This is a genomic window from Neorhizobium petrolearium, from assembly GCF_017873175.1.
Classification (GTDB): domain Bacteria; phylum Pseudomonadota; class Alphaproteobacteria; order Rhizobiales; family Rhizobiaceae; genus Neorhizobium; species Neorhizobium petrolearium.
Map to the genome: position 1 here is coordinate 170,831 of NZ_JAGGJW010000003.1, position 56,673 is coordinate 227,503.

The 56,673-nt window shown below is 62.5% G+C and carries 52 protein-coding genes (1 of these 52 running past the window's edge); 15 read left to right on the plus strand and 37 right to left on the minus strand.

Annotated elements, in window-relative coordinates:
* Positions 1-98 precede the first annotated feature (98 nt).
* Positions 99-803, plus strand: a complete 705-nt coding sequence (locus tag J2046_RS07040; protein WP_210050507.1) for a ParA family protein — start codon at positions 99-101, stop codon at positions 801-803.
* Positions 804-809: 6 nt separating this feature from the next.
* Here J2046_RS07040 and J2046_RS07045 read toward each other — a convergent pair whose 3' ends face one another.
* The 3 genes from J2046_RS07045 to J2046_RS07055 form a co-directional block, all read right to left on the minus strand.
* Complete coding sequence (locus J2046_RS07045) at positions 810-1,850, minus strand: NAD(P)-dependent alcohol dehydrogenase (RefSeq protein WP_210050860.1); 1,041 nt, start codon at positions 1,848-1,850, stop codon at positions 810-812.
* An 89-nt stretch (positions 1,851-1,939) separates the two neighbouring features.
* A complete protein-coding gene (locus J2046_RS07050) occupies positions 1,940-2,680 on the minus strand; it encodes an SDR family oxidoreductase (protein WP_210050508.1) in 741 nt (246 codons plus the stop codon).
* A gap of 84 nt (positions 2,681-2,764) precedes the next feature.
* The gene (locus J2046_RS07055; RefSeq protein ID WP_210050509.1) at positions 2,765-3,379 is read right to left on the minus strand and encodes a TetR/AcrR family transcriptional regulator; all 615 of its coding nucleotides are present in this window, start codon (positions 3,377-3,379) and stop codon (positions 2,765-2,767) included.
* A gap of 120 nt (positions 3,380-3,499) precedes the next feature.
* Here J2046_RS07055 and J2046_RS07060 point away from each other — a divergent pair, with 120 nt between their 5' ends.
* Entirely contained in the window at positions 3,500-4,312 is an 813-nt protein-coding gene (locus tag J2046_RS07060; RefSeq protein ID WP_210050510.1) for an NmrA family NAD(P)-binding protein, read from the plus strand.
* Positions 4,313-4,314: 2 nt separating this feature from the next.
* Here J2046_RS07060 and J2046_RS07065 read toward each other — a convergent pair whose 3' ends face one another.
* The 8 genes from J2046_RS07065 to J2046_RS07100 all read right to left on the minus strand — a co-directional run bounded on the left by J2046_RS07065 (position 4,315) and on the right by J2046_RS07100 (position 14,558).
* Entirely contained in the window at positions 4,315-4,761 is a 447-nt protein-coding gene (locus J2046_RS07065; protein ID WP_210050511.1) for an aconitase X swivel domain-containing protein, read from the minus strand.
* Positions 4,761-6,032, minus strand: a complete 1,272-nt coding sequence (locus J2046_RS07070; RefSeq protein ID WP_210050512.1) for an aconitase X — start codon at positions 6,030-6,032, stop codon at positions 4,761-4,763. Before J2046_RS07070 ends, J2046_RS07065 begins: the two co-directional genes overlap by 1 nt.
* A gap of 10 nt (positions 6,033-6,042) precedes the next feature.
* The gene (locus J2046_RS07075) at positions 6,043-7,380 is read right to left on the minus strand and encodes an FAD-dependent oxidoreductase (RefSeq protein WP_210050513.1); all 1,338 of its coding nucleotides are present in this window, start codon (positions 7,378-7,380) and stop codon (positions 6,043-6,045) included.
* 144 nt (positions 7,381-7,524) lie between these two features.
* A complete protein-coding gene (locus tag J2046_RS07080) occupies positions 7,525-8,433 on the minus strand; it encodes a LysR family transcriptional regulator (protein ID WP_210050514.1) in 909 nt (302 codons plus the stop codon).
* A 91-nt stretch (positions 8,434-8,524) separates the two neighbouring features.
* The gene (gene ilvD / locus J2046_RS07085; RefSeq protein ID WP_210050515.1) at positions 8,525-10,207 is read right to left on the minus strand and encodes a dihydroxy-acid dehydratase; all 1,683 of its coding nucleotides are present in this window, start codon (positions 10,205-10,207) and stop codon (positions 8,525-8,527) included.
* Positions 10,208-10,329: 122 nt separating this feature from the next.
* A complete protein-coding gene (locus tag J2046_RS07090; protein WP_210050516.1) occupies positions 10,330-11,937 on the minus strand; it encodes an acyl-CoA dehydrogenase family protein in 1,608 nt (535 codons plus the stop codon).
* Positions 11,938-11,943: 6 nt separating this feature from the next.
* Complete coding sequence (locus tag J2046_RS07095; RefSeq protein ID WP_210050517.1) at positions 11,944-12,705, minus strand: SDR family NAD(P)-dependent oxidoreductase; 762 nt, start codon at positions 12,703-12,705, stop codon at positions 11,944-11,946.
* Positions 12,702-14,558, minus strand: a complete 1,857-nt coding sequence (locus tag J2046_RS07100; protein ID WP_210050519.1) for a feruloyl-CoA synthase — start codon at positions 14,556-14,558, stop codon at positions 12,702-12,704. Before J2046_RS07100 ends, J2046_RS07095 begins: the two co-directional genes overlap by 4 nt.
* 151 nt (positions 14,559-14,709) lie before the next feature.
* On the opposite strand from J2046_RS07100, the gene J2046_RS07105 reads away from it, so the two are divergent.
* The 3 genes from J2046_RS07105 to J2046_RS07115 are packed head-to-tail and all read left to right on the plus strand — an operon-like array spanning position 14,710 to position 16,888.
* Positions 14,710-15,504 (plus strand): crotonase/enoyl-CoA hydratase family protein, encoded by a 795-nt coding sequence (locus J2046_RS07105; protein ID WP_210050520.1) that lies wholly within the window; start codon positions 14,710-14,712, stop codon positions 15,502-15,504.
* Positions 15,505-15,517: 13 nt separating this feature from the next.
* Positions 15,518-15,973 carry a MarR family winged helix-turn-helix transcriptional regulator gene (locus J2046_RS07110; protein ID WP_210050522.1) on the plus strand — a complete coding sequence of 152 codons (456 nt, stop codon included), beginning with the start codon at positions 15,518-15,520 and terminating at the stop codon, positions 15,971-15,973.
* Between the two features lie 39 nt (positions 15,974-16,012).
* Entirely contained in the window at positions 16,013-16,888 is an 876-nt protein-coding gene (locus J2046_RS07115) for an amidohydrolase family protein (protein ID WP_210050524.1), read from the plus strand.
* Here J2046_RS07115 and J2046_RS07120 read toward each other — a convergent pair.
* From J2046_RS07120 to J2046_RS07170, 11 genes are all read right to left on the minus strand, one after another.
* Positions 16,885-17,898 (minus strand): LacI family DNA-binding transcriptional regulator, encoded by a 1,014-nt coding sequence (locus tag J2046_RS07120; RefSeq protein WP_210050526.1) that lies wholly within the window; start codon positions 17,896-17,898, stop codon positions 16,885-16,887. The genes J2046_RS07115 and J2046_RS07120 overlap by 4 nt on opposite strands.
* Before the next feature lie 7 nt (positions 17,899-17,905).
* Positions 17,906-18,745, minus strand: coding sequence for an ABC transporter permease (locus tag J2046_RS07125; RefSeq protein ID WP_210050527.1), 840 nt, complete (start codon positions 18,743-18,745; stop codon positions 17,906-17,908).
* A complete protein-coding gene (locus J2046_RS07130) occupies positions 18,742-19,563 on the minus strand; it encodes an ABC transporter permease (RefSeq protein ID WP_210050528.1) in 822 nt (273 codons plus the stop codon). Before J2046_RS07130 ends, J2046_RS07125 begins: the two co-directional genes overlap by 4 nt.
* A gap of 176 nt (positions 19,564-19,739) precedes the next feature.
* Positions 19,740-20,873: an ABC transporter substrate-binding protein gene (locus J2046_RS07135; protein WP_210050529.1), complete on the minus strand. Its 1,134-nt coding sequence runs from the start codon at positions 20,871-20,873 to the stop codon at positions 19,740-19,742.
* A 39-nt stretch (positions 20,874-20,912) separates the two neighbouring features.
* Positions 20,913-22,046, minus strand: a complete 1,134-nt coding sequence (locus tag J2046_RS07140) for an ABC transporter ATP-binding protein (RefSeq protein ID WP_210050530.1) — start codon at positions 22,044-22,046, stop codon at positions 20,913-20,915.
* A gap of 109 nt (positions 22,047-22,155) precedes the next feature.
* Entirely contained in the window at positions 22,156-22,833 is a 678-nt protein-coding gene (locus J2046_RS07145; protein ID WP_210050532.1) for an HAD-IA family hydrolase, read from the minus strand.
* Positions 22,834-22,856: 23 nt separating this feature from the next.
* Positions 22,857-24,380: an alkaline phosphatase D family protein gene (locus tag J2046_RS07150; protein ID WP_210050533.1), complete on the minus strand. Its 1,524-nt coding sequence runs from the start codon at positions 24,378-24,380 to the stop codon at positions 22,857-22,859.
* Positions 24,367-25,119 carry a glycerophosphodiester phosphodiesterase family protein gene (locus J2046_RS07155; RefSeq protein WP_210050535.1) on the minus strand — a complete coding sequence of 251 codons (753 nt, stop codon included), beginning with the start codon at positions 25,117-25,119 and terminating at the stop codon, positions 24,367-24,369. The genes J2046_RS07150 and J2046_RS07155 overlap by 14 nt, the downstream gene beginning before the upstream one ends.
* Before the next feature lie 13 nt (positions 25,120-25,132).
* A complete protein-coding gene (locus J2046_RS07160) occupies positions 25,133-26,053 on the minus strand; it encodes an ABC transporter permease subunit (RefSeq protein WP_210050537.1) in 921 nt (306 codons plus the stop codon).
* Positions 26,054-26,055: 2 nt separating this feature from the next.
* Positions 26,056-27,045, minus strand: a complete 990-nt coding sequence (locus J2046_RS07165) for an ABC transporter permease subunit (RefSeq protein ID WP_210050539.1) — start codon at positions 27,043-27,045, stop codon at positions 26,056-26,058.
* The gene (locus J2046_RS07170) at positions 27,032-28,357 is read right to left on the minus strand and encodes an extracellular solute-binding protein (protein ID WP_152601143.1); all 1,326 of its coding nucleotides are present in this window, start codon (positions 28,355-28,357) and stop codon (positions 27,032-27,034) included. The genes J2046_RS07165 and J2046_RS07170 overlap by 14 nt, the downstream gene beginning before the upstream one ends.
* Positions 28,358-28,508: 151 nt before the next feature.
* Between J2046_RS07170 and J2046_RS07175 the strand changes: the two genes are divergently transcribed.
* On the plus strand, positions 28,509-29,444 hold the full coding sequence (locus J2046_RS07175; RefSeq protein WP_210050540.1) for a sugar-binding transcriptional regulator: 936 nt from the start codon (positions 28,509-28,511) through the stop codon (positions 29,442-29,444).
* A 66-nt stretch (positions 29,445-29,510) separates the two neighbouring features.
* Here J2046_RS07175 and scpA read toward each other — a convergent pair whose 3' ends face one another.
* Positions 29,511-31,646 (minus strand): methylmalonyl-CoA mutase, encoded by a 2,136-nt coding sequence (scpA, locus tag J2046_RS07180; RefSeq protein WP_210050542.1) that lies wholly within the window; start codon positions 31,644-31,646, stop codon positions 29,511-29,513.
* Between the two features lie 659 nt (positions 31,647-32,305).
* Between scpA and J2046_RS07185 the strand changes: the two genes are divergently transcribed.
* Positions 32,306-32,575, plus strand: coding sequence for a ribbon-helix-helix domain-containing protein (locus J2046_RS07185; protein ID WP_210050544.1), 270 nt, complete (start codon positions 32,306-32,308; stop codon positions 32,573-32,575).
* Positions 32,565-32,921: a type II toxin-antitoxin system RelE/ParE family toxin gene (locus J2046_RS07190; protein WP_210050546.1), complete on the plus strand. Its 357-nt coding sequence runs from the start codon at positions 32,565-32,567 to the stop codon at positions 32,919-32,921. Before J2046_RS07185 ends, J2046_RS07190 begins: the two co-directional genes overlap by 11 nt.
* Positions 32,922-32,995: 74 nt before the next feature.
* On the opposite strand, the gene J2046_RS07195 is transcribed toward J2046_RS07190, so the two are convergent.
* Genes J2046_RS07195 through J2046_RS07210 form a run of 4 tightly spaced genes read right to left on the minus strand, consistent with a single transcriptional unit; the run spans position 32,996 to position 37,365 of the window.
* Positions 32,996-34,999 carry an acetyl-CoA carboxylase biotin carboxylase subunit gene (locus J2046_RS07195; protein ID WP_210050548.1) on the minus strand — a complete coding sequence of 668 codons (2,004 nt, stop codon included), beginning with the start codon at positions 34,997-34,999 and terminating at the stop codon, positions 32,996-32,998.
* A complete protein-coding gene (locus J2046_RS07200) occupies positions 34,999-35,433 on the minus strand; it encodes a hypothetical protein (RefSeq protein WP_233469602.1) in 435 nt (144 codons plus the stop codon). The genes J2046_RS07195 and J2046_RS07200 overlap by 1 nt, the downstream gene beginning before the upstream one ends.
* A 4-nt stretch (positions 35,434-35,437) precedes the next feature.
* Positions 35,438-35,815: a hypothetical protein gene (locus tag J2046_RS07205; protein WP_210050550.1), complete on the minus strand. Its 378-nt coding sequence runs from the start codon at positions 35,813-35,815 to the stop codon at positions 35,438-35,440.
* Between the two features lie 17 nt (positions 35,816-35,832).
* The gene (locus J2046_RS07210) at positions 35,833-37,365 is read right to left on the minus strand and encodes an acyl-CoA carboxylase subunit beta (protein WP_210050552.1); all 1,533 of its coding nucleotides are present in this window, start codon (positions 37,363-37,365) and stop codon (positions 35,833-35,835) included.
* A 118-nt stretch (positions 37,366-37,483) separates the two neighbouring features.
* On the opposite strand from J2046_RS07210, the gene J2046_RS07215 reads away from it, so the two are divergent.
* Positions 37,484-38,893 carry a helix-turn-helix domain-containing protein gene (locus J2046_RS07215; RefSeq protein ID WP_210050554.1) on the plus strand — a complete coding sequence of 470 codons (1,410 nt, stop codon included), beginning with the start codon at positions 37,484-37,486 and terminating at the stop codon, positions 38,891-38,893.
* Between the two features lie 92 nt (positions 38,894-38,985).
* Here J2046_RS07215 and J2046_RS07220 read toward each other — a convergent pair whose 3' ends face one another.
* Complete coding sequence (locus tag J2046_RS07220; protein WP_210050556.1) at positions 38,986-39,450, minus strand: YbhB/YbcL family Raf kinase inhibitor-like protein; 465 nt, start codon at positions 39,448-39,450, stop codon at positions 38,986-38,988.
* A 100-nt stretch (positions 39,451-39,550) separates the two neighbouring features.
* Positions 39,551-40,609 (minus strand): AI-2E family transporter, encoded by a 1,059-nt coding sequence (locus J2046_RS07225; RefSeq protein WP_210050558.1) that lies wholly within the window; start codon positions 40,607-40,609, stop codon positions 39,551-39,553.
* Positions 40,610-40,889: 280 nt separating this feature from the next.
* On the opposite strand from J2046_RS07225, the gene ftsH reads away from it, so the two are divergent.
* Positions 40,890-42,731 carry an ATP-dependent zinc metalloprotease FtsH gene (gene ftsH / locus J2046_RS07230; RefSeq protein WP_210050560.1) on the plus strand — a complete coding sequence of 614 codons (1,842 nt, stop codon included), beginning with the start codon at positions 40,890-40,892 and terminating at the stop codon, positions 42,729-42,731.
* Between the two features lie 19 nt (positions 42,732-42,750).
* Here ftsH and J2046_RS07235 read toward each other — a convergent pair whose 3' ends face one another.
* The 7 genes from J2046_RS07235 to J2046_RS07265 form a co-directional block, all read right to left on the minus strand.
* A complete protein-coding gene (locus J2046_RS07235) occupies positions 42,751-43,713 on the minus strand; it encodes an aldose epimerase family protein (RefSeq protein ID WP_325169730.1) in 963 nt (320 codons plus the stop codon).
* Positions 43,628-44,815 carry a galactarate dehydratase gene (locus J2046_RS07240; RefSeq protein ID WP_210050564.1) on the minus strand — a complete coding sequence of 396 codons (1,188 nt, stop codon included), beginning with the start codon at positions 44,813-44,815 and terminating at the stop codon, positions 43,628-43,630. The genes J2046_RS07235 and J2046_RS07240 overlap by 86 nt, the downstream gene beginning before the upstream one ends.
* 14 nt (positions 44,816-44,829) lie before the next feature.
* A complete protein-coding gene (locus J2046_RS07245; RefSeq protein ID WP_210050566.1) occupies positions 44,830-46,047 on the minus strand; it encodes a mandelate racemase/muconate lactonizing enzyme family protein in 1,218 nt (405 codons plus the stop codon).
* A complete protein-coding gene (locus J2046_RS07250; protein ID WP_210050568.1) occupies positions 46,044-47,804 on the minus strand; it encodes an ABC transporter ATP-binding protein in 1,761 nt (586 codons plus the stop codon). The genes J2046_RS07245 and J2046_RS07250 overlap by 4 nt, the downstream gene beginning before the upstream one ends.
* Before the next feature lie 7 nt (positions 47,805-47,811).
* Positions 47,812-48,933 (minus strand): ABC transporter permease, encoded by a 1,122-nt coding sequence (locus J2046_RS07255; protein ID WP_210050570.1) that lies wholly within the window; start codon positions 48,931-48,933, stop codon positions 47,812-47,814.
* Positions 48,934-48,942: 9 nt separating this feature from the next.
* Positions 48,943-49,929, minus strand: a complete 987-nt coding sequence (locus J2046_RS07260; protein ID WP_210050572.1) for an ABC transporter permease — start codon at positions 49,927-49,929, stop codon at positions 48,943-48,945.
* Positions 49,930-50,050: 121 nt separating this feature from the next.
* Positions 50,051-52,000 (minus strand): ABC transporter substrate-binding protein, encoded by a 1,950-nt coding sequence (locus J2046_RS07265; protein WP_210050574.1) that lies wholly within the window; start codon positions 51,998-52,000, stop codon positions 50,051-50,053.
* A 193-nt stretch (positions 52,001-52,193) separates the two neighbouring features.
* Here J2046_RS07265 and J2046_RS07270 point away from each other — a divergent pair, with 193 nt between their 5' ends.
* Genes J2046_RS07270 through J2046_RS07290 form a run of 5 tightly spaced genes read left to right on the plus strand, consistent with a single transcriptional unit; the run spans position 52,194 to position 56,339 of the window.
* Positions 52,194-52,907, plus strand: coding sequence for a ribonuclease activity regulator RraA (locus J2046_RS07270; RefSeq protein ID WP_210050576.1), 714 nt, complete (start codon positions 52,194-52,196; stop codon positions 52,905-52,907).
* Positions 52,907-53,626 carry a FadR/GntR family transcriptional regulator gene (locus J2046_RS07275; protein WP_210050578.1) on the plus strand — a complete coding sequence of 240 codons (720 nt, stop codon included), beginning with the start codon at positions 52,907-52,909 and terminating at the stop codon, positions 53,624-53,626. Before J2046_RS07270 ends, J2046_RS07275 begins: the two co-directional genes overlap by 1 nt.
* 43 nt (positions 53,627-53,669) lie before the next feature.
* Complete coding sequence (locus J2046_RS07280) at positions 53,670-54,500, plus strand: NAD-dependent epimerase/dehydratase family protein (RefSeq protein ID WP_210050580.1); 831 nt, start codon at positions 53,670-53,672, stop codon at positions 54,498-54,500.
* Positions 54,497-55,375 carry an SMP-30/gluconolactonase/LRE family protein gene (locus J2046_RS07285; RefSeq protein WP_210050582.1) on the plus strand — a complete coding sequence of 293 codons (879 nt, stop codon included), beginning with the start codon at positions 54,497-54,499 and terminating at the stop codon, positions 55,373-55,375. Before J2046_RS07280 ends, J2046_RS07285 begins: the two co-directional genes overlap by 4 nt.
* A 37-nt stretch (positions 55,376-55,412) precedes the next feature.
* Positions 55,413-56,339: a dihydrodipicolinate synthase family protein gene (locus tag J2046_RS07290; RefSeq protein ID WP_210050584.1), complete on the plus strand. Its 927-nt coding sequence runs from the start codon at positions 55,413-55,415 to the stop codon at positions 56,337-56,339.
* Between the two features lie 13 nt (positions 56,340-56,352).
* Here the strand turns inward: J2046_RS07290 and J2046_RS07295 are convergent, their stop codons facing one another.
* Positions 56,353-56,673, minus strand: the end of a protein-coding gene (locus tag J2046_RS07295; protein WP_210050586.1) for a GlxA family transcriptional regulator. 612 nt of this gene lie beyond the right edge of the window; only the last 321 of its 933 coding nucleotides appear in the window; its start codon lies off the right edge, out of view; its stop codon occupies positions 56,353-56,355.

A 56,673-nucleotide genomic window follows, 5' to 3' on the forward strand; every position in this document is an offset into this window, starting at 1 on the left:
GAGCGATTTGCGCTCCAATTCATCGAATCCACGCATCGTGCCTGCCGGAAATCGGTTCCCGATCTTCGCGCCGATGCGGTGCCGGACAGGGACCAAGGATGCCAGTCATTACCTTTGCCAACACCAAGGGCGGAGCAGGAAAGACCACCGCGGTGCTCCTTCTTGCGACCGAACTCGTCGAACAGGGCTATCGCGTCATGATCCTCGACGCAGATCCGCAATACTGGATCTCCCGCTGGCACCAGCTCTCACCGCCGAACGAGAAGCTCAGCGTCATCTCCTACGTAACCCAGGCCTCGATCGAGCGCCACATTTCAGAAAACCGACAAAAAACCGATTATTTCGTGCTTGACCTGCCGGGTGCGCAGAGCCCGCTGCTTGCCAAGGCAATCGGTCTTTCCGACCATGTCCTGATCCCGATCCAGGGATGCGCCATGGATGCGCAAGGCGGAGCGAACGTGCTGGAACTCCTGCGTTATCTTGAGGACAAGGCCAATCTTCGCGTTCCGCATTCCGTCGTGCTGACCCGCGTCAACTCGATGGTCACGACACGGGCCCTGCTGGCGGTCAAGATGCTGCTCGCGCAGCGCAACGTGGACGTGCTCGACACGCCGATCATCGAACGCGCCGCCTTCCGCGACATATTCGATCTCGGCGGCACACTCTACACCATGGACGAAAGCCGCATCAGCAATCTCGACAAGGCCCGGCAGAACGCCCGTCTCTTCGCTCTTGAAATGCTCCGGCGCGTGCCGCTCCACAGGCCGGCTTCGGTTTCGAGCCGGTTGGTTCGCGCAGCCTGAAGCGGACTATTCCTTCACCTTGATCTGCAGCTTGACGTCCGACGGAAGTCCGGCTGCGGCACGCTCGAAGGCCTTGATCGAATCCTTGAAATCGAACGTGCCGGTGATCAACGGTTTCAGGTCCACCTTGCCAGAGGCGATCAGTTCCAGCGCCCGGTCGAAGATATTGGCATAGCGGAACACCGTTTCGATGCGTACTTCCTTCGAGATCGCGCCTGCGACATCGAGTTGGGCCGGTTCCACCGGCAGTCCAACCAGCACGAAGGCGCCGCCCGGCCGAACGAGATCGAACATGCCCTGATAGGCCTTCGGGCTGCCGCTCGCCTCGAAGACCACATCCGCGCCCCAACCGCTGGTCTCCTCCGCGATGACGTCGGCAAACGGCCGTTCGGTGATGTTCACGGGGATGATGCCCGGATACTGGCCGGCGATCTTCAGCTTGTCGGCGCTGAGATCGGATATGAAGACGCGAGCGCAACCGCCGGCAAGTGCTGCCAGCGCCGCCATGATGCCTATCGGGCCAGCGCCGATCACCGCACCGACATCGCCCGGTTGGATGCGGGCGCGGGTCGCCGCCTGCATGCCGATCGCAAACGGCTCGACCATCGCGCCTTCCGCAAAGGAGACGTTGTCGGGCAGCTTGTATGTGAAGGCCGCCGGATGGATGACGAACGGCGTCAGCACTCCATGGATCGGCGGCGTCGCCCAGAAGCGGACATCCGGATCGACGTTGTAAATCCCGAGCTTGGAAGCCCGCGACGAGAGATTAGGCACCCCGGGCTCCATACAGACCCGATCGCCGACCTTCAGGTTCCTGACATCGGAGCCCACGTCGACCACAGTCCCGGCCGCCTCGTGGCCGAGCACCATGGGTTCTCGCAGCACATAGGGGCCGATGGCACCGTGCGTGTAATAATGCACATCGCTGCCGCAGACGCCAACCGTATCGATTTCGATCTTCACCTCACCGGGACCGACCTCAGTCGGCAGATCGATTTCCCTCAGAGAAAGGACACCTTTCTTCTCAAGCACCAGCGCCTGCTGCATCGAACTATCCTCGTTCACGTCTTCTCTTTGGTTGACGGAGCTTCCAGGCAAGATCAAGACCGATATCCGCTCCACCTGTCAGGCGATGTTCAGCCCCGCCCAACATAGGGCATCTGGCTTGCCATCACGGTCATGAAGAGCACGTTGGCTTCGAGCGGCAGACCGTCCATATAAAGCACCGCATCGGCCACGTGCTTCGGGTCCATGACCGGCTCCACAGCGGTCGAAAGGTCCGCCTGAATGGTTCCTTCCCTCATCCGAACCGTCATCGGCGTATCGGCATTGCCGATATCGATCTGGCCGCAGACGATATCGAACTGGCGTCCGTCGAGCGCGATCTGGCGGGTGAGCCCTGTAACGGCATGCTTCGTCATTGTGTAGGGCGCCTGATAGGGGCGCGGGACATAGGCCGAGATCGAACCGTTGTTGATGATCCGACCGCCGCGAGGGCTTTGCCGCCGCATCAGACCGAATGCCGCGCGGGCGCAATAGAAGGCGCCGTTCAGATTGAGGTCGACGACCTCCCGCCAGGTCTCCAGCGGCAGTTCGTCCATCGGTACGGCCGGCGTACCGCGGCCGGCATTGTTGAACAGAAGATCGAGGCGGCCATAGGCCTCTTCGGTCGCGGCAAACAGCCGGTCAACCGCATGGGGATCGGTGACATCCGTCGGCACCACCAGCGATTCCCCGTCACCAAGCTCGGCCGTGCCCTTGAGTTCGCTCTCGCGACGGCCGGCGAGGACAGTTCGATAGCCTGCTTTCAAAAGTCCGACAGCCACGGCCCGGCCGACTCCGGAACCTGCTCCGGTCACGATCGCCACTTTCGACATCGGATAATCCTCCTCGTTTGGTCAAAGCCGCCTTATAGTCGCCCGCCGGCGCATTAGTCGAGGGCAAGTGCCTGGATTAATGCCTCAAGCTTCCGCCAGCAGTTCCCTGAGCGCGAGGCGCTTGTAAGTCTCCACCATCGCATCTCCCTGTTTGCGGCCGACGGAGATCGCCAGCCGCATGGTCGATGTGCCGAGATACATCACCAGCATGGCTCGGTTGAGCAGGCCTTCCGGGTCGGCGTCCGGATGGATATGCCGCAACGCCGCGGCGACAATCGCACCGTTCTCCTTGGCATCGGTGAGATCGACATCCTGCAACGTCTTGTCGGTCTGGGTTCCGGACCAGATGTCGCGCATGACCGGCTCGGCGAGAAACAGGCCGTAATAGGTATCAATGAGGCCTTTGAAGGCTTCGGAGAGGGCTGCAGCGTCACCTACCGGCTCGATCGCTTCGCGGATGCAGGCCCGTCCTTCTTCGTTGTAGCGCTCGGCGAGAGTACGCACCACCGAACTCTTGTCCGGAAAGAACTGGTAGAGCGAACCAATCGGCACGCCTGCCCGCTCGGCCAGTTCGCCCATCTTCATCGTATCGCTGCCGCCACGGGCAATCAGTTCCTTGGCCGCCGCCAGAATGCGTTCCACTCGCTCACGGCTGCGCTTCTGCTGTGGCTGGCGGGGCGTCGATGCAGAAATTTCCATCGTCTTTCCATGCCTTGATTTTCAACGCGAGGAATATTCGCATTTTTTGTTGACAAACACAACACGAGGATTTATCACATTTAAAACATGAGGAAAACTCGCATTAAAGGAGACGGAAACATGGAAAAGCCAATTCTCATCATCGGCGGCAAGGGCAAGACAGGTTCGCGCGTCGCCGAGCGCCTGCATGCGTTGAACAAACCGGTTCGTTTCGCCTCGCGCTCCACCGGCTTCGACTGGACGGACCGCTCGACCTGGGCGATTGCGCTGCAAGGCGCTTCCGCTGCCTACATCACCTATTATCCGGACCTCGCGGTAAAGGGCGCGCCGGACGACATCGAAGCGCTCGCCAAACTGGCAGTGTCGCTCGGCGTCAAGCGGCTGGTTCTGCTCTCCGGCCGCGGCGAACCGGAAGCGCAGGAAAGCGAAAGGCGGCTGATCGCCTCGGGCGCCGACTGGACGATCGTCCGCTCCAGCTGGTTCAACCAGAATTTCGACGAGGGGCAGTTCCAGCCGATGATCCTCGAAGGCGAGATCGCGCTGCCGGTGAGCGGGGTGCGCGAACCCTTCATCGATGCGGACGATATCGCCGACGTGGTCGTCGCGGCGCTCACCGATCCGCGGCATATCGGTGAGCTTTACGAAGTGACCGGGCCGAGACTTCTGACCTTCGCCGAAGCAATCGCCGAGATCAGCAAGGCCAGCGGACGGGAGGTCTTCTTTCAGACGATTTCAAACGAGGAGTTCGTGAAAGGGCTGAAGTCTGCCGAGGTGCCAGAAGATCTGGCCGAATTGCTGGTGGAGCTTTTCACCGTCGTGCTCGACGGCCGCAACGAATATCTGACCGACGGCGTACAGCGCGCGCTCGGCCGTTCGCCGAAGGATTTTGCCGGCTACGTAGAAGACGCTGCGGCGGGCGGCGCCTGGAAATAAGGTCAGGCGGATTTCTTCTTGGTCACGGTCACGGTGCCGGCATCGGCATCGATCACGACCCAATCACCGGTTTCGATCACCGAAAGCGGATCCTGATCCAGTTCGGTGATCGCCGGTACGCGGGTGACGACGGCCCCCAGCGCGATCTTGGTCGTCATGCGCGTGAAAATCATCGCCTGCGGCTGAACCCCGTTCAATCGCGTCATGTGGAAATAGGCGGACCAGCCCGACGAGCCCTTGGCGCCGGGAAACACGAGAATCTTGCCGGCAAACGAGACACCCCGCATCTCGTGCCGGCGCTCGATGACGGTGCCGGTACGCTCGTTGATGCCGCCCCAGCCGGAAATTGTCTCTGAGGTCACCAGCGCCTCGCCCTCGGCGCGTCCGGCAACCACCTTGCGGCCCTTGAGCACGATGGTTTCGGGTTTTGCTTCCGTCACGATATCCATCAGGCTCTCCCATTCCACTGGCCGGTCAACGCTGCGTCGACGCAATCGCGGACCGAACCGAACCAGCCCTCGACGCCGGTGATCGCCGGCAGGTAATGCGCCTGTTTGGCGGAATCGGTGGCGATGACGCGGGTCCCCTGCGGCAGGCGCCTCGAAATGGCGGGACAGGTGTCACTCATGACGACGCCGCCGGCTTCCTTGATAGCATCGAGATAACCATTGCGCTCGGCCACCTGCTTGATGGCACGCGGCGTGTGCACCCAGAGCTGCACGTCCGGATGGATCTTCCTGTTTTCCAGCATATGGGCGATCAGCGCCACCTGATCGATGGAATTGTGCGGGCAGCCCAACATGATGAAATCGACTTTTTTCTCGGTCGCGCTCTGCAGTTTCTCATAGGCCTCGCGGCGCTCCGCCGCGCCATACCGGAACGTGTCCTTCACTTTACGACCTCCGAAGGCTTCCTCGATCGTGTCCGCCTCCGGCGTGATGCCCGGGATATGGTACATCTCGACGCCGCCCGACGACGCGGCGGCAGCGCCGAAATGCTTGAGCTTGACGAGGTCCGGCTGATGGCTGGTACCCTTCAGCACCGGAATGTCCTCGCCGATCACCTCGCCGATATAATAACCCAGCAGGCCCCAATCCATCATGTCGTCAACCTCGATGTCGAGTTCGACCAGATGGGTGCCGCGGCGGTTTTCGGTGATATGGAAACCCCAATACGGAATGCGGCCCGTCAGCGCCGCCGCCCCCGTACTTTCCTTGCCCTCGACATTGGTGCGGGCGCCGAGCACGGAATTGCAGTAGATGACGGCGGACGATTCCATCCAGGCGCAATGCTCGCCCTTCACCGGCACGTTGCCCACCTGATAGGGCGTGCAGGTGGCGAACATGTTGACTCCGCGGCGGCCGAGGAATTTTTCGTTTTTCCGCTGCATATCGACGAGAGATTTGTCGACGCCCTGAAGTTCCCAGTTGTCGTTATCGATGCCAGTAATGAGCTGGCAGGTATGGGCCACCATATGCGGCACTTCCACCACCTCGTCGCTGTCGAGGTTGAGCTCCGAATAGACGTGCTCCATGCCCTTCTCAGCAATCGGCTGCACCGAGGGCGTGGAGGCGTTGAAGGCGCCCGCGACATTGTTGGTCTCGACCAGACGCTCGGCGCCGAGCGCCTCGCCGTAGCGCACGAGCAGGTCCATCGCCCGCGCCTTGGCGCGGCCGTGTTCGCCGTCATACATGGCCTTTTCATAATCTGTCAGCTTCATCGCGTCCTCCTCACGATGCGGCGCGCATCTCTTCGTCCGTCCATCGATAGTGCTTCTTTTCGACGTTGTCGGAAACCCGCTCCCGCAATGCCGCAAGGTCGATCTGGTGCACGCTGCCGGTGCCGGCAAGGTCAAGCGCATTCGCCGCCGCCATGCCCATGCCGATGCAAGGTCCCATGACGCGCACGCTGGAGAGCGCAGCCGAATCCGCATCAATGCAACGCCCTGCCGCGGCGACGTTGTCGCACTCGTCCGGCGTCAGGCTGCCTAGCGGGATGTAATGGGCGTGATCCTCGTCGAAGGTGATCCAGTGGTGGCCGTCACCGTGATCGTGCAACTCGATCGGCCAGGCGGTGCGGGCAACCGCATCGTCGAATTTCGTGCCGGCCCGGATCTCGTCGACCGTCAGGTGATGGCTGCCGGCGATCCAGCGGGTCTGGCGGATGCCCGGCAGACCGAAGGAACGGATGCGGGCATTGCCGAAACATTCCGGGAACTCCTTTTTCAGGAATTCCACGGCGCGTGATGCCTGGTCCTTGCCTTCCAGCGCCTTCCGCGATGCCTCGACCGGATCGAGCGGTGTTTCCACATGGGTCATGTTCATGGCGGCGATGCCGCGGCCGGGGATGGTGAACCCCAGGCCCTCGCGGCGCAGCAGGCCGTAATCCGCGGCCTTTTCTTTCATCCGGTCGGCAATCTCGTAGCGGGTCGGCTGTTTCGCCTCGTCGATGTTTTCCAGCACCACCATCTGTGTGCCAAACACGCCGCCCTTTTCCGGCTGGCGGCAGGCAAACCCCGCCTGCCAGACGAGCGCCGCATCGCCACTCGCCTCGACCCAGCCGGTCGCCTCGATCGATATGCCGCCGTAGCGGGTCATGAAATCCGTCTCTACGATGCGGCGGCCTTCGACATGCACGTCGAGGATCGTCGCGCCGAGCACCACCTCGATGCTGGCTTCGAGCACGCTTTGCTCCATCCAGCGGCCAAGAACCACTTCGTCGTAATAGACGACGGTCGTGTTCGGCCCGTGGCGGTAGTAGATCGACTTGTCCTGGGATTCCAAATGAGCGAGCAGCCTGTCCGCGACGCCATAGGTGAACTGATAACCGTGCGTTCCATTCGAAAAGAGGCCGCAGAAAGTGGCGATGATCGAGTTGACCGCCTGCCCGCCGAGCGCGGCCTGTCCATCGACAATCACGACCTTGCGGCCGAGACGCGCGGCTTCCAACGCCGCGGAAATGCCCGCGATGCCCGCGCCGACGACACAGATATCCGCCTTCAGCTTGCGGAACGGCGTGTCCTTTTCGCGTCTGACAATGCGCGTTTCCCGGCTCAGCGTTTCCGCCATAAAGTTCCTCCCTTGCGAGCCCGCGCCTCGCGGCGCACATCGGCGGATCGTAACCCAAGCCGCCAAGCCTTGAACCCGGCAAGTGTTGCGATCAGTTTTCGTGTTTCGCGAAAGCTGGAAGGGGCATCCAGTCTTGGCTTTCGCTCAAAACGCGGGGATGGCTTGATCCGGAATGCCTTCCGCGAGACGCTTCTGCGTGTAGGATATGAACTCGGACACCACGTTCTTGTTCATCTTGATGCGCGGCACCAGGGCCTTTACCCACAATGGTTCGACGGGGCATTCGGGCATGACTTCCTCAAGTCTGCCACTGTCGAGATCGGCTTGCGCCAGGAACCGCGGCAGGATTGCGAGCCCCAATCCCTGGCGGGCGGCGGCGAGCAGGATGCGGCTGTCATTGGCGGTGAAGTTCGACGTGATCTCCACGTTGAGCGGGCTCGTCTCCATCTGGAAGGTCCAGGTCGTGCCGATCGTGTGGAACGTGATGCACTCGTGGCCGACAAGTTCTGTCGGGTCCTTCGGCCGCTTGCGGCTCGCGAAATAGTCGGGCGCGGCGCAGAGCACCCGCGGATAAGCACAGAGCGGGTAGTCGATCACATAGGCATAGGATTGCGGCAGTGCGCCCACCGCGACATCGAAGCCTTCCTCCAGCGGGTTGACCGAGCGGTCGATCAGCACGATCTCGATCTTGACCCGCGGATTCCTGGCCTGGAAGGCCGCGCAGATATCGCCGAAGAACATGGAGGCGAGCGTCGTCGGCGCCTTGATGCGCAAGGAACCCGTCAGCCCCAGTTCCTGGGTGCTGGGCGTCGCCAGCGTATCCTCGATCTCGCCAACCAAAAGTTGGAGGCGCGGCCTCAGTCGCTCGCCATCCACTGTCAGGGCCAGCCGTCGCGTGGTGCGGACGAAGAGCCGGGTGTTCAGGTGCTCTTCAAGCCGCTTGACGCGCTTGGTGATGACGGAGGTCGCGACGCCCAGATCACGGCCTGCGGCGGAAAAGCTACCGGCGCGGGCCGTCGCCAGGAATGCGCCGATGTCGAGAAGTATGTTCACTGTCTTTCTCGTTTCGAGAAAAAATGGGAACCCGCATCAGGCGCATATTTTCGGCGTTTCCGCAACTCCAGAGACAATCCATAACCTGCGATCATTTCGCGACCAGCGTCGCTCCCTTTTCAAGTGGCGTGACCGTGCTGCCGTAGAGATTGAGCCAGCCCTTATCGGCCGAAAGCGGCTTCTGAACAAAGGCTTCAGCCCGAGCGGCAAGCTCCGCCTCGGGCACATGAAGTTCGATCGAGCGGCTGTCGATGTCGATTGTGATGCGATCGCCATCCTTCAAGAGGCCGAGCGGGCCACCAGTGAAGGCTTCCGGCTTCACCTCACCAATCACCAGCCCGACATTGACGAGGCCGCTCAACTGCCCGTCGGTCACCACCGCAACCTCGGGGCCGAGGCCGGAACCATCGAGCGCAAAGACAAGGCGGGAGGCGCCGCCCATGCCCGGCCCGCCCCTGACGCCCATGCCGCGCAGCACAAGTACCTCGCCGGGCTTCACCGCGCCTTCTTTCAACGCCGCTTCGGCAGAGGGTGAATTGTCGAAGACACGCGCGGGACCGTCAAAACTCATCGGCCGGCCTGGACCGCGCAGCCCCACCTTGGCGATCGCGCCATCCGGCGCCAGCGAGCCGCGCAGGAGCACGATTCCGGGTTTGACTGCAAAGGGCTTGTCGAGCGGACGGATGACCTCCGGATCGGCGATCTCGACATCGTTCAACTCTTCGCCCCAGGTCCGACCGGTGACGGTCAGTGCCGACCGATCAATGATCGGCTCCAGCCGTTTCATGATGCCGCGCGCGCCGCCGGCATCCTCGAATTCCTCGATCGAATTCGCCCCTATCGGCCGAACGGCGGCGAGGATCGGCACCTCGCCGCTCAACTCCTCGAAAATCCGGTAGACATCGATATCGAGGCCCGCCTCGACGGCGATTGCCTGCAAGTGCTTGATCGTGTTGATCGAGCCGGATACGGCCAGCACGGTTGCAGCGGCGTTGCGGAAGGCGCCGGGCGTCAGGATCTTTCGCGGACGCAGGTCTTCCCAGACCATGTCGATGATGCGGTGGCCAGCCCGGTCGACATAATCCATCATCTTCTCGCTCATCGCCCTCACCGGCGCACCGCCGGGCAGCGCCATGCCGAGCGCCTCGCAAACCGAATGCATGGAATTGGCCGTGCCCATGCCCGAACAGACGCCGGGGCTCTTGATGGCGTTCTCGCTCATCTCCTTCAATTCCTCGAAGCTGATCTTGCCCGCGGCATGGTGGCCGGCATGCAGGAAGACTTCCTCGATATCCATGTGGTGGTTGCGGTACTTTCCGCTTGCCTGATAGCCGCACAGCACGACCAGCGTCGGCAGGTCGATGCGGGCGGCCGCCATGATCTGTCCCGGCGTGGTCTTGTCACAGGAGGCGAGACAAATCATGCCATCAAGCTGGGCGCCCTCGACCGCCACTTCGATATCGTTGGTGATGAGGTCGCGGCTCGGCAGGATATAGGTCGCGGCCCGGCCGGCGCTGATGATGAAATCGCTCGGCGCGATCGTGCGGATTTCGAAGGGAATGCCGCCGGCGGCACGCACCGCTTCCTTCACACGGGCGGAAACCTGGTCGAGATGGCTGAAGCAGATGGAAAGTTCCGAAGAGGTGTTCACCACCGCGATCTTCGGCTTCTCCATGTCCTCGTCGGTAAGGCCGAGCGCCCGCCATTGTGCCCGTCGCACCGCCCAGCGCGACGTACCCGGTTCGAAATTGCTGCGCAATTGTCTCCTGGTCATCCTCAGGCCTCCTCCTCCCGATACCGATCACCTCCGGGAGAGGCTAACAATTCAAGAAGCGGTGGGGAATGCTTAGAACAGACCGCTCACCTTTCTCGAATCGAGAAAGACTGCTCGCATGATCAATCGCAACGCGCGCAATGAAACGCAAATTGTGCGGCGAGCCCGTTGACAGCGCGGGTTTCGGAAATCCGCAGCGCCATCCAGGCGGAGACGGCCGTCCAGGCTGCGCGCATATAGGCATCGGCGCGGTAAAGCGCCGCATCCGGATCGCCCTGCATGGCCATCATCCTGCCGCTGAGCGCTTCGAAACCGTCGAGAATGCGAAGGACAGCGTCCGACGCCGCCGGATGTTCGGACATATATGCGTCGATCTCGTCGCGCGCCTTTTCAAGGAAGAGCGCCAAGCCCCTGCCCTCGTCGCGCCAGAGCCGGCGGGTTAGGAAATCCAGCGCCTGCATGCCGGTCGTGCCCTCGTAGATCGCCATGATGCGGGAATCGCGCAGGTACTGTTCGAGCGGCCAGTCCTTCGTATAGCCGACGCCGCCCAGCACCTGGATTGCCGCATTCGCCGCGTTGAAACCCGCCTCCGCGCCGAAATTCTTGGCGAGCGGCAGCATCCAGCCGGTGAAATCCTCCAGCCCAGGCTCGGTACCGAGCCGCGCCAGATCCATGACGGTCGCGAGTTCCAGAATTGCGGCGCGCAGGATTTCCGTCGAAGAGCGGATTTCGTAAAGCTGCCGCTCAACGTCCGGGTGGGTCACGATCGGCACAGGCGGCCGATCGGGCCGGCCGCCCTGCCGGCGCTCTCTCGCATAATCCTCGGCTATATCGGCCGCAGCAGAGGCGATACCGAGCCCCTGGCAGCCGGTGAGCAACCGCATCAGCTCGATCATGGTGAAAAGCTGCGGCAGGCCGCGCCCCTCCTTGCCGAGCATGACGGCGCCGGCATTCTCGAACCGCATGGCGCAGGTGGGCGAGCCGTGCAGGCCCATCTTCTCCTCGATCCGGTCGACCGATACGCCATTCGGCTTTCCGTCGATCAGGTTCGGCACGAGAAACAGGCTGATGCCACGCGTGCCCGGCTGATCGTTGGTGCGGGCAAGCAGACAGTGGCCGATACGTTCGGCCATGTCGTGATCGCCGAAGGAGATCCAGATCTTCTGTCCGGTCACGAACCACTCGCCGTCGCAAAATTCCGCCTTCGTCCGCAGCCGGCCGACATCGGAACCGGCTTCCGGCTCCGAGATGCAGATGGTCGCCGCCCATTCGCCCGACGAAAGCTTCGGCACCCATTCGGCCACGGTTTCCTCGTCGGCCGCTTCCGCCAGGAGATGCGCGGCGGCACGGGTCGAGCCGGCCGCCATCATCAGCGCCACGCAGCCACGTTCGAAAAGCGGCGCACAGGCGGCATGCAGTGTCAGCGGCACGGCCTGTCCGCCGAACTTCTCCGGCACGTCCATGCCGAGCCAGCCGGCTTCGGCATATTGCCTGAAAGCCGCAGCGAAACCTTCCGGCGTCCTCACCCGCCCGTCGACGACCTGCGCGCCGATACGGTCACCGACCGCGTTGAGAGGTGCCAGCACCCCTTCGGCAAAATTCGCCGCCTCCCCGACGATCGCCGTCACCGTCTCGTCATCGCAATCCTGCCTGAGATCCCGCAGCCTGTGCCAGCCCGGCGTCAGGGACAGGAGTTCAAGCGTCCGGTCTGCCTGATCCGAAAAGGACATGGATCCTCACCGCGGCTGCATGCGGATGGCGCCGTCGAGACGGATCACCTCGCCGTTGACATACTGGTTCTCGATCAGGAAGCGCACCGCATCGGCAAATTCCGACGGTTCGCCGAGCCGCGAGGGATAGGGTATGGCGGCGCCAAGACTGTCCTGCGTTTCCTGCGGCAGGCCCTTCAGCAGCGGCGTCATGAAAATGCCCGGCGCCACCGTGTTGACGCGGATTCCGAAGCGGGAAAGCTCGCGCGCTACCGGCAGGGCCATGGAAACGATGCCGCCCTTGGAGGCGGAATAGGCGGCCTGACCGATCTGCCCTTCGAAGGCGGCAACCGAGGCGGTGTTGACGATAACACCGCGTGCCTTGTCTTCCCGTTCGGTTGTTGTCGCCATACGCTCGGCGGCAAGCCGCATCATGTTGAACGTGCCGACCAGGTTGATGCGGATCACACGCTCGAAATCCGCAAGCGGCATTGGCCCTTCCTTGCCGAGAATGCGGCCGGCCGTACCGATGCCGGCGCAATTGACGAGGATGCGCAGGCCATCGCCGGCCTTGGCGGCTACGTCCATAACCTTTGCCGCATCGCTCTCGCTGGTCACGTCGCCCGAGATTGCCACGCCACCGATATCACCGGCGACCTTTTCGGCCGCGTCTCCATTGCGGTCGAAGACGTGAACGATGGCGCCAAGCTTTGCAAGCAGACGGGCCGTCGCTTCGCCAAGCCCTGATCCGCCGCCGGTGACGACTGCGCTCGATCCCTCGATCCTCATGCCGCAAGCTCCTTTCCGACCCGGATGACATCCGGTCCATCCTCATAGAGAGCGTCGACCAGATCACTGCGATGTGCAAGCACGGCGCGCTGGTTGATCGAGCCCTTGTCGGTCACCTCGCCCTTTTCGAAGCGCAAGGGAGCCGTCATCAGCATAATGCGCATGATGCGCGTCGCCGAACCGCTCGCCTGCCGCTGATGCTCAGCAAGCTTTGCCGCAATCGCCGCCTTGACCTTCGGATGGGCAACCACCTCTTCGTCGGAAAGGCCGCTGCCGTCCGGGACGAGTTCCCGCAACGCCGGCATGAAGGGTACGGCGAGCGCGCCGAGTTCCGCCTGGTTCTCGCCGGTGATCACCGCATCGCGAATCAGCCCGCCGAACTGGTTGACGATCTGGGCGCGCAGCACGCCGACCGCGACCCATGTACCGGTCTGCAGCTTGAAGTTCTCCGCCGTGCGGCCGTCGAAATAAAAGCCCTTGCGCGGATCGCCGGGGACTGCGAACCTCACCGCGTCGCCGATCCTGTAGAACCCTTCCTCATCGAAGGCCGCGGCCGTCAGCTTCTCGTTGCGCCAGTAGCCGGGCGTGATATTGGGGCCCTTGAGGCGCAGTTCGTATTTGTCCTGGAACGGCACCAGCTTCATGGTGACCCCTTGAGCCGGGATGCCGATATTGCCGGGCTTGTCCTGCGGATCGGTACAGAAGAGCGAGAACGGGGCCGTCTCCGTGGAGCCCAAGCCGGTGCCGAGCGGCACGTAGCCGCCGACGGTCATTTCCGCAAGTTCGATCAGGGCATCCCAGGTATGCTGCGCCATGCCGGCGCCGGCATACATCATCATCTTCAGATCCTTGAAGAAGCTCTGGCGAAGCCCGTCGTCCTCCCGCATCTCCTGCACCAGCATTTCATAACCGGCCGGCACGTTGAAATACCAGGTCGGCGAGATTTCCCGGAGATTGGCGATGGTCTGGCCGATCAGCTTCGGCGTGGGCTTGCCGCGATCGATGTAATAGGTGCCTCCGTGGTAGATGACGAGGTTGAAGCACTTGTTGCCGCTGGCCGTATGGTTCCATGGCGACCAGTCCACCAGGACCGGCGGTTCCTCTCGGAAATAGGCGTAGCAATCGGCCACCATTTCCTGGTTAGAGCAGAGCATGCGCTGCGTCTGGATCACCGCCTTGGGAGAGCCTGTCGTGCCTGACGTAAACAGGAATTTCGCGACCGTATCCGGCCCGACCGAATCGAAAGCCTCGTCCACCGCCACGGTCGGTTCCGTCTTGAGAATATGGTCGAAAAGATGGGTATTGGGACGGCTATCCGGCAGGTTGCGGATCGCGGCGAACGGCATGTCTGCGCCGAAGGCCGTATCGACAGCCTTTTGGAAGACAGCCGCATCATCGGCGAACACCAGGCCCGGCGTGATCTGCGCGGCGATCTCGCCAAGCTTGCCGAAGTCGGAAGAGATGGTCGCATAGGCCGGCGCGATCGCGGCGGAAGGGATGCCGACATGCTGGGCGCCGAGCGCCATCAGCGCATGGTCTATCGAATTCTCGGAGAGAATGACGAGCGGATTTTCGGCCGAAAGCCCCAGATCGAGCAGGAACTGACCGATGCGCCGCACCCGGTCCAGAGCCTGGCCGTAGGTTACCTTGCGCCATTCACCCGTGCCCTCGCGATCGGCCATCCAGACACGATCCGGCCTCGTCTTCGCCCAATGCACCAGCCGCTCGTTGATCTTGCCGGGATAGGGACCGAGCCGGTCCTCCCGCCGGACGAGGAACTCGCCGCTTGGCCTTTCTTCCCAGCGCACCACCGGCGACCAGAGCTTTACATCGCGGACGGGTTTCCCGCTCATGAGTCTCCTCCCAGACGTCAATCACATGAATTCTAATGAGAGCCGTAGCGGCTCCTCCCAAAATTTGTTTACAAAGAAACAATCTCCATGTAAACGATCAAAAACTCAAAACGGACGGGGGAGCGTCCGTTGCTGGAGGGAGCAGACAAGAATGGCCGACCAGACGGCAACCAGCTTCGTGACCTATGAACTCAAGGGCAAGGTCGCCCATATAGGTCTCAACCGCCCTGAAAAACGCAATGCCATCAGCGATCGCTTCGTTGAAATGATTGCGGAATCGGTAGCGCGCGCCGAAAGCGAAGCGAAAGCCGTCGTTCTGTTCGGGCATGGCGACCATTTCTGCGCCGGGCTCGATCTTGCCGAACACGTCAAGAAGACGCCGATCCAGGGCGTGCACGGCTCGCGGCGCTGGCACGCCGTTTTCGCCGGCATCGAACACGGCACGATCCCGTGGGTTTCCGCCCTGCACGGCGCGGTCGTCGGCGGCGGGCTGGAGCTTGCGGCATCGACCCATATCCGGGTCGCGGACCGCTCCGCCTTTTTTGCCCTGCCGGAAGGGCAGCGCGGCATTTTCGTCGGCGGCGGCGGTTCGGTGCGTGCCGCGCGGCTTATGGGCGTCGCACGCATGACCGACATGATGCTGACCGGGCGGGTCGCCTCGGCGGAAGAAGCCGAGCGCTGGAACCTCGCACAATATGTCGTCGAAAAGGGCCAGGCGCGCGAGAAGGCGCACCAGCTCGCCGAAGCGGCCGCCAGCAACGCCGAAATTTCCAACTACGCGGTCATCAACGCATTGCCGCGCATCCAGGACATGGCCAAGGAAGACGGGCTTTTCGTGGAATCCTTCATCGCCTCATTCACCGCCACGAGCCCGGAAGCGGAAGAGCGGCTGCGCGCCTTCCTGGAAAAACGCGCCGCGCGGCTGAAGGCACCGGGTTCGGCCTGAGAGGAATTTTAGGATGGACATGCCGATCCGCACGACTGACGAGGTGAATCTCGATCGTCTCGACACGGCGCTCGGCTTCCTGATGCGGCTTGCCCAGCTCAAGATCTACGAGCGCTTCTTCGAAGAGGTCGGCGATCACAACCTGAAACCGGGAGAATTTTCGGTTCTCTGGGTCCTCCTGCACAATCCGGGCATACGGCAAAGCGTGCTCGGCCAGCGGCTGATGATCAAGCGGGCCCATATGACGAAGCTGATCCGCTCGCTGGAGGATCAGGGCCTCGTCTCACGCCGTATCCCCGACGACGACCGTCGCGCCGTCGAAATCACACTGACGCCGGCGGCCGTGACGATGGTGGAACAGGCCGGCGACTGGTTCTTTACCTATGAGGATTCAGTCGGGGAAAATCTCAGCGCCGCCGAACGCCGGCAACTGACGGCCCTGTTGCGGAAATTCGTCGGCCTGGGCTGAACATCGGCAGACAAATCGAAGGATCGGGAGGAGCGAACCTTGAATATCGACGATCTGGTTGCCATCGACATCCACACCCATGCCGAGGAGCCCTGCTGCGGCCCGCGGGACGACGGTTATGACGAGTTCCAGGCCGGGATGGCGAAATATTTCAGGAATCCCGCCGGTGCGCAGGGCATGCTGCCGACCGTGCAGGAGACCGCCGCCTATTACCGCGAGCGCAGGATCGGCTGCGTGATCTTTCCCGTCGACGCAGAACGGGAAACCGGCTTCCGCCGCTACGACAACGAGGAAGTCGCAAGGATCGCCGCCGAAAACAGCGACATCATGATCCCGTTTGCCTCGATCGATCCCGCCAAGGGCAAGGCCGGCGCCCGCGAAGCGCGGCGGCTGGTGCGCGAATTCGGCGTCAAGGGTTTCAAGTTCCATCCGACCATGCAGGGGTTCTATCCGAACGACCGGATGGCCTATCCGCTCTACGAGGCGATCCAGGAGGAAGGCGCGATCACGCTCTTCCATACCGGCCAGACGGGCGTCGGCGCCGGGCTTCGGGGCGGCATGGCGATGCGGCTGAAATTCTCCAACCCGATCCATCTCGACGATGTGGCGGTCGATTTTCCCGACATGCCGATCATATTGGCGCACCCCTCCTTCCCCTGGCAGGAGGAGGCCCTTTCGGTCGCGACCCACAAGCCGAACGTCTATATCGACATGTCCGGCTGGTCGCCGAAATATTTCCCGCCGATCCTCATCCAATACGCCAATTCGCTGCTGAAGCACAAAATGCTGTTCGGTTCCGACTGGCCGGCGATCACGCCGGACCGCTGGCTTTCCGACTTCGCCAATATCGCCATCAAGGACGAGGTTCGGCCGCTGATCCTCAAGGAAAACGCCCGCAAGCTTTTGAAAATTTAGGTCGGGACAAAGCTCTTCCGGATCACAAGCTCGGGAATGACCCGCTCGTAACCCGGCTCGGCATCCGGACTTGCAAGCCGGCGGTCGAGAAGTTCCACCGCCCTTTGCGCCATAGTGGCCGGGTCCTGCCGGAAGGTCGTGAGGCCGTAGCTCAGCCAGGCTGCTTCCGGCACGTCGTCGAAACCGATCACCGCCACGTCATCCGGCACCCGCAGGCCGAGTTCGGCGCGGACGAAATCCATCAGGCCGAAGGCGATCTGGTCGTTGGCGCAGAAGACCGCATCCGGACGCGTATCGCCGGAGAAGAGCTCGCCGGCCGCGACAATGCCGCTGTCGTAATCCGAATCCGGCCCTCTGGCCGCCATCACCTCGGCGCCCAGTGCGCTGGCCGCGGAAAGGAAGGCGCTTTCGCGCTCCACTATGCTCGGCGTGCCGGACCCGGAACCGATCACGGCAAGCCGGCGGCGGCCGCCGGCGAAAAACGCATTGGCGGCGTTGCGCGAGGCCTCGGAATTGCCGGCACGGACATGGTCGGCATCGGGTTCCGAGCGACCGATGACCACCAGCGGCTGGCCGTTTCGCTGGGCAAGCTCGAAGAAGCTCGCCGGCGGAGAGCCGGAGAGGATGATCGTCGCCTCGGCGCGGTGGCCGATCAGCATCTTCTGGGCGGCGAACAGTTCCTCCTCCGCCTGACCAGTATTGATGAGGATCGGAATGCTGCCGCGTCCGATCAGCGCCTTGGCGAGCGCCGCGGTCAGATGGGCACGGAAGCCGAGTTCGGGCTTGGTGGCAACGATGCCGACCAGCCGGCTATGGTTGGCGAGCACGCCGCGCGCCAGGTCGTTGACGTGATAGCCGAGCTCATCGGCCGCACGCAGCACCTTTTCGCGCGTCGCAGGCGCCACGCTGGCGCCCGGCGTAAAAGTGCGGGAGACCGCCGAGCGGGACACGCCGGCGAGCCGGGCAACCTGTTCGGCGCTGACGAAACGCATTCTCTTTTCGTCCTTCATGCTTTCCTCAATGCCCCACGCGCGAAAGGACGTCCGCCTTCAGGAAGCGCTCGACGACGGCCATGAAGACCAGCGATGGAACGAGCAACAGGAGGGCAGTGATCGACGCGATCTGGTAATTGCCGCCGGCGCCGGCGGTATAAAGCAGCAAGGGCAACATGTTCACATCCGGTGCGCCGACGAAATAGCTGCCGGTGAATTCATCGAGCGATTCCAGGAAGACGAAGATGGCGCTTGCCATCAGGCCCGGTGCGGCAAGCGGCAACGTCACGTCCAGGAAGGTGCGCATCGCACCGGCGCCGATGTTGCGTGCCGCCTGTTCGAGCTCCACGTCGATCGCAGAAAAGGCGGCGGTTGCGATCCAGACCGCATAGACGAGGCCATGCGAGACATGCACCAGCACCACGCCCGGTATCGTGCCGTTCAGGCCGATCTCATAGAAGATGCGCGCGACATTGACGTAGACCGTCAGGTTCGGAAACGCCTGCGGGATCAGGAAGGCAAGCAGGATCAACCCTCTCAGGGGCAGCTTCAGCCGCGCCAGCGCATAACCCGCCGGAATTGCGAGCAGCAGCGATACGACGACGGTGAGCAGCGCGACGATCAGCGAATTCGTGAGCGATTCCAACGCCCCGCCGCGCGGCGCGAACACTTTCGCCCAGGAACCGAAGCCGTATTCCAGCGGGAAGCTGTAAGGGAAATACCACTTCTCCGCCACCGTCCAGAGCAGCATGTTGAAAAGCGGGCCGAAGATGAAAAAAGCCATCAGTCCGAAGACGATGCCGCGCGGCACCCACCAGAGGGCTGCGAGAGGATTGCGGCGGACGGTTTCGATGGAGGCGGTCATGCGCGCTCCTTTAGGCTGGCGCGCAGATAGATCCACGCAACGGACGAGGCGAGCACGAGCGAAACGAGGCCGAGCGCATTGGCAACCCCGTAGTCCCCATAGGAATTGACCCGGAAGGCGATATCGGCGGTCAGCATGGTCGGCGACTGGGCGTTGATCATCAGGGGGACGGAAAGCACCGACATCATGGTGACAAAGGAGAGGATGAGGCCGACGGTCAGCGTCATCGCCACCTGCGGCACGAGGATCTCGATGAGGACACGCAGCCGCGAGGCGCCGAGATTGCGGGCCGCCTCGATCGTATCGCGGTTGACTGAAGCCATGGCACCGGCGACGAGCAGCGCCACGAAGGGCGTCTGCTTCCAGACGAAGGCGATGACGATGCCGCGCCAGTCGAGGAAGCTCTGTGCCTCAATCGGCGTCAGCAGGCCGAAACTGATGAAGGTGTTGTTCATCATGCCGTTCTTGGCGAGGAAGGTCCGGAGAATCTGTCCGACGACGATAAATGGAATGAACATCGGCCAGCGATAGAGAAAGCGCAGGATTGCCACCGCGACTGGATGTTCGCCCAGCGTCAGATAACCGCCGATCGCAATCGAGGCGATGCCGATCAGCCCCGTCGACAGCGCGATGATGACGACGGAAAAGACGATATCCTTCGTGTAGAGGTCGAAGGTCTTGGCGAAATTGCCCCAGCCGAATGCCCCCTCCACCTCAAAGGCGCCGACCGCCGACATGACGAGCGGCAGGATGAACAGGAGGACGATCACCGCAAGCGCGGGCAAGACGAGGAGGAGACCGAGGAGACGTCTGGGCATGGTTTGAGCTCGATGGGATTACGGCGTGGTCTCTTCTCCCCGACGGGGAGAAGATGTCTGGCAGGACAGATGAGGCGGCGGCTGGTACGAAGCATCACCTGAACATGCTGCACCGTCCCCCTCATCCGGCCCTTCGGGCCACCTTCTCCCCTGAGGGGAGAATGTGAGTATCGAGCTTACTTGACCGACTTTTCGTAGGCTTCCAGGATCGCGTTGTTATAGGGGGCGATCGGGAAGGGCTTGCCCTTGGCGGCAAGATCTTCCGGTGTGATGTCCACGAAGAGCTTGTTCCAGGTGGCGTCGTCAAGCTCGGCCTTGACCTTGTCGGCGTCGATACCCGGATACCAGTTGAAGCGCTTGACGATGCCTTCGGCCTGGACCTTGGGGCTGGTGGCAAGCGCGATGAACTTTTCCGCCAAGTCCTTGTGGGCCGTCTTTTCCGGCATGACGTAGTGCATCGGCTGACCCGGCATGCCCGGAGCCGGCAGGATGAGCTTCAGCGTCGGCGGCAACTGGCCGTTCGCCTGCCAGGAGTAGAACATGTCGACCCAGACCGGACCCATGGCGATCTCGCCGCGCGAGAGCAGGTCGAGCGTGCCGGCATTGCCGGGGGTGAGCGTCGCATTGGTGGTGAAGTCGGCGAGGCTCTTGAAGGCCGCATCCCACTTCTTCGTTTCCTCTTCCTTGAACGGGCCGTTCATCAGCGTGTCGGCATCGCCGCCGCCGAAGGCATAGATCCAGCCCATGACGAAGCTGACGCCCGAAGCGCCGCCCTTGATGCCGTTATAGCCGAACTGCTTGGGATGGGCCTTCGCCCATTCGGCCAGTTCCGCGTAGGATTTCGGCGGGTTCGGCACGAGATCGGGATTGTAGGCGATCGCCGTCTGGCTGTTGAACATCGGCATGACATAGCCGTCGACATTGGCGCCGAGCGCCATCTTCGCATTGGCGCGGGTGACTAGCTTGCCGGTGTCGATATCGCCGCGATACTTGGCGAGATAGTCCTTGGCGACCATCGGGCCGACGAACTTCTCATGCACGACGGCAACGTCGACATCCCACTTTTCCGCCTTAGCTGCGGACTGGGCGTCGAAGCGCTCGAGGATCTTCTGCGAACCGGCATCGCCGGGGCCGGTGCCGACGGCGCGAACCGTATTGCCCGGATAGGTCTTCTCGAAAAGGGGCCCAAGGTACTGGTTGATGTAATCTACCATGTTCTGGTCGCCGGCGGTCGCGACCGTCAGCTCTTCGGCATGGAGCGGAAGGGCTGCGAAGGCGACGGCGAAAGCTGCATAGGACATTCTCTTCATGGGTTCTCTCCGTGAGTTGAAAAGTCGAGTTTCAAAAGGTCAGGCGTAAACTTTCCCGGGCGTTGTCCGGGAAACGGTGGAGGCCGGCTCATTCGCCGACGCATTGAAAAGGAAAAGCGCTTCCGCCGGGACATGGACGGCGACGCGGGCGCCAGGTTCGAATGCCTGGGTCCCATCGGCCATGATCTCGGTCTGCCCGAGCCGGACCATATGGCGCCAATGGCCGCCGGGATAGCTGACGGCGGCGACCTCGCCCCGAAATGTAATGCCGGAGCCGACCGCCGCGACCTCCCCTTCCGTAAGGAGGCGAGCGGTTTCCGGGCGAAACCGGGCCTCGACCGGTCCGGAGGTCAGCGGACGATCGAGAAGCGGCACGCTGGCCTTCGCGTTAGCCGCTCCTTCGGCGATCACGAACTGGCCGCCATCGCGCACTCCATCAAGGTGGATCACGTTCTCGGCCCCCATGAAGGCGGCGACGAAAGCCGAGGCCGGACGGTTGTAGACCTCTTCCGGAGTACCCTGCTGGGCGATCTTCCCGGCATTCAGGATGACGATGCGGTCAGCCATGACCATGGCTTCCTCGCGGTCATGGGTGACGTGGATCGCCGTGATGCCGAGCCGCTTCTGCAGCGCCCGGAGTTCGTGACGGACCGTCAGGCGGATACGGGCATCGAGGTTCGACAGCGGCTCGTCGAGCAGCAGGATTTCCGGATCGACGGCGAGCGCCCGGCCAAGCGCTACGCGCTGACGCTGGCCACCCGACAGCGCCGAAGGCTTGCGCGCCTCCAGCCCGTCGAGGCCAAGCAGCGACTGCATGGCAGCGACGCGGGTGGCGATCTCGGTGCGCGACACGCCTTTCAGCTTCAGTCCGTAGCCGATGTTCTGGGCAGCGGTCATATGCGGCCAGAGCGCATAGGACTGGAAGACCAGCGCCATGCCGCGCTTGTCCGGCGGGAGATGCGTCACGTCGCGATGGCCCACCCTCACTTCACCGGCCGACGGGCTTATGAAGCCGGCTAGCAATCTCAGAAGCGTGGTCTTGCCGCAGCCGGACGATCCGAGCAGCGCCACGAACTCGCCTTTCGAAATCGACAGGTCGATGTCGGCCAGAACCTGCGTGGAACCGTAACGACTTGCGACGCCACGCAATTCCAGAAATCCGCCCCGCTCCATCGAAACCCCCTCTTGCACAGCCGTGCAATCTTGCTGGCGATTTCTTAAGGCGCGAGTTTTACAGGCGAATGACAGCGGCGTTGTTTGTTTACAAGCCGGCCGAACAGACCTAGACGGCCTGCAGTGCCTCGAGGCGGGCGAGCGCTTTTTCCAGTTCCTCGGCTCCGGTCGCCACCAGAGCGGCTCCCGCCTCCCTGAGAACCTGGGCGCGATCAGGCCGCGGGTCGGCGGGATCGACAAAGCCGATCGGCACCATGCCCGCGGCCCTCGCCCCCGTAATGCCGTGGCTGCTGTCGTCGATCACCACGCAATTCTTCGGATCGACGGCAAAGGCCTTGGCGCAGAAATGGAAAAGGTCGGGCGCCGGTTTCGGCCGTGCCACCCTGTCGGAGCTGAAGACCGAGGGCGCAAATGCGTGCCAGAGATCGAGCAGGCCGAGGCTCTTCGACAGCCGGTCCGTCGAGCTGTTGGAAGCGACGCATTTTTTATGCGGCAGCGACCGGACGAGTTCTTCCATACCCGCCATCGGCTCCAATGAACGCGCGAATTCCGGATAGATGTCGAGGTGCCAGGCCTCGAACACCGTCTCGAGGTTTTCGAGACCGAGTTCATCGACGCAGATGCGGCGGATGACATCCGGCGAATTACCGGTGAAGCGGATCAGGACCTCTTCCGTGGTGATGGAAGCGCCGGCATTCTGCAAGGCCTTGGCAAGCGTGCGACTGGCGATCGGCTCGCTGTTGATCAGCACGCCGTCACAATCGAAAATCAGAAGATCAATCTGCATGGGAGTCCAATTTCAGTGGTGTGTCAGAGCCGGTTGACGCCTGCTGCACCGTCGGCGACGGCGAAGCTCTGGAAAACGGTGGCCGGAGAGTTCTGCTGCTTGCGGTCTGCGATGCCGACGAAATCCACCTCGGTCGACCGGTCATTCAGACGCATGATGGCATAGCCATGCTTGTCCGAGGCGAACTTGAGGTGCGGGTTTTCGGCAAGCGCCGTGGCAAGGCTCTTTTCGGACGGCGCATCGGACGTGATCGAACCGCCGACGAACTCGGTGGCGATGGGCGCCGCCTTTTCGTCCGCGAAGTCGCGCTTCACGTCAGCCGCATAAAAGGCGTGCAGGTCGCCGCCGATGATCAGGGGATTGCGAACAGCAGGCGACTGCACGGCATCGAGGAGACGGCCGCGCGCTGCGCGATATCCATCCCAGCCGTCGAGATTGTAGGCCGTCTCAGGACCCGCCTTGGTGTCGCGCTCGGACAGCAGGGTCTGCTGGGCGATGACGTTCCATTTTGCCTGGGAACCAGCAAGCGCCCTGCCGAGCCATTCTTCCTGCGCCGGGCCGAGCATGGTTCGTTCAGGTCGATCTCCGACGGCAGCCCCCTGGAGCTGCGGCGAGCGATATTGTCGCGTGTCGAGCAGCGTCAGTCCGAGCAGGTTACCGAAGTGATAGTGATCGTAGATGCGCAGCGCATCGAAGCCATTGGCAAGGCCTGGATGTACCGGCATGTGCTCGAACCAGGCCTGATAGGCAGCGCGGCGCCGGGCAAGAAAGGCCGTCGAAGCCGGCGCGTCCGGCGCGCGATCATTGGCATAGTTGTTGATGACCTCATGATCGTCCCAGACCGCAAGCCAGGGGAAGGCCGCATGCGCCGCCTGCAATTGCGGGTCCGATTTGTAGAGCGCATAGCGGTCGCGGTATTCGTAGAGCATGGAGGGCACGCCGGTTCCGTGCTTGCGCACCAGTTCAGCGCCATAACTCCGCTCGTAGATGTAATCGCCGAGATGCACGACAAGATCGAGGTCTTTTTCCGCCATGTCGCCATAGGCGCTGTAGAAGCCTTGCTCGTATTGCTGGCATGAAGCGAAGGCGAAACGGAAGGCATCGGTACTTTCCGGCGCTGTGCGGGTACGACCGACCGGGCTTTCCGCATTTCCCGAACGGAAGCGATAGAAATACCAGCGGCCGGGCTGCAGCCCCCTCACCTCCACATGCACCGAATGGGCGAATTCCGGCGCGGCGCGGAAGAGGCCCGACTGGACAGGCTTGGAAAACGCCTCGTCCTCGGCCACCATCCATTCCACGTCGATCGGATCGGCAACCGACTGCGGCGCCGGCGCGAAGGGATCAGCGGATACGGCCGTCGATGCATTCTCCAGGATCAGCCGGGTCCACAGCACGACGCTATTGGTTCTCGGCGAACCCGATGCGACGCTGAGCACGAACGGATCGGACTTGAAGCTTTCCGCACGCGCGGACCCGAGCGGCCGCCAGACGGCCGCCGCTGCCAGTCCGCTTGCCAGGAAGCTCCGCCGGTCAATGCGCAGCATCAAGTAGTCCTTCGCGTGCCTTGACGGCCAGATCCGGCCGGTCGGTGGTGATCTGGCGGATCGGCCTTCTCAGCCAGAACGAGAGGTCGTCCGGGTCGTTCGGCACCCAGGCACCAAGTCTTTCAGCTGGAATCAGCGCCGAGAGCAGATCCCATTCATCAGAAAGCAAAGCCTTTTCGACGGCAAGCACGTCTGAGACCTGCAGCATGGCTTCGACCGATTGCCGCAGACCTCGGGCCTCAACGGACTTGTGGCTGAGCGAGGAGAGCCGGCGGATATGTGGCGCTACCTCGCCGACCTTCTTCAGGACGTCGCTGTTGAAGCTCGTCAGGAAGGAACGGTCTGCAAGACCGAAGCGGTCGATCTCCGCAGCAGCGACGGTTTCGAGGCCTTCGTAGGGCTTGCCATCGGCATCGGCCTTCAGCTCCACATGCAGTTCGAGACCGGTCGGGGCGTAGATTTCCAGCACTTCGGCAAGCGTCGGGATGCGCTCGTCGGTGCCCTTGAGGATGACCGACCGGTGTTCGCCGACGGCGAGGTCGGCGACGCGGCCGGAACGCTCGGTGGTACGATCAAGCCTCGCGTCATGGATGACGAGAAGCTCGCCCGCGGCGGTCAGATGCACGTCGAACTCGACGGATTCGACCTTGAGGCCCAGCAGGTTACGAAAGCCGGTAAGGCTGTTCTCGGCCCACAGATTGCGGGCGCCGCGATGGCCGACGATGATGGGTGTGGACATCGGAAATATCTCCTTACTTGCTTGAATCCACCAGACCCTTGGTGAACCAGCGTTGCATCAGCAGAATGACGAGGGCGGGCGGCGCCATGACGAAGAAGGAAGCCGCCATTGCGATGTTCCAGGCCGGTTGCGCATCCGCCACCGGGATCAGGTCCTTCAGCCCGATCATCGCCGTGTACATTTCCTTCTCGGTGGTGAAGAGCAGCGGCCAGAGATACTGGTTCCAGCCGTAAAGGAAGAGGATGATCGACAGCGCCGCGATGTTGGCGCTGGAGAGCGGCAGAAGCACGTCCCGGAAGAATTTCAATGGCCCGGCACCGTCGAGCTTCGCCGCCTCGCAGAGCTCGTCCGGCACGGTCAGGAAAAACTGGCGGAACAGGAAAGTCGCCGAGGCCGAGGCGATCAGCGGCAGGATCAAACCGCTATAGGTGTTGACCATGTTCCACTGCAACGCCGCATCCAGCTGGTAACCGGTGGTATTGGCAAGAAAACCGGTCAGGCCGATCGCTTCAAAGAAGGAGCGGAGCGGCCCGCCGGCATCCGCCACGGCCTCGTAGGTCGGGATGATGCGCACTTCGACCGGCAGCATCAGCGAGATGAAGATCAGCCAGAAGGCAGTCATGCGGAAGGGAAAGCGGAAGTAGGTGACCGCAAACGCGGCGATGATCGAGACCGTGAGCTTTCCGACAACGATGCCGACCGTGACGATGAAGGAGTTGATGTAGAGTTGGCCGAAATCACCTTCATTCCAGGCACCTATGGTGTTTTCGACGAAATGGTCACCCGGCAGCAGCGGGAACGGCACCTGCTGCACCTCACCGACCGTCAGCGAACCGGCGACGAAGGCGAAATAGAGCGGCATGCCGACCGCGGCGGCGCCGAGCAGCAGCACCACATGACAGAAGATGGAGAGACCAATGTGACGTTCGACCATGATCACACCTGGTAATTGACTTTGCGCTCGACGGCGCGGAACTGCAGGACGGTGAAAAGGATGGCGATCGCCATCAGCACCACGGATTGCGCGGCCGACGAGCCGAGATCGAGCTGGCGGAAACCATCCTGGTAGACCTTGTAGACCAGCGTGTTGGTGCTGCCGGCCGGGCCGCCATGGGTGATCGTGTCGATGATGCCGAAGGTCTCGAAGAGGCCGTAGACGAAATTCATGACGATCAGGAAGAAGATCGTCGGCGCGGCCATCGGCAGCGTGATCGTCAGGAAGCGCCTTACCGGCCGGGCGCCATCTATCGCGCCGGCTTCGATGACGGAAGCGGGTACGGCGAGGAAGGCCGCGACAAGGAATATGTAGTCGTAGCAGATATGCTTCCACACCGCTGCGACCGAGACCAGCAGCAATGCATCGAAGGGACGGCGGTTCGGGTCCCAGGCGAAGCCCAGGTCATGCAGCATGTGCGCCAGCGGGCCGACCGTCGGATTGAAGAGAAAGGCCCAGAGCACGCCCGAAATTGCCGGCGCGATGGCGTAGGGTAAGAGGATGACGCCCTTGTAGATCGCCTTGCCGCGCATGACCTGATCGGTGGCGAAGGCGAGCAGGCCGGCGACCAGAAGCGTGGCGACGCACTGGACGGTGGTGAACCAGAGGGTAAGCACCGCGCTGTCGCGATATTCCGGGCTCGAAAACAGGGTCGTAAAATTATCCAGCCCGACGAAGATCATCGTCCCGCCGAACGGATCGACCTGCACGAAGGCAAGCGACAGCGCCTTCCAGGTCGGAATGAAGAAGAAAAAGAGCAGGATCAGAAGTTGCGGAGCAACCAGGCCCGCCGCCAGCCAGGGCCGCCGGAAATGCGATGCCTTGAGCCCGGTTTCGGACGACCCGACAAGCGAACCCAACCAGGGCAGCAACGGAAAACGGGGGCGCGTCGCCGCGCCCTCGTCCAGTCTCAAGGCATCACTTGCCGGCATGGAGCTTCTCGTACTGGCGCAGGATTTCATTGCCGCGCTTGACCGAAGAGTCCAGAGCCTCCTGCGGCGTCTTCTTGCCGGTCCAGACCGCCTGCATCTCCTCGAGCAGGATCGCCGTCGCCTGGTTATGGTTGCCGAAGCGGAAACCTCGCGAATTGTCGTTCGGCTCGCCGCGCGAAAGCTGTTCGATGGCGATCTCGCGGGTCGGATGATCCTTGAAATAGCCTTCCTGCTTCATCTTGGCGTAGGCGGCATTGGTCACCGGAACATAGCCGGTCGACTTGCTCCACCATTCCTGAACGTTCGGCTGGGCGACATAGTTGAAGAAGGCTGCAACACCGGCCTGAACCTCTTCCGGCTTGCCCTTGATCGCCCAGAGCGCAGCGCCGCCGATCGTGCTGTTCTTCGGCTGGACGCCTTCCTCATGCGGCATGACAGCTGCGCTCCACTTGAACTTGGCATCCGCCTCGACGGCCGAATGGCTGGCCGTAGAATTGATGATCGAGGCACAGGTGCCGGAGGTGTAGAGGCTGATCGGGGAAACACCCTGGCCGGCGATCTTCAGCACGCCGTCGTCGATCCACTTCTTCAGCCGCGCGACCTGGCCGACCACGGAGGTCTTGTTGTAGACGAATTCGGTATCGAGACCGGCGTAACCGTTGGCCTTGGTGCCGAAGGGCTGATCATTGATCGCCGAATAGTTCTCGATCAGGCTCCACTGGTAGTCGCCCGGAAGCGCCATCGGGCAATCGGTGACTTTCTTTTCCTTCAGCGCATAGAGCTGCTTTTCGAGATCCTGCCAGGTGTCGGCCGGTGCATCGAAGCCGGCTGCCTTGAAGGCATCGGCATTGTACCAGAGGATCGGGGTCGACGAGTTGAAGGGCAGAGCCGCCGGCTTGCCGTTGACGATATAGAAGCCGGCAACCGGCTTGACGAAATCGTTCCAGTCGATCTTGTAGCCCTGCTTGGCCATCAGTTCGTCGGCCGGAATGATGGCCCCGGAATTCAGCATGGTCATGAAGCCGCGTTCGGCCGACTGAAGGATAGCCGGCTGCTGGTTGACGCGGTAGGCGGCGACCATGGCCGCCATCGTCTCTTCGTAATTGCCCTTGTGGGTGCCGACGACCTCGTACTTGTCCTGCGACTTGTTAAAGTCCGAGATGAGCTGCTGAACGGTCTCGCCGAGCTTGCCGGAGATCGCATACCACCATTCGATCTTGACGCGTTCCGCAGCCGCAGCGCCCGTCGCGCCCATCAGCAGCGCGCCGGCGGCAAGCAGGCCGGCCACCGATTTCACATATGTCGAAGCCATATTTTCGGTTCCTTGGGTTTCCTGGGCCCCTTGCGTGGCCCGCCTCTGTTAGGTTCTGGCCATTTTTCCCGCTCTGGGTTAGCCATGACACGAGCGGGTTACGTTACATATGTTACACGCATGTGACATATGAGCACAATGGGGCTTTAAGATGGAAAATCGCGAATTGATGGTGCGAGCGGCCTGGCTCTACCACGTGGAAGGGTTAACCCAGCAGCAGATCGCCGAGCGGATGAACGTCACCCGGCGGCGGGTCAACGAAATTCTGTCGGAAGCACTGGAAACAGGTGTGGTGCGGATCAGCTTCGATGCCGTGCTTTCGGAAAGCGTCGAACTGGAAGCCAAGCTCAGGAAACGCTTTGGTTTGAAGGACGCCGTGGTGGTGCCGAGCCCAAGCGATCCGGGGTTGCTTCATTCCGTGCTCGGGCGGGGTGCCGCGGGTTTTCTCGGCAGATTGATCCAGACGCAGAAGCCCGCCTCGATCGGGATCGGCTGGGGCTCCACATTGCGCGAGACAATCCACCACATGCCTTCGCTCAACGAGCCGCAGATCAGGGTGCGTTCGATGATGGGCGGGCTGACCCACGGCTCGGAGATCAACACGTTCGAGATCGTCCGCGGCTTTGCCCAGGTGCTGAACGCCCAATGCCGTTATTTTGCAGCGCCGATCTATGCCGACAGCGCGGAATCGCGCGACGCGATCATCTCGCAGGGCGTCTTCCAGAAGACGTTCAAGCAGATCTGCGAGGTGGATGTCGCCTACCTTAGCGTCGGCGACGTGTCGCAGCAATCGCTGCAGGTGCGCTACGGCCTGCCGGAAGGCATGGACGAGGCGATCCTGAGAGATGCCGGCGCGGTGGGCGACCTGATGGGCCGTTATCTCGACACTTCCGGGCGGGAGATCGACCATCCGCTGAACCGCCAGGTGCTCTCGCCGGAACTCACGGATTTCCGCGGGATCGACTGCCGGATCGTCGCCTCCGGCGGGGCGCACAAACACAGGATCCTGCACGCCGTGGCGGAAAGCGGCCTGATCAACGTATTGATCACCGATGCCGACAGCGCCCGCGCCATGCTGGCGCGATAGATCAAAAAGTTAGAGCGGGATCTTAACCGAAAACCGCCCACACTTTTCGGCATCCCGCTCGAGCCGTCAGATGTTCCTCCGCTTGCCCTCAAGCAGGTCGAGGACCTTGTTGGCGGCGTCCAGCACATTGGTGCCGGGGCCGAAGACGGCTGAAACACCGTGTTCCAGAAGGAAATCATAGTCCTGGCGGGGCACGACACCGCCGACCACGACGATCACATTGTCCGCCCCTTTCTTTTTCAGCGCCTCGACAAGCTGCGGCGCCAGCGTCCTGTGACCGGCGGCGAGCGAGGACATGCCGACCACCTGCACCTTTTCCTTCACCGCGAGATCGGCCGCCTCCTCAGGTGTCTGGAAGAGCGGGCCGGCCAGCACATCGAAGCCGATGTCGCCGAAGGCGGACGCGATCACCTTGGCGCCGCGGTCGTGTCCATCCTGGCCGAGCTTGGCGACCATGACCTTCGGCCTGCCGGACGCCTTGCTGTAGCCGCTGAGGCGGACAACGAGCGTCTTGTATTCGGGATCGCCGTCATAGGCCGGGCCGTAGATATCTCCCACCACTTCCGGCACTGCGGAATGATCGCCGAAGGCCTTTCGCATGGCGTCGGAAATTTCGCCAACGGTGGCGCGGGCGCGAGCCGCCTCGACCGCCGCTTCGAGGAGATTGCCCTCGCCGCTACGGGCGACCTCGGAAAGCACACCAAGCGTCTCTTCGACCTTCTTGGGATCGCGCCGGCGGCGGACCTCTTCCAGTCGCCTTACCTGCGCCTTGCGCACGGCGGTATTGTCGATCGCCAGAATGTCGAGCTCGTCCTCGTTCTCCAGCCGGTATTTGTTGACCCCGACGATGATCTCCTCGCCACGGTCGACGGCGGCCTGGCGAAGGGTCGCCGCCTCCTCGATCATCCGTTTCGGCAGGCCTTCGGCCACGGCCTTGGTCATACCACCCATCGCCTCGACTTCCCCGATCAGCGCCCAGGCCTTTTCCGCAAGCTCGTTGGTGAGGCTTTCGACATAATAGGAGCCGGCCAGCGGATCGACCACTTTCGTGACGCCCGTTTCATGCTGGAGGATAAGCTGCGTATTGCGGGCGATGCGGGCGGAGAAATCCGTCGGCAGCGCCATCGCCTCGTCGAGCGCATTGGTGTGCAGCGACTGTGTACCGCCAAGCGCCGCCGACAGCGCCTCGTAGGCGGTGCGGATGACGTTGTTGTAAGGGTCCTGTTCCTGCAGCGAAACGCCCGACGTCTGGCAATGAGTGCGCAGCATCAGGGATGACGCCTTCTGCGGCTTGAACTCCTCCATGATGCGCGACCAGAGCAGTCGCGCAGCGCGAAGCTTCGCCGCCTCCATGAAGAAGTTCATGCCGATCGCGAAGAAGAAGGAAAGCCGGCCGGCGAAGTCGTCGACATTGAGCCCCTTGGCGAGCGCGGCCCGCACATATTCACGGCCATCGGCCAGCGTGAAGGCAAGCTCCTGGACGAGCGTCGCGCCGGCCTCCTGCATATGATAGCCGGATATGGAAATTGAATTGAAGCGCGGCATCTCCTTCGCCGTATATTCGATGATGTCGGCGACGATCCGCATCGAGGGTTCCGGCGGATAGATATAGGTGTTGCGGACCATGAACTCCTTCAAAATGTCGTTCTGGATGGTTCCGGAAAGCTCGGCCCGCGAACAGCCCTGTTCCTCGCCGGCGACGATGAAGCTTGCAAGGATCGGGATCACAGCGCCGTTCATGGTCATGGAGACGGACATTTCCTTCAATGGAATGCCGTCGAAGAGGATCTTCATATCCTCGACACTGTCGATCGCCACGCCCGCCTTGCCGACATCGCCCTCGACGCGCGGATGGTCCGAGTCGTAGCCGCGATGGGTGGCAAGGTCGAAGGCGACTGAAAGGCCCTTCTGGCCGGCCGCGAGATTGCGCCGATAGAAGGCGTTGGATTCCTCGGCCGTCGAAAAGCCGGCATACTGCCGGATCGTCCAGGGGCGGCCGGCATACATGGTGGCGCGGGGGCCGCGCACGAAGGGCTTGAAGCCGGGAAGCGAGTCCAGATGCCCGATGCCCTCAAGGTCCTCGGCTGTATAGAGCGGCTTGACGTCAATGCCCTCGGCGGTGTGCCAGACGAGCGTTTCCGGCGGCGCCTTCAGCTCCTTTTCGGCCAGTGTTTCCCAGTCTTTTACGGTCTTCCTGGACATCGAATGCTCCTCGACATGCGCCTTTGGACACGCGATCTTTCGATCCGTGGTTTATCTAGTGTTCGAACGGGGCGCTGAAAGCTGCCTCTTAAGTTTTAGTTTTAGGTGACACCTCTCAGCGCCCCGTTCGGCGGTTTTTATCCGCGACTCCGGTCCCTCTGCCTTGGCCCTTCCGGACGGTTTTCTGCCGCCGGTTTCCCGATGTGTTCGGCGGACTTTTGAAAAATCCGGCGAAACCATCCGTCGGGCCACCATGTGTGCCGCCCCAAAGCCGCCCGCGATCAAAGATCGCGGAAAGCTGGCTTTGGCTCGTTGAGTGGAGCATGTACCTTTCGCCCGGCAAGGCGGGACATGCTTGCCACGCCCGGCGCGCTGTTCGGGCATCGGAAGCAGGCGGCCGGTCCGTAACCTTTTCGCTTCCCCCGTGTCGCCGGAGGGAGACCATTTTCCGCGGACCCGGACAATGAGGTTTCGCGTCCTACCCTCACCGCCCGCGCCGGCCCCGCCTCGCCGGAACGCCTTCCGGTGTATCCGATGCGGGACGGGATGATTGCAGGCACGGGTAAAGAGGGCGGGGAAACTGGAGGATGCGATTTTTTCAAGAAAATTGACGCGCATGCTACCCAGTAGTATTTTGCTTCCGTAAAGGGAGCGCATCCATGTCCGTGAAAGCCTCTGTCTCCATTTCAGATCAGCAAGACCTGTTTGCCCGCAAACTCGTCGAGGAAGGTCGCTTTTCAAGCCTGAGCGCTGTCGTCCAGCGCGGCCTCGAACTGGTGCGTGAAGAAACGGAACTGAAAGACGCCGAGCTTGCCGCATTGAAAAAGCTGATCGACGACCGTATGGACGACGAATTCGTGACGATTGAAGAGAGCGACAAACAGATCGCAGCAATGATCGCGGAAAAGAAGGCTGCGCTTGGCCTATAAGATACTCCGCTCGCCCGAGATCAGACGGGATCTCGCTCTCGTCTTCGACTTTCTTCTTCAGTCCTATATCACACTCGGCGATCCTGTGTTCGATGCCTTCGAACGTGCCGTGCACAGGATTGATGTCATCAAGTCCGACATGAATGACCTGGCGCTCGCCCCACACCAGGGTACTCTCCATAACGATATCAGACCTGGATTGCGTCACGTCACGAAAAACCGGGCGATATTTTATTTCCACGTCGATGATACGATCAGAACCGTGCGTGTCATCGCCGTCTTCTTCGGCGGTCAGGACCACCAGCGCCATATGCTGGCGCGGCTGAACAGGACCGGATCTTCCTGAAACGCCGGACGAGCTGTGTTCGCGAAGGAACTTTCGAGCGTTCTCCTGCTGGTCGGAAAGAGCAAAGAGGCGGATCACTCGAACTCCATGATCAGTTCATCGACCGCCAGGCTCTGGCCGACCACCGCCGCGACGCGCTTGACCACGCCCTGTCTTTCCGCCTTCAGCGCGTTTTCCATCTTCATGGCTTCCACGGTCGCCAGCGTCTGCCCGGCCTCCACCGCATCGCCCACCTTGACCGCAACCGACGTGATGACGCCAGGCATGGGGCACAGCAACATTTTCGACGTATCCGGCGGCAGTTTTTTCGGCATCAGGCGGGCAAGCTCGGCGACACACGAGGAGCGGACACGGGCGATCACATCCATGCCGCGCCAGCGAAGGCGGATGGCGGAGCCGGCGAGATCGACCTTCACGCCCATCGACTCGCTGCCGACATGGAAGTTCGCATGGCTCTGGCCCGGCAGCCAGCCGCTTGCCACCGAAAGCCGTTTGCCATCGGAAAAGATCACGGAGGCGCCATCCGGGCCGGTTTCGAGCGTCACGGCCTCCGTAAGGCCTGCGAGCGCCACCACCCATTCCCGGCCGACGACGCGGCGGTGATTGCCGATCGTGCCGGAAATCTGTACCGCCCTTTCCTGAAGCACCTGATTGATCAATGCCGCGATGGCCGCAAGCTGCCGGGCCGACGGCGCATCCGGCTCGACGCCCGCAAAACCGTCCGGGAATTCCTCGGCGATATAGGCGGTCGTCAGCCGGCCGGAGCGGAACCGCTCCTGCCCCATGACCGCCGACAGGAAAGGCAGGTTGTGGCCGATGCCCTCCACCTCGAAATCGTCGAGTGCAGCGCCCATCGCGTCTATCGCCTTCCCGCGATCGGGAGCCCACGTGCAGAGCTTGGCGATCATCGGGTCGTAATACATGCAGATCTCGCCGCCCTCGAAGACACCGGTATCGTTGCGGATCACCGTGCCGTCGTCCTGCCGGCCCTCCACCGGCGGGCGATAGCGCGTCAGCCGGCCGATCGACGGCAGGAAGTTGCGATACGGGTCTTCCGCATAGAGCCGGCTTTCGATCGCCCAGCCATTCAGCTTCACGTCGTCCTGGCCGAAGGACAATTTCTCGCCGGCGGCAACGCGGATCATCTGTTCCACGAGGTCGATACCGGTGACGAGTTCGGTCACCGGATGCTCCACCTGCAGGCGGGTGTTCATTTCGAGGAAGTAGAATTGGCGAACGCCGTCGACGATGAACTCCACCGTGCCGGCGGAGAAATAGCCGACCGCCTTTGCCAGCGCCACCGCCTGCTCGCCCATGGCACGCCGGGTGGCCGCATCGAGGAAGGGCGACGGCGCCTCCTCGATGACCTTCTGGTTGCGGCGCTGGATGGAGCATTCGCGCTCGCCGAGGTAAAGCGTGCCGCCGTGCCTGTCGCCCAGCACCTGGATCTCGATATGGCGCGGCTCGGTGACGAATTTCTCTATGAAGATGCGGTCGTCGCCGAAGGAGCTTTTCGCCTCGTTCTTTGAAGCCTGAAAGCCCTCGCGCGCCTCCTGATCGTTCCAGGCAATGCGCATGCCCTTGCCGCCGCCGCCGGCCGATGCCTTGATCATCACCGGATAGCCGATCGCAGAGGCGATCCTTACCGCCTCGCCGGCATCCTCAATCAGCCCCATATGGCCGGGCACGGTGTTGACGCCGGCTTCCGCCGCGACCTTCTTGGAGGTGATCTTGTCGCCCATGGCCTCAATGGCTTTCACCGGCGGGCCGATGAAGGCGACGCCTTCCTTTTCGAGCGCTGCGGCGAAAACCGCATTTTCCGACAGGAAACCGTAACCGGGGTGGACGGCATCCGCGCCCGTCTTGCGGATCGCATCGATGATCCTGTCGATGACGATATAGGACTGGGACGACGGCGCCGGCCCGATATGCACCGCCTCATCGGCCATGCGCACATGCAGCGCATCGCGGTCGGCATCCGAATAGACGGCCACCGTGGCAATGCCCATCTTCTTTGCCGTCTTGATGACCCGGCAGGCGATTTCACCGCGATTGGCGATCAGGATTTTCTTGAACATCATTTGCTTCCGGAATCGCGATCGTCTTCGTCGTCGCGGTATTTCTTGTCATAGGGAAGGGTGAGGATGGCGGAGCCGGCGGCCGCGCCGCCGAAGATCGAGGCGAAGGGAACGACCACCAGGAGAACGGGAAGAACGGGATTGGCCGAACGGGCGACCAGCGTGCCAAGGCCGCCAATGTCGAACAGGATAAGCGCAATGCCGACGCCTGCGCCGATGAGCGCGCCGGCCAGCGCATGAAAGCCCATGAAGCGCAGCATCTGCCAATGATCCCGACGCGCCTCCTCCGGCGTCAGTTCCGGCTTGCGACGATCATCGCGAAACGCATGGCGCGCCCTTTGCCTTTCCAGTCTTTTCCGGAGCCAGCGCTCCGGATCGAAAAGCCTGCTCATGCCCGCCTTGAGGGGATGAGCGACGACGATTTTCTCCCGCATCGCCCTAGACCTCCATCACGTCTTCGAAAGATTCCGGAAAGCTCTGGCGCGCGGTCTTCTCGTTGATCATCAATAACGCCTCATAGGAGGCCGGGTCGAAATCCTTCTCTGCCGGCACAACCTCGCGGCCGAAAAGGAGGCTGAGACGCGCGGCATCGAGGTTGCCGCGCTCGAAGGGTTCAGGCCCGAAATGGTGCCAGAGCGCATGCAGGAAGGCCGCGTCGACCCGATGTTCATGGGAGCCCGGCCGGGCACGGCGGGGAAGAGCCTTGATCGGCGTCACGCCCTTCGGGTTCGCGCGGCGGATGACGAACTGGATTCCCGTGCCCGGCATGCCGGAGGGAAAGCCCCGATGCTTCGTCATGTCGGGAAGATTGGCCATGGCTATTCCTCCGTCCTCTAAAGCGGGATCGTATCGTGCTTCTTCCAGTGCGTCGTCACCTGCTTGTTGCGGAGCGAGGCGAAGGCGCGGGCGATGCGGCGGCGGGACGAATGCGGCATGATCACCTCATCGATGAAGCCGCGCTCGGCCGCCACAAAGGGGTTGGCGAACCGCTCCTCATATTCCTTCGTGCGGGCGGCGATCTTTTCCGGGTCGGAAAGCTCGGAACGGTAAAGGATTTCGGTCGCACCCTTGGCGCCCATCACCGCGATCTCCGCGGTCGGCCAAGCGTAATTGATATCGGCCCCGATATGCTTCGACGCCATCACGTCATAGGCGCCGCCATAGGCCTTGCGGGTAATCAGCGTCACCATCGGCACGGTCGCTTCCGAATAGGCAAAGAGCAGTTTGGCGCCGTGCTTGATGACCCCGCCATATTCCTGCGCGACGCCGGGCAGGAAGCCCGGCACGTCGACGAGCGTCAGGATCGGGATCGAAAAGGCATCGCAGAAGCGGACGAAACGGGCCGCCTTACGGGACGAGTCGATATCGAGGCAGCCGGCGAGCACCATCGGCTGGTTGGCGACGACGCCGACCGTCTGTCCCTCAAGCCGGATGAAGCCGGTGACGATGTTCTTCGCGAAGGCTTCCTGGATTTCGAAGAAATCGCCCTCGTCGGCGATCGCGAAAATCAGCTCCTTCATGTCGTAGGGCTTGGTCGGGCTGTCGGGGATGAGGCTGTCGAGCCGCATCTCCACCCGGGCCGGATCGTCGTGGAAGGGCCGGACCGGCGGCTTTTCGCGGTTGTTGAGCGGCAGGAAGTCGAAGAGCTGGCGCACAGCCTCCAGCGCCTCGATATCATTTTCAAAGGAGGCATCGGCGACCGAGGATTTTTTCGTATGGGTGCCCGCGCCGCCGAGTTCTTCGGCCGTGACGATCTCGTTGGTCACCGTCTTCACCACGTCCGGGCCGGTGACGAACATGTAGGACGAATCGCGCACCATGAAGATGAAGTCCGTCATCGCCGGCGAATAGACCGCGCCGCCGGCGCAGGGGCCCATGATGACCGAAATCTGCGGGATGACGCCCGATGCCTCGGCATTGCGCCGGAAGACTTCCGCATAGCCTGCCAGCGAGGCGACCCCTTCCTGGATGCGGGCGCCGCCGGAATCATTGAGGCCGATCACCGGGGCACCGACACGGACCGCCATATCCATGATCTTGCAGATCTTCTGGGCATGGGTTTCGGAGAGCGAGCCGCCGAGCACGGTGAAATCCTGGGAGAAGACATAGACTTGGCGGCCGTTGATCGTGCCCCAGCCGGTGACGACGCCATCGCCCGCCACCTTTTGTTCCGCCATGCCGAAATCCACCGCGCGGTGAGTGACGTACATGTCGAACTCCTCGAAGGAGCCTTCGTCGAGCAGGACATCGATACGCTCGCGGGCCGTCAGCTTGCCCTTGGCATGCTGCGCGGCGACGCGTTTCTCGCCACCGCCGAGCCGTGCTTCCGCCCGTCGCTTCTCCACTTCGTTCAGAACTGCGCGCATGACTACTCCCGAATGCGTTCGCTCTTCCCTTATTCCGTCGGCCAATTCCAGAAAACCGTTGAACGCGTGCATTTGTGGAATTATAAAATCGCAAACTCGAAAATGCGAATTTGCGAACATGGCGATCGGAAAACTCTTTATCGGCAGGAAAGTAAGGGAATTGCGGGCCGCGAGCAATGCGACCCAGAGCCAGTTCGCCGAACGCATCGGCATATCGACCAGCTATCTCAACCAGATCGAGAACAACCAGCGGCCGGTTTCGGCCGCCGTGCTTCTGGCGCTCGCCGACAAGTTCCAGCTCGACATTGCCGAGATCTCGACCGGAGAGACGGACCGGCTTCTCTCCGCTCTTTCCGAGGCGCTGTCCGACCCGCTGTTCGAAACCTACCAGCCGAGCCTGCAGGAACTGAAGCTGGTGACCCAGAACGCGCCGGGGCTGGCGCACGCGCTGATCACCTGCCACCAGGCCTATCGCCGCAACGGCGAGCAGCTCGCCGGCATGGACGATAGGCTGGGGCGGACGGCTGCGGCCGAAACCACACCCTATGACGAGGTGCGGGACTTCTTCCACTTCGTCGACAACTACCTGCACGAACTCGATATCGCCGCGGAAAAACTGGCGCTCGACCTCAGTCTGCCGGCCGCCGACAGCCATCCGCTGCTGACGGACTACCTGGAAAAGGCATTCGGCGTGCGCGTGGTGCATGGACCGATGGCAGCGCATGCCATCCGCCACTACGATCCGGCCTCCCGGGTGCTGACGCTGAACCCCTATGCGCCGGCGCAGACCCGCCTCTTCCAGGTGGCGGTGGAGATCGCCCAGCTCCATGCGGGAACGATCGCCGATACCATCGCCCGCAACGCAGGCTTCCGGACCGAGGAAGCGGTGGACATCTGCCGCATCGGTCTCCACAACTATTTCGCCGGCGCGCTGCTGATGCCCTACCAGACGTTCCTCAAGGCGGCACGGGAGCTCCGGCACGATATCGAGCTTCTGGCAGCCCGCTTCGGTGCCTCGCCGGAGCAGGTCTGTCACCGGCTTTCCACCCTGCAGAGGCCCGGCCTCAAGGGCGTGCCGATCTTCTTCGCCAAGATCGACCGCGCCGGCAACATTACCAAGCGGCACAGCGCCACCAAGCTGCAGTTCGCCCGTTTCGGCGCGGCCTGTCCGCTCTGGAACGCCCACCAGGCCTTCGAGATGCCCGGCCGCATCATCCGGCAGCTTGCCGAAACTCCGGACGGCGTGCGTTACCTTTGTCTCGCCACGCAGGTGAGCAAGGGCATCGGCGGCTTCCGGTCGCACCAGCCGGTCTACGCGCTGGCGCTCGGATGTGAGATTTCCTATGCGGAAGCCTTCGTCTATGCCGACGACCTGAACCTTGCGGATCGTGCCGGCTTCGATCCGATCGGCATATCCTGCCGCATCTGCGAGCGGCCGAGCTGCACCAGCCGGGCAGTGCCCCCCTTCCGCCGCAAGATCGCAGTCGACCACAACATGCGCGAAACCACGCCCTACAAGCTGCGCTGAAGCCCGCTGCCTTCAATCGGATTCCGGGCCTTGGCTGGTTGATCTGCGCATGCCGTCAGTGAAAGACCGGCCCCCGTTTTCAGGCGAGGTGTTCAATGCACGTCGAAAGTGCCGGTGAGCGAGGCTTCCGACAGCATGTGCTTGCGCGCCTCATCCCACATGGATTCAGCGTCCGCCATATCCGACATTTCCAGCTCCGGCACATCGAGAGCGGCAATGCGGAACCGGTAATGGTGCATGCCATGCCCCTTCGGAGGCTGGGGCCCGTCATAACGGGTATTGCCGAAGTCGTTGCGGGAAAAGCGCACACCGCCGTCAGACTTCATGCGGACGCCCCGCGACACTTCGCTCCAATCCTTCGGGATGTTGAACATGCCGCAATGGCGAAACGTCCCGCGCGGCGCATCGGGATCCTCGACGATCAGTGCGAAACTCCTGGCACCCTCCGGCGCTCCGCTCCATTTCAGCGGTGGCATCAGATTTTCGCCAAACCGGGTATATCTGTCCGGCACACGTTCGCCCTCGGCGAAGGCCGGACTCGTCAGCGTCATAGCCATGTCCTGTTCCTCCATGCATCACGCAGCCTGTCGATCAGGCCGGCGATCCTTCAACAAGGAAGCCCATCCATCGTTCCATGAAGCGGAGCCTATTTCCGCGTCAGCCGCTCTCGGTGTCGGACCTGTCCTGTTCTTCCACAAAGATGCCCCAAGCCGCCATGAAGAGCGCCGCGATCAGGGGGCCGATCACAAAACCATTTATTCCCATCAGCGAAATCCCGCCGATCGTGGAAATCAATACGACATAGTCCGGCAGCCGGGTTTCCTTGCCCACAAGCGGCGGCCTCAGCAGATTGTCGACAAGGCCGATGACCAGGACCCCGATCGCCACCAGTATGGCCGCCTTGATCCAGAATCCGGAGAGCGCGAGGTAGGCTGCAGTCGGCACCCAGACCAGCGCGGCGCCCACCGCCGGAAGCAACGAAAGAAGGCTCATCAACACACCCCAGAGCAAGGCCGGCTCAACCCCGAGCGCCCAGAACGTTACGCCACCGATCGATCCCTGTATAAGTGCGATGATGACATTGCCCCTTACCGTCGCCCGGATCACAGAAGTGAATTTTGAACTAAACCGGTGGGTATGCGCGTCGCTCAACGGAAGCGCACGTCCGACGACACGCGCCAGCGAACGTCCATCCCGAAACAGGAAGAACAGCAGATACAGCATCACACCGAATGCGACGAAAAACTGAAGCGTGTTCTGCCCGAGACTTAAAGCCCTGCCGGCAAAAAAGCTGCCCCCCTGCATCAGCGCGCCGGAGACGCGAGTCCACAACTCGCCGAAACCATTCAACTCCAGCCTGTGAAGCCAATCTTGGACGAACAGAGGCAACGCGCCCTGCAGCTGCTGGAGAAGCCGCCGAACGTCGATTTCTCCATTGTCGATGCGCTGATAGAGGTTGTTGCCCTGCTGAACGAGGGAGCTGAGGACGATCAATCCCGGAATGATAACGAGGCAGAGGCAGATAAGGACAGAGATGGCCGCGGCAACATTCGAATGCCCGTGCAGCCCCGCTTCAAGCCTCACGTGCACAGGAAAGAAGATGATCGCAAGAACGACGGCCCAGAAGATCGCGGAATAGAAAGGCAGGACGACGGCGATGAAGGCGATGCTCACCAGGACGAGGAGCACATAGAAACTGATACGCTGGACGGGCATGCGATCTCTTCCGCTGCGGCTGGGCCGTGCAATCCTATCACACAAGTTTTCGCCGGTCTGGTCTTCCGAGCAAGCCCAACGCGAATGCCTCCCGTCTCCATTCATGACATAGATCAAAGGACGGCGCACCACCTTCCGGTAGGGGATTTTCCGGAACCAGAGTTACCCGGCATAGGCTACAGCAGTTCCGGCTACTGTGGATAATGGCGTTCATCGGCCCTAGATTAATCCGCGGTGGCGGAAGCCGTGGGCAGTCATCAAATCGGATTCCGGAGCGAGGATGCTTATGAACAAGAAGACGCAGTTCCACGTCTGGTATTGGGTCGCCGCCTTCTTCGGGCTGATGCTGTTCCAGTACCTCTTCACGACCGCGACACAGGTTGCGCAGATACCCTACAGCCAGTTCGAGACGGACCTGAAGGATGGCAAGATCGCCGAAGTGGCGGTTTCCGACAACTATATCCAGGGGCGATACAAGGAACCGCAGAACGAGCGCCCCTATTTCATCACCACGCGCGTCCAGCCCGACCTCGCCCAGCAGTTCCAGCAATACGGCGTGGTGGTGACCGGCCAGATGGAAAACACCTTCTTGCGCGACCTCCTTTCCTGGGTCATTCCCGTCGCGCTCTTCGTCGGCGTATGGATGTTCATGCTGCGGCGCATGGGTGCGGGCGGCCTGGGCGGCGGCCTGATGCAGATCGGCAAGAGCCGGGCAAAGGTCTATGTCCAGTCCGATACGGGCGTGACCTTCAAGGACGTGGCCGGCGTCGACGAGGCCAAGGACGAGTTGAAGGAGATCGTCGACTTCCTCAAGGACCCGGTCGGCTACGGCCGGCTCGGCGGACGCATGCCGAAGGGCATTCTGCTCGTCGGCCCGCCCGGGACCGGCAAGACACTTTTGGCAAGGGCCGTCGCGGGCGAGGCCGCAGTACCGTTCTTCTCGATCTCCGGCTCCGAATTCGTGGAAATGTTCGTCGGCGTCGGGGCTGCCCGCGTGCGTGACCTCTTCGAACAGGCGCGCTCCAAGGCTCCGGCCATCATCTTCATCGATGAGCTCGACGCGCTGGGACGCGCCCGCGGCATCGGCCCGCTGGCGGGCGGACACGACGAGAAGGAGCAGACGCTCAACCAGCTCCTGGTGGAACTCGACGGTTTTGATTCCTCGACCGGGCTCGTGCTGCTTGCGGCCACCAACCGGCCGGAAATCCTCGACCCGGCCCTCCTCAGGGCCGGACGCTTCGACCGCCAGGTGCTCGTCGACCGTCCCGACAAGGTAGGACGCATCCAGATCCTCAATGTGCATCTGAAGAAGGCGAAGCTTGCGCCGGAAGTCAATGTCGAGGAGATCGCCGCGCTGACGCCCGGCTTTACCGGCGCCGACCTTGCCAACCTGGTGAACGAGGCGACGCTGCTCGCCACCCGCCGGAAGGCGGCCGCGGTCGCCATGGAGGATTTCAACAACGCCATCGAACGCATCGTCGCGGGGCTGGAAAAACGCAACCGGCTGCTCAACCCCAAGGAACGCGAGATCGTCGCCCACCACGAGATGGGGCATGCCCTCATCGCCATGGCGCTGCCGGGCGTCGATCCCGTCCACAAAGTCTCGATCATCCCGCGCGGCATCGGCGCGCTCGGCTACACGATCCAGCGCCCGACCGAGGACCGTTTCCTGATGACCCGCGAAGAGCTCGAAAACAAGATGGCCGTGCTGCTCGGCGGGCGGGCGGCGGAATGGATCATCTATCATCATCTTTCAACAGGTGCTGCGGACGATCTCGTCAAGGTGACCGACATCGCCCGCGCCATGGTCACCCGTTACGGCATGACCGAAAAGCTCGGACACGTGGCGCTCGAAAGGGACCGGCGTTCCTTCCTCGCCACCGACCAGCCCTATTACGGACCGGAGGAGCATGAATATTCCGACGAGACCGCCACGACGGTCGACGAGGAAGTGCGTCGCATCGTCGACGAGACCTTCGACCGGGCGGTTGCCATTCTGACCGAGCGCAGAAGCGCACTGGAGAAATCCGCAAGATTGCTGCTCGACAGGGAGACGCTGGACGAGAACGATCTTGCATCGTTCCTGCAGGCGGCTCCGGCCAACGCCGTGGAAAAGGTTTGATCCGGAGGGGCGATGGATATCAGGCGGCGCTGCCGTTGATGCCAACCGAAAGGCGGGCCGACCGCTCTTCCCCCGGCTGCAGAACGAAAAGGCCCGCGGACGCCCTTGCTTCCGGCGGGAAACCGAAGACGCCGGCGACGTGGCTGACCGGTTCCAGGCAGACGTAGCCCGGCGTCCGGTGCACCACGATATGCGGCAGTTGCGGGCCGGCGGTAACGGTCACTTCGGCGCCGCCATCGAGGGTCGCCGTCGCAGACCCCCACTCCGACAGGAAAGCCGTAAAGCCCTCGCCAGGAAACGGCTTGTCAGCGTCGCGCGTTTGCGGTGCTGCTCCGCTCGGGATGCCCATCGAGCTTACCGGCCAGATTTCTAGCGCATCGCAAGAGACAGCATTCCCGAGGCCGGCCGAAAAATAGGGATGCCAGCCGAAACCACCCGGCATGGAGCCATTTCCCGTATTCGTCAGCGAGAGTTTCACGTCGAGCCGGTCGTCGGCGAGTGTGAAACGCTGCACGGCGCGGAAATCGAAAGGCCAGTCGGCATCCGCTTGATAGTCCAGGGCCAATTCGATCCGGTCCGGCTCATGCAAAACCAGATGCCAGGGCCGACGGTGAGCAGGACCGTGCTGTGCATCGCTCCCAAGTGCTGGATGCGGCGGGACTTCATAGCGCCGGCCCTCATGCTCGAAGGCAGCACCGACCAGCCGGTTATGATAGGGGAACAGGGGATAGGCGCCGACCTTCGGCCAGTTCAGCGGATCGAATTCGGGGCTTTCGGTCGGTACGAGGATGTCGCCAAACCGGTCGTGGACGAGATGGGTCATGCGCCCGCCGTTTTCGGGGAGGAAGCGGGCCTCAAGCGGTCCGCTCCTTATGCCTGTCCAGCTCCCGGGCCAATCAGGCGAAGGCATAGGACCCGTCTGGGCGCTTCGGCACGCGCCGCTGCCAGTGGATATAGCCCTCTTCCTGCATCGCCTTCTCATCCATCTCTACGCCCCAGCCGGGACGCTCAGGCCTCAGTTCGAGATAGCCGTCCTTCGGCAGATAGGGATCGACGACATAACGCGTCTCGCCTTCCCGTTTCTCGATCTGCGTGCCGCCATAGATATAGGCCTGCCCCTTGGGCAGCCGGTATTCGAGGATCTTGAAGTTCTGCTGCGCTGCCGAGAAATGCACGTTGACGGCGGTCGCAAGCGGCCCCATCGGATTGTGCGGCGCGACGCCCACGAAGAAGGCTTCCGCCAGCGTCGCGATCCGCTTCATTTCCGAGATACCACCGACGACGCAGATATCCGGCTGGATGAGATCGGCGCCCCTCACCTGCAGCAGCCGCAGGAACTCGTTGCGGTTATAAAGCGATTCCCCCGTCGCCAGCGTGCAGTTCAGGCCCTGTTTCAGGTCACCCCACATGTCGATGTTTTCGGGCCTAAGCGGCTCTTCGAAGAACAGCGGGTCGTAGGGCGCCAGCGCGTTACCGAGCTGGCGGGCCGCCGCCGGCTCGTAGATCTTGGCATGTGCGTCGAAGGCGATCTCATATTCCGGTCGCACGGCCTCCCGCAAAGTCCGGAAATATTCCGCCGAGGTGCGAACCACCTCACCCCAGCGGTTGGCGTGGATATCGATCCGCCACGGGCTGAGCTTGAAGGCGGTGAAGCCCCATTCCTCGTTCAGCCGGTCCAGCTCCTCCTTCGCCGCGGGCACGTCCGGCGCAGTATAGACGCCGGCATAGACCTTGACCCGGTCGCGCACCTCGCCGCCCAAAAGCTTGTAGACCGGCACGCCCGCCGCCTTCGCCGCGAGGTCCCAAAGGCAATGGTCGAGCCCGGAAATCGCCGCCAGACCCAACGCGCCCGGTGGAAACCGGCTCTGCTGGATCATCAGGTTGACCAGGAAATCCACCCGCGTCGGGTCTTGGCCCGCGATGAAGCCGTAGAGATAGTCCAAGAGCGGCGGCAAGGCCTTGTCCGGCCCGTGGTTGTAGCATTCGCCCCAGCCGGTGAGCCCGTCGTCGCTATCGAGCGCGACGATGACACGCGGCCGATCCTTGTCGCGGGTCATGAAGACCCGCATGCGATCGATCTTCATCCTTCAGACATCCCTCACGTGTTGAAATAATGCCGGCGCGACAGTCGTGTCTGGACATAGAGGCGTTCGCCATAGGTGCCGGGATTGTAGGAGTTTCCGCTTTCCTGCACCGGCACCGAGACGTTGCCATCGCTCGGGAAGCGGGCGACGAATTCCTCGTCAATATCGCAGCCGAGGCCCGGCGCATCCGGCACGGCAATCGATCCGCCTTCCTGCACCGGATGCGGCACGATCACATGCTGGCGGCCTTCCCAGTCGTCGTCGATGCGCTCCAGGATCAGCGCGTTCGGGATCGAGGCGAGCACGTGCAGCGCGGCATATTCCGCGACCGGTCCGAGCGAGCCGGAATGCGGCGCCATCTGGATGTGATGGGCTTCCGCCATGGCAGCGATCTTCTTCATCTGGGTGATGCCGCCGGCGCGGCCCGTATCCGGCTGGATGACGTCGACCAGTTCCTCCTCGATGAACTGCCGCTCGCCGAAGATGGTCGCGGTGCGCTCGCCCGATGCCAGTGGGATGTGTGCGGCGTCGCGGATGCGGCGGTAGCCTTCGATATTGTCGGGTGCGATCGGGTCCTCGACCCAGAGCAGTTCGTAGGGTTCCAGCTTGCGCACCAAGCGGCAGGCATCGGCCGGCGTCATCCACGGCGGACCGTGCAGGTCGATCGCGATATCCATCTCGTCGCCGACCGCCTCGCGCAGCATGTCCACCTTGCGGACCGGATCGGAGACACCACCGCATTTCAGCGCCTTGATGCCGCGCTCCTTGACGGCGAGCGCCTGCTCCACCGTGTTGGCATGCGAATAGATCGGGATGCGGTCGCGAACCTTGCCGCCGAGCAGATTCCAGACCGGCACGCCGAGCGCCTTGCCCTTGATATCCCACAGCGCCATGTCGATGCCGGTCATGGCGCCGCCACCGACCGTGCCGAGCATGCCGTGGCCCATCATGGCGATCGCCATCTTCTGCCAGAGCTTTTCGATATGCGCCGGGTCCTCGCCGATAAGAAGCGGCGCGAGATCCTTGATGGCCGTCTCGATGACCCGCGGCCAGCCGGAGCACTCGCCGATGCCGGTGATGCCCTCGTCGGTCTCGATCTTCAGAAAGAGCCAGTTGCGCGTGCCTTCGAGCTTGTGCTGGGTGACGTGGCTCGCATGTCCGTCGGATGCCCATTTGGAGCGGTGCGGCTGGCCGGCATGCATGAGAAAGGTACGAATTCCCGTGATCTTCATCGTGCGGAACTTCCATTCTTGACGTTGCTGGGTTCTGTATAGGGACTGGGTTCGGTGTAGCGGAACCGCCGGGAGTGGTCGCGATCGCGCGGGTCCGGCCGGGGAATGGCCGAGATCAGCGCCTGCGTATAGGGATGGTCGGGCGTATTGCAGACCTTCTCCGCCTCGCCCATCTCGACGAGCCTGCCGCGATACATGACGCCGACCCGGTCGCACATGTAGCGGATGACGCCGATATCGTGGCTGATGAAGATATAGGCGAGGCCAAGCTCATCCTGCAGCCGCATCAGAAGATCGAGCACCTGGAAGCGAACAGAGACATCGAGGGCCGAGGTCGCCTCGTCCGCCACGATGACGCGCGGGTTGAGCGTGATTGCGCGCGCAATGCCGATGCGCTGACGCTGGCCGCCGGAAAAGGCGTGCGGATAACGCTCGCGGGTTGCCGGATCGAGGCCGACCTGCTCCATGAGATGGCAAACGCGCTCGTCGAGCTGCCTGCCCCTGGCGATGCCATTGACGAGCAGCGGTTCGCCGATGACCTGGGCGACGGTCATGCGCGGATTGAGCGAGCCGAACGGGTCCTGGAAGACCATGCGGAGTTCCCGGCGCGCCGCCTTCAGCTCCGCACCTTCCAGCCTGGCGAGGTCAACGACCTGGCCATTGGCGCGGCGGTAATGCATCTCGCCGGCGGTCGGATCATAGAGCCGCATGATCGAGCGGCCCATCGTCGTCTTGCCCGAGCCGCTCTCGCCCACGATGCCGAGCGTTTCCCCCGGCAGAAGGGCGATCGACACATCGTTCAGCGCCTTCAATTCGCCGAACTCCATGGTCAGATTGCGGATGTCGAGGATGGGATCGGCAGTGGTGTCGAGCGGCGGCCGCGCAAGCCGGATTTCCGCCTTCTGTTCCAGCTTCAGGACCGAGCCGATCAGCATGCGCGTATAGGGGTCCTTCGGCGCATGGAAAATCTCGTCGACCGGGCCGTATTCCTTCATCACCCCGTGATGCATGACGAGAACGTCGTCGGCGATCTGGGCGACCACTCCCATGTCGTGGGTGATGAACAGCACAGCCATGCCGTGGGCCTTCTGGAGCCGCGAGATCAGATCGAGGATTTCGGCCTGGGTCGTCACGTCGAGGGCGGTCGTCGGTTCGTCGGCGATCAGGAGCTGCGGCTTGCAGGCGAGCGCCATGGCGATCATGGCGCGCTGGCGCATGCCGCCGGAATACTGGAAGGCGTAGCGGTCGAGCGCCTTTTCGGGATCCGGGATTTCCACCTGGCGCAACAGCGAAATCGCCTCCGCCCTGGCCTCCGCCTTGCTCATCTTCAGGTGCAGGCGGAGCACTTCGGTGATCTGGTCGCCGACGGTATGCACCGGTGAGAGCGACGACATCGGCTCCTGGAAGATCATGGCGATGTCGGCGCCGCGCACCGAGCGGATAAGCTTGCCGCGCGGATCGAGTTTCGCGAGATCGAGCGAGCTTCCGTCCTGACGGTTGAGCGTGATCGAGCCGGAGGCAATGCGGCCGGGCGCATCGATGATCTGCAGGATCGAACGGGCTGTCACCGACTTACCCGATCCGCTCTCGCCGACGACGCAGAGCGTCTTGCCCGGTTCGATCGAGAAGGAGAGATTGTCGACCGCCCGGAAGATGCCGGTACGCAACGGAAATTCCGTCACCAGGTTCCTGACTTCGAGTAGCGGCTTGCCGGCTGTGATCGAGGGGCGGGGTGCGATGGTGAGAATATCGGTCATCGGCGCCTCATTTGTTGTAGGGATCGGCCGCATCACGCAGGCCGTCGCCGAAGAGATTGAGCGCCATGACGGCGACGACGACGGCAGCCCCCGGCATGAAGAGCCATGGCGCCGTCGCGATGGAGCGGATGTTCTGCGCCTCGCGCAGGAGCACGCCCCAGGAGATCGTCGGCGGCTGCAGGCCGAGGCCGAGGAAAGAGAGAGACGTCTCGGCGAGGATCATCGCCGGCACGGCGAGCGTCATCGACGCGATGATGTGGCTCGCGAAACTCGGCAGCATGTGCCGGAAGATGATGCGGCCCTCGGGCACGCCGTCGAGGCGGGCCGCGGCCACGAACTCTTCCGTGCGAAGCGACAGAAACCGGCCGCGCACGACGCGGGCAAGCTGCGCCCAGCCTGTGAAGGACAGGATGATGGTGATCATCATGTATTGCAGCGTGGCCGGCCAGCCCTGCGGCAGTGCCGCGGCGAGCGCCAGCCAGATTGGGATCGTCGGCAGCGAGAGCACGAAATCGATCACCCGCTGCATGACGAAATCGATGCGGCCGCCGTAATAGCCCGAGATGCCGCCGAGCACGATGCCGAGCAGCAGCGACAGGAAGACGCCGACGAGACCGATCGACAGCGATATCTGCGCGCCCTGCACCGTGCGGCTGTAGACGTCACGGCCCAGGCGGTCGGCGCCGAACAGGAAGAGCGGATGCGCCTTGTCGGTCGTTGCGATCAGGTGGATGTCGGTTTCGAACAGGCCCAAGACGGAATAGGTGTAGCCGCGCCCGAAGAAGGTAATCGGAATCCGCCGAGTCGTGTCTTCCTTGAAGATGGCCGCAAGCGTCTCCGGGTCGCGGGTGAGCTTCAGTGGATAGTAGTGCGGCCCGAATTCGAAGCCCTTCGTCGTGTCGAAGAAGTGGATGGCCTGCGGCGGATGGAACGTCGCGCGAGCATTCTGCTGGATCGGATCGTTGATCGCGAAGAAGCCGGGCACGACGGCGACGATATACATCGCGACCGTGACGAAGAGCGCGACCATGGCAAGCCTGTGCCGCTTGAAAGCCCACCAGATGAGCTGCCATTGCGAAGCGACTGCGGCGCGGTCCGGACGGATATTAGTGATGGCAATGTCGGCCATATCGCCCTCCTATTCGAGCCGGATGCGCGGATCGACCAGCGCCAGCAGGATATCGCTGATCAGCGAGCCGATCAGCGTGAGCGCGCAGATCAGGAGCACGAACGCGCCGGCGAGATACATGTCCTGCGCCATCAACGACTGGAGCAGCAGTGGTGCTGCCGTCGGCAGATTGAGGACGATCGCCACCACGACCGAACCGGAAATCAGGTTCGGCAGCAGCCAGGCGATCGTCGAAATGAACGGGTTGAGCGCGATGCGCAGCGGATATTTGACGAGCAGCCGGAATTCGGAAAGGCCCTTGGCCCGCGCCGTTGTCACATAGGGCTTCGGCAACTCGTCCAGCATGTTGGCGCGCATGACGCGGATCAGGCTCGCCGTGGACGACACCGCCAGGATCGCCACCGGCAGCCACAGATGCGTCAGGAGATCGAACATCTTGGCGATGCTCCAGGGCGCGGTCTCGTATTCCGACGAGAACAAGCCGCCGACATCGGCGCCGAATTCGACGGCGGCGACATACATCAGCACCAGAGCGAGCAGGAAGGACGGGATCGAGAGCCCGAAGAAGGTGAAGGCTGTGAAGGCGTAGTCACCGATCGAATATTTTTTCACGGCGGAGTAGACACCGATCGGCAGCGCTAGTGCCCAGGTGGCGATCAGGCTTGCGAGCGCCAGCACCAGCGTCAGCGCCATGCGTTCCCATATGAGGCCCGAAACGGGTTGCTGCCATTCGAACGAGATGCCGAAATCGCCGCGGGTGACGATGCCCCATATCCATTTGAGATACTGCACCAGCATCGGCTGATCGAGCCCGAAGCGCTCGCGCAGGGACGCAGCGGTATTCTGGTCAATGACTTCGTTCGAAGAGGCAAGCGTCGCAATGTAGGTGGTGACGAAGTCACCGGGCGGAAGCTGGATCAGAACGAAGGCCAGGAAACTCACCGCAAACAGCGATGGGATCATCCAGAGAAGGCGTTTGACGACGAATTTCAGCATGGAGCGCTCGCAATTCGGATTGCACGGCCACCGACGTAAAGCAAAAGCTCTCGCCACGGCACCTGGGCAATAGGATTTGGAGAAGTGCCGCCGCCTAAAGCGGCGGCACCGGCAAGACAAATCAGCTTGTGAAGGTGAACTGCTGCGGCAGGGCCGGACCGGGATTCGGCCAGGACCAGCTGTCAGGCTGCTTCTCCGGCACGTTACGGAGGTTGTTGCGGATCACGCCGAAACCACCGACCGCCAGGCAAACTCCCATGACCTCGAAATCCTCCGCGGCGAGATCGAAAATCTGTTTCATGATCGCTCCGCGCTTGTCGAGATCGGCGGTCGAGCGGGCCTCGTCATAGAGCTTCATCCGCTTCTTCTGGCTTTCCGGCGGCTCTTCACCCTTCTCTCCGTTGGACGTGTACCAGAGCGTCCACGGGATGGCATAGCGGGAACCCTGCGGGTGGAAGGCGAAGAAGTCGCGCGGGTCGAGCATCGGGTCGAGCCCGCCGGGGCCGGGCCAAACCTGCGCGTCGTGGGCGTTGTCATCGCCGCGGGTGTAGTAGAGTGCACGTTCGATCGTGTTGACCTTCATGTCGATGCCGATCTGCGCCCAATGCGCCTTCACCAGTTCCAGCACGTCGACGAGGTCCGGATAGAGTGTCGGGATGACGTCGACAGCGAAAAAGACAGGCTGGCCGTCCGGGCGCAGGCGAATGCCGTTGCCGTTCTTCTTGTCCAGGCCGGCCGCGTCCAGCATGGAATTGGCCTTGTCCGGATCGTATTCCGTGAATTGCCGCGCCAGCTTCTCATGATACCAGGGATGGCCCGGACGCGGACCGGTCTGGTAACCTTCGCTCTGGCCGAAATAGATGATGTCGATGATCTCCTGGCGGTTGATGCCGATCGACAGCGCCTGACGGAAGGATTTGTCGGCGAACATCTTGCGCATCGCCGGATCCTTGTGGGTCATGTTCAGATAGAGCGAGCACTGCTGAGCCGCCGAAGGAACCAGCGACAACAGCCGGTAGTCACCCTTCTCCATATTCTGCGACAGGGTTGGCTTGTTCGCCAGGCTGTTGATGTGGCGCTCCTGGATATCGATCTTTCCGGAGATGACGTTCAGCATCAGCGATTCGACGTCCTGCGAGATGCCGAAGTTCAGCTCGTCGATATAGGGGAGCTGGTTGCCTTCCGTATCGACCTGCCAGAAGTACGGATTGCGGGTCATCAACACACGGGTTGCCCCGCCGGAGTAGGGCTCCTTGATCACCCAGGGATCGAGAACGGGTTTTTCGGGGTTGGCCCAGCGGGAGGGGATTTCGATATCGCCGCATTTCGCCCGGAAAAGCTCGGTCCAGCTCGTCACGCCCGCCGCTTTCACATCGGCATCCAGATTGGCGTTATATTTCGGCAGGAATTTGCTGCAGTAATGCTTCGCGAAGAGCGTCGGATGCTGCCCGAGCGGCGTCGCCAGGTTTTCGAGATAAAGCGCATTCGGCGCGGCGAAGGTGAATTTTACGGTGTAATCGTCGATCTTCTCGACGGTGACCGGCTTGCCGCCAACCACGATCTGCGCCGGCGTCGCGCTGTAAAGTTCCTTGTTCTTGACGACGTCCTCAATGGCGAAGACGACGTCATCGGCCGTGAATGGATGCCCGTCGGACCACTTCGCGCCCTTCAGAAGATGGAACGTGAATTGCGAGGCATCGTCATTGACCTCCCACTTCTCCGCAAGGTTCGGAAGAACCTCCGTGAACTCCAGGTTCCAGCGCACGAGGCTCTGATTGCCGACCATGCGGAGGATGCCGTTATGGTCGGACGAGCCGCGCAGGCCGCGCCTCAACGTGCCGCCATAGCCGCCGACCTTCTCATAGGGCGTCACGACCATCGGGTTTTGCGGCAGCCGGTCCGCCAGGGGCGGAAGCTTTCCCTCCTTCACGAGGGCAGCCAGCTGCGGCGCCTCCTTTCCACCGGCGGCCCTAGCACTGCCACCGGCGACGGAAAGGGCGACAGCTCCGCCCACCCCTGCCAGAAACGTCCGGCGGGTTACGCCGGCAGAAATGAACTCATCGTCGCGCATTGAAGTCCTCCCATGTCCTCCAGAACCACCGGATGGCTCCAGCGGCCTCCCAGCCGCCATCGCCTCGGACCCTCCATCCGATCGGCTCGAGGACCATAAGCCGCTTTTCAGATGATTACAAGTATTGACAGATTTTTACAGATTAAATAGTTCTAGGCGGAAGCGGCCTCATGACTGCGTGGGAGGAAGACGGATGACATTCGCTGAGGAAACACGGGAAAAGCTCAAGACGGTTTCGACCGCCACACTGACCACGATCCTTCTGAAGCGCGGGCTTCGGAACGTGTTCATTCACGGGATCCACAAGATCAACTCGGATGCTCCCCGGCTCGTCGGGCCGGCATTCACACTCCGCTACATCCCGGCGCGGGAGGACATCGATCACGTGGGCGTCTTCACCGACCGCACACACCCGCAGCGCCGCGCCATCGAGGAATGCCCGCCCGGCCATGTGCTGGTGATGGACAGCCGCAAGGACTCGACCGCGGCTTCGGCCGGCGCCATCCTGATGACAAGGCTCTACATGCGCGGGGCGGCGGGTGTCGTCACCGACGGCGGCTTCCGCGACACGCCGGACATCGCCAAGTTGCCGTTCGCGGCCTATCACGCGGCCCCCTCGGCGCCGACCAATCTCATCCGCCATCACGCGCTCGACATCAATCAGCCGATCGGCTGCGGCGATGTGCCCGTCTATCCCGGCGATATCATCGTCGGCGACGACGAAGGCGTGGTTGTCATTCCCGCCGCCATGGCTAAAGAAGTGGCCGACGAGGCAGTCGAGCAGACGGCCTTCGAGGATTTCGTCGAGGAACGCGTGAAGGCGGGACGGGGGATTTTCGGGCTTTATCCGCCCGGACCGGAAGCCGAGGCCGAGTTCCGCGAATGGAGACGTGAAAAGGGACGCTGATGGACCAGCCTAGCGTGATAGCGGCGGCGAAGACCGAACCTCGCTTCAGCGACATCATCTACGAGAAGATCGTGAGCATGATTGCCGACGGCCGCTTTCCCGTCAACGAACGGCTTCCATCAGAACCCAACCTCGCTGTCATGCTGGGGGCTTCGCGGCCGGTCGTGCGCGAGGCGCTGGAGCGGTTGAGGGCCGACCAGCTGATCGTTTCGCGCAAGGGCTCGGGCTCCTATGTGCGGCAACGGCCGGATTCCTCGGTCCTGAAGCAAGTGCCGGTGGGCTCGCTTGCCGACGTGCAGCGGTTCTTCGAATTCCGCGCCGGGCTCGAAGCGGAGGCTGCCGAGCTTGCGGCCCGCAACTGGCAGGTCAACGACAAGATCAGGATCACCGCAGCACTCGAGGCGCTCGAACGATGTCTTGAGGTCGGCGAACTGGGGGCGGAGGAAGACCAGGCACTGCATGACGCGATCGCGATGGCAACCGACAACCAGTTCCATGTAATCGTCAGGGAATGGTTCAGGCCGCATTTCGCAATCGGCATGTCGGTGACGCGCAGCCTCAGCCTGAAGAGGACCCCGCTGCATGTCCGCGCCGTCCAGGATGAGCATACGGCGATCGTCGAGGCCATTCTGGCACGCCGGGAACAGGAAGCGCATGACGCGATGAAGACTCATATCCTGAATGCACGCGCCCGCATGTTCCAGGGCGTGGGAAGTTAAGTTCCGGACACGGCGCGGGGAGGCGCCCGGGAGGAGGAGTATTTTGAGACGGATCGCGATGACGGGCGGTGCGGGCCATATCGCCTCGCAGCTCAGGACGTTTCTTTGCCCCGATGTGGAGCATCTGAGGCTCATCGACCTGAAAGCGCCGGAAAGCCTGGCTTCCAACGAGAGCTTCTTCGAGGCCGACCTTTCCGATGCCGACGCCCTGCGCAGGGCGCTCGAAGGCATGGACGGCATCATCCATCTCGGCGGCATTCCGCGCGAGGGGGAAATCGATGACGTGCTGCGCGTCAACGTTCTCGGCACCTACAATCTCTACGAGGCGGCACGGGCAAACGGCGTGGGCCGCATGGTGTTCGCCTCCAGCAATCACGCGACCGGCTTCTATCCCCGTTCGCAAACGATTTCGCCCCTCGACATCCCGCGCCCGGACAGCCGCTACGGGCTATCGAAATGCTGGGGCGAGCTTATGGCCGGGCTCTACTACGACACGGCCGGTATCCGCACGCTTTCGATCCGTATCGGCAACGCCGGCGTCTATCCCAACAGTGAGCGCTCGGCGGCGATCTGGATCAGCGCCCGCGACCTCTGGCAGCTCGTGAAGATCGGGCTCACCCATCCCGATATTGCCGCCGCCGTGGTCTACGGCATGTCCCGCACCGATGCCAATTGGTGGCGGGACGAACTCGCAGAACGCCTGGGCTATCGACCCGAGGACAATGCGCGCGACCACCTGCGCATCGAACGGGCGAACGAGAGCGAGGTGGCCGCCTTCTTCCAGGGCGGCGGCTTCTGCGAACCCGACCATGATGGACAAATCCGGCTGCGTGACCGAGATGGGCTGGTCGTGCCCTCGGGAGCGCCGTCATGAGCGAGACGAAGATCATCACCCCCGACGTCCGCCGCGTTATCGATTTTCCCCTGAAGGTGGGTGAATCCCCCACATGGGACGACCGGACCGGCGATCTCTGGCTCGTCGACATTCTCGCGCCGGCAGCCATCTGCCTCAAAGCCGACGGCCGGGTCGACCGTTTCGATATGCCCGTCAAGATCGGCTGCCTGGCGCTTTGCGAAAGCGGCGATATCGCGGTTGCGTTGGAAACCGGCGTTCACATCATGAATCCGAAGACCGGAACCATGAAACTGCTCTGCAATCCCGATGGCGGCCGACCTGATAGCCGGCTCAATGACGGCAAGGTCGGGCCGGACAGATGCTTCTGGGTGGGCACGCGCGACGAAGCGATCCCGCAGACCGGCAATGCGCGCCTCTACCGGGTCATGCCGGACGGCACGTTCGCCATCATTACCGACGGGCTTCTGACCTCCAACGGCCTCGCCTGGAGCCCGGACGGCCGGACGATGTACCATTCCGACAGCAGCGGGCTCTTTGCCCAGGTCTTCGATTTCGACCCGCAAAAGGGATTGACCGGCCCGCCGCGCCGGCTCCACGATTTCACGCCCGAAGAAGGCCGCCCGGACGGCGCGGCCATGGATGCGGACGGTTTCTACTGGATCGCCGGCGTTCTATCGGGAGGCGTCAACCGGCTGTCGCCGGATGGCGAGGTCATCGAGATCTACAAGGTGCCGGCGAAATCACCGACCATGCCCTGTTTCGGCGGGCCGGACCTCGGCACGATCTATGTGACCACCCTTTCGACCGACAACAACGGCACTTTCGAGCAGGGGACGGTGTTTGCCTTCGAAGCCGGCATTCAAGGTACGCCGGTCCACCGTTTTGCGATTTGAAACCAATTGTCTCCGCAAACCAGGAGAGGGAAAGATCATGAACATCCGGGACTTTCGAAAAGCACTGACCGGCATATCCGGGGTGCCGATCACTGCCTACGGCACCGATGGCGAGGTGAACGCCCATGCGACACGAACCGTCTATGCACGCGTGGCGACCGCCGGAATCCATAATATCGTGGCGGCAGGCAATACCGGCGAGTTCTATACGCTGACACCCTCCGAAATCAGCACCGTCATCGAGGCGGCCGTCGCCGGCGTCGACGGCAAAGCACCCGTGACGGCGGCTGTCGGCCGCTCGCTGCGCGAAGCGATCGAAATGGCGAAAGCCGCGAAAGCCGTGGGCGCCTCGGCCGTGATGTCGCATCAGCCCGTCGATCCCTTCGCGGCGCCGGCCGCACAGGTCGATTATTTTCGCGGGCTTGCGGAGGAATCACCCCTGCCGCTCGTCGCCTATGTGCGAGCCGAAGGCTTCGGCCTCGACGACATGATGCGGCTGGCGAACCATCCGAACATCGCCGGCATCAAGTTCGCGACGACGGACATCCTCCTGCTGTCGCGTTCCATTGCGGCCTCCGATCCCGGCAATGCGCTCTTCGTCTGTGGCCTGGCGGAAAGCTGGGCGCCGGCCTTCACCGCCGCCGGCGCGAGGGGTTTCACGTCCGGCCTCGTCAATGTCGCACCGCAATTTTCACTCGCCATCCATGCTGCGCTCGAAAGCGGCGACTTCGCCGAGGCCCGCCGGATCATCGCGCTCATCGAGCCCTTCGAGCGCATGCGCACCAAATATCGCAACGGCGCCAATGTCACGGTCGTCAAGGAGGCCGTCGGCATCATGGGGCTCGCCGTCGGGGACGTACGCCTTCCCGGCCTGCCGAGGCTCGATCCGGAAGACCGGGTAAAGCTTGCGGACCTTCTCAAGAGCTGGGCAACGAAAGGCAGAAAACTCGATACCGCAGTATAATCTGCAGTATGGTCTACCTCGCCAGCCGCCTCAGAGCCTGAGGCGGCTGGCCGAAGTTGCGAATGAAGGCACGGCGCATACGACCAGAGTCTCCGAAACCGGTGGCCTCGGCGATGTGCTCAAGCGGGGAATGGCTTGTCTCGACCGCCCTTCGCGCGGTCTCAAGACGCAGACGCTCCACGACCTTTGCCGGGGTCAGGCCGGTTTCAGCCGAGAAGGCTCGGGCGAAATTGCGCGGGCTCATGGCCGCACGGTCGGCAAGGCGTTCCACAGTCAGCGGCTCGGCGACGTTCTTGCGCATCCACTCGATCAGGTCCATGAAACGGCCAGTCCG

What these genes read in the sequence shown, in the direction of transcription:
- J2046_RS07040 (WP_210050507.1), top strand. Translation starts at nt 99, where the DNA reads ATGCCAGTCATTACCTTTGCCAACACCAAGGGCGGAGCAGGAAAGACC.
- J2046_RS07045 (WP_210050860.1), bottom strand. Translation starts at nt 1,850, where the DNA reads ATGCAGCAGGCGCTGGTGCTTGAGAAGAAAGGTGTCCTTTCTCTGAGG.
- J2046_RS07050 (WP_210050508.1), bottom strand. Translation starts at nt 2,680, where the DNA reads ATGTCGAAAGTGGCGATCGTGACCGGAGCAGGTTCCGGAGTCGGCCGG.
- J2046_RS07055 (WP_210050509.1), bottom strand. Translation starts at nt 3,379, where the DNA reads ATGGAAATTTCTGCATCGACGCCCCGCCAGCCACAGCAGAAGCGCAGC.
- J2046_RS07060 (WP_210050510.1), top strand. Translation starts at nt 3,500, where the DNA reads ATGGAAAAGCCAATTCTCATCATCGGCGGCAAGGGCAAGACAGGTTCG.
- J2046_RS07065 (WP_210050511.1), bottom strand. Translation starts at nt 4,761, where the DNA reads ATGGATATCGTGACGGAAGCAAAACCCGAAACCATCGTGCTCAAGGGC.
- J2046_RS07070 (WP_210050512.1), bottom strand. Translation starts at nt 6,032, where the DNA reads ATGAAGCTGACAGATTATGAAAAGGCCATGTATGACGGCGAACACGGC.
- J2046_RS07075 (WP_210050513.1), bottom strand. Translation starts at nt 7,380, where the DNA reads ATGGCGGAAACGCTGAGCCGGGAAACGCGCATTGTCAGACGCGAAAAG.
- ilvD (WP_210050515.1), bottom strand. Translation starts at nt 10,207, where the DNA reads ATGACCAGGAGACAATTGCGCAGCAATTTCGAACCGGGTACGTCGCGC.
- J2046_RS07090 (WP_210050516.1), bottom strand. Translation starts at nt 11,937, where the DNA reads ATGTCCTTTTCGGATCAGGCAGACCGGACGCTTGAACTCCTGTCCCTG.
- J2046_RS07095 (WP_210050517.1), bottom strand. Translation starts at nt 12,705, where the DNA reads ATGAGGATCGAGGGATCGAGCGCAGTCGTCACCGGCGGCGGATCAGGG.
- J2046_RS07100 (WP_210050519.1), bottom strand. Translation starts at nt 14,558, where the DNA reads ATGAGCGGGAAACCCGTCCGCGATGTAAAGCTCTGGTCGCCGGTGGTG.
- J2046_RS07105 (WP_210050520.1), top strand. Translation starts at nt 14,710, where the DNA reads ATGGCCGACCAGACGGCAACCAGCTTCGTGACCTATGAACTCAAGGGC.
- J2046_RS07110 (WP_210050522.1), top strand. Translation starts at nt 15,518, where the DNA reads ATGGACATGCCGATCCGCACGACTGACGAGGTGAATCTCGATCGTCTC.
- J2046_RS07120 (WP_210050526.1), bottom strand. Translation starts at nt 17,898, where the DNA reads ATGAAGGACGAAAAGAGAATGCGTTTCGTCAGCGCCGAACAGGTTGCC.
- J2046_RS07125 (WP_210050527.1), bottom strand. Translation starts at nt 18,745, where the DNA reads ATGACCGCCTCCATCGAAACCGTCCGCCGCAATCCTCTCGCAGCCCTC.
- J2046_RS07130 (WP_210050528.1), bottom strand. Translation starts at nt 19,563, where the DNA reads ATGCCCAGACGTCTCCTCGGTCTCCTCCTCGTCTTGCCCGCGCTTGCG.
- J2046_RS07135 (WP_210050529.1), bottom strand. Translation starts at nt 20,873, where the DNA reads ATGAAGAGAATGTCCTATGCAGCTTTCGCCGTCGCCTTCGCAGCCCTT.
- J2046_RS07140 (WP_210050530.1), bottom strand. Translation starts at nt 22,046, where the DNA reads ATGGAGCGGGGCGGATTTCTGGAATTGCGTGGCGTCGCAAGTCGTTAC.
- J2046_RS07145 (WP_210050532.1), bottom strand. Translation starts at nt 22,833, where the DNA reads ATGCAGATTGATCTTCTGATTTTCGATTGTGACGGCGTGCTGATCAAC.
- J2046_RS07150 (WP_210050533.1), bottom strand. Translation starts at nt 24,380, where the DNA reads ATGCTGCGCATTGACCGGCGGAGCTTCCTGGCAAGCGGACTGGCAGCG.
- J2046_RS07155 (WP_210050535.1), bottom strand. Translation starts at nt 25,119, where the DNA reads ATGTCCACACCCATCATCGTCGGCCATCGCGGCGCCCGCAATCTGTGG.
- J2046_RS07160 (WP_210050537.1), bottom strand. Translation starts at nt 26,053, where the DNA reads ATGGTCGAACGTCACATTGGTCTCTCCATCTTCTGTCATGTGGTGCTG.
- J2046_RS07165 (WP_210050539.1), bottom strand. Translation starts at nt 27,045, where the DNA reads ATGCCGGCAAGTGATGCCTTGAGACTGGACGAGGGCGCGGCGACGCGC.
- J2046_RS07170 (WP_152601143.1), bottom strand. Translation starts at nt 28,357, where the DNA reads ATGGCTTCGACATATGTGAAATCGGTGGCCGGCCTGCTTGCCGCCGGC.
- J2046_RS07175 (WP_210050540.1), top strand. Translation starts at nt 28,509, where the DNA reads ATGGAAAATCGCGAATTGATGGTGCGAGCGGCCTGGCTCTACCACGTG.
- scpA (WP_210050542.1), bottom strand. Translation starts at nt 31,646, where the DNA reads ATGTCCAGGAAGACCGTAAAAGACTGGGAAACACTGGCCGAAAAGGAG.
- J2046_RS07185 (WP_210050544.1), top strand. Translation starts at nt 32,306, where the DNA reads ATGTCCGTGAAAGCCTCTGTCTCCATTTCAGATCAGCAAGACCTGTTT.
- J2046_RS07195 (WP_210050548.1), bottom strand. Translation starts at nt 34,999, where the DNA reads ATGTTCAAGAAAATCCTGATCGCCAATCGCGGTGAAATCGCCTGCCGG.
- J2046_RS07200 (WP_233469602.1), bottom strand. Translation starts at nt 35,433, where the DNA reads ATGCGGGAGAAAATCGTCGTCGCTCATCCCCTCAAGGCGGGCATGAGC.
- J2046_RS07205 (WP_210050550.1), bottom strand. Translation starts at nt 35,815, where the DNA reads ATGGCCAATCTTCCCGACATGACGAAGCATCGGGGCTTTCCCTCCGGC.
- J2046_RS07210 (WP_210050552.1), bottom strand. Translation starts at nt 37,365, where the DNA reads ATGCGCGCAGTTCTGAACGAAGTGGAGAAGCGACGGGCGGAAGCACGG.
- J2046_RS07215 (WP_210050554.1), top strand. Translation starts at nt 37,484, where the DNA reads ATGGCGATCGGAAAACTCTTTATCGGCAGGAAAGTAAGGGAATTGCGG.
- J2046_RS07220 (WP_210050556.1), bottom strand. Translation starts at nt 39,450, where the DNA reads ATGGCTATGACGCTGACGAGTCCGGCCTTCGCCGAGGGCGAACGTGTG.
- J2046_RS07225 (WP_210050558.1), bottom strand. Translation starts at nt 40,609, where the DNA reads ATGCCCGTCCAGCGTATCAGTTTCTATGTGCTCCTCGTCCTGGTGAGC.
- ftsH (WP_210050560.1), top strand. Translation starts at nt 40,890, where the DNA reads ATGCTTATGAACAAGAAGACGCAGTTCCACGTCTGGTATTGGGTCGCC.
- J2046_RS07235 (WP_325169730.1), bottom strand. Translation starts at nt 43,713, where the DNA reads ATGAGAAGGCGATGCAGGAAGAGGGCTATATCCACTGGCAGCGGCGCG.
- J2046_RS07240 (WP_210050564.1), bottom strand. Translation starts at nt 44,815, where the DNA reads ATGAAGATCGATCGCATGCGGGTCTTCATGACCCGCGACAAGGATCGG.
- J2046_RS07245 (WP_210050566.1), bottom strand. Translation starts at nt 46,047, where the DNA reads ATGAAGATCACGGGAATTCGTACCTTTCTCATGCATGCCGGCCAGCCG.
- J2046_RS07250 (WP_210050568.1), bottom strand. Translation starts at nt 47,804, where the DNA reads ATGACCGATATTCTCACCATCGCACCCCGCCCCTCGATCACAGCCGGC.
- J2046_RS07255 (WP_210050570.1), bottom strand. Translation starts at nt 48,933, where the DNA reads ATGGCCGACATTGCCATCACTAATATCCGTCCGGACCGCGCCGCAGTC.
- J2046_RS07260 (WP_210050572.1), bottom strand. Translation starts at nt 49,929, where the DNA reads ATGCTGAAATTCGTCGTCAAACGCCTTCTCTGGATGATCCCATCGCTG.
- J2046_RS07265 (WP_210050574.1), bottom strand. Translation starts at nt 52,000, where the DNA reads ATGCGCGACGATGAGTTCATTTCTGCCGGCGTAACCCGCCGGACGTTT.
- J2046_RS07270 (WP_210050576.1), top strand. Translation starts at nt 52,194, where the DNA reads ATGACATTCGCTGAGGAAACACGGGAAAAGCTCAAGACGGTTTCGACC.
- J2046_RS07275 (WP_210050578.1), top strand. Translation starts at nt 52,907, where the DNA reads ATGGACCAGCCTAGCGTGATAGCGGCGGCGAAGACCGAACCTCGCTTC.
- J2046_RS07285 (WP_210050582.1), top strand. Translation starts at nt 54,497, where the DNA reads ATGAGCGAGACGAAGATCATCACCCCCGACGTCCGCCGCGTTATCGAT.
- J2046_RS07290 (WP_210050584.1), top strand. Translation starts at nt 55,413, where the DNA reads ATGAACATCCGGGACTTTCGAAAAGCACTGACCGGCATATCCGGGGTG.